This window comes from Streptomyces sp. NPDC127108 (assembly GCF_042677545.1).
Taxonomy (GTDB): domain Bacteria; phylum Actinomycetota; class Actinomycetes; order Streptomycetales; family Streptomycetaceae; genus Streptomyces.
This window is the reverse complement of sequence record NZ_JBHXTE010000005.1, coordinates 172,402-230,072: the sequence shown is the minus strand read 5'-3', so window position 1 is coordinate 230,072 and position 57,671 is coordinate 172,402. Positions and strand designations below refer to the sequence as shown.

Here is a 57,671-nt window from a genome sequence, read left to right as displayed (position 1 = left end):
GTGGATGTCGGCGCCTCGTTCGGCTACGCCGACGCACAGAAGCGACTGGCCGTCGGCCGGATCAACAAGGGCGCCAGCGACGACCTCGTGGTCCTCGGCGAGGAGCGCAGGCGGGGCCGGGTGCTGCTCGGCGGGGCGTCCGGGCTGCGCAGGACCGATGCCACCGTCCGCGGTGGAAACAGCGTCGCGATCGGCGACTTCGACAAGGACGGGTACGGCGACATCGCGGTGGGCGACTCGACGTACGTACGCGACTCCGAGCGCCACGCGGGCCGCGTCCAGGTCCAGTACGGCTCCTCCGGAGGCGTGGACGAGAACCGCGCGGCCAAGGTCTTCACCGAGGACAGCCCCGGTGTCCCCGGCGGTGTGGAGGCGGGCGACAGCTTCGGCATCGACGTCGCCGCGGGCGACCTCGACCGGGACGGCTACGCGGACCTGGTCGTGGGCGCTCCCGGTGAGCGGCACGCCACCTGCGAGCACTGCTACATCAGCGGGGGCGGCCTGTACGCGCTCAAGGGCTCGAAGAAGGGCCTGACCGGCACCGGCGCCGTGTTCACCGGCTACAACGCGCCCGGCCTGCCCCGTCCCGCGGGTGTCTACCGCATCCCCCAGCTGCTCAAGATCACGGATCTGAACGGGGACAAGCAGCCCGAGATCACCGTCCCGGTCCGGGCGAACGCGTCGGAGGTCTGGTCGGTCGGAACGAAGGGCGGCAAGATCGCCGGGACCGCGCCGACGCGTGTGGTGAAGCCGCCGGTGGACTCCGAGGTCCCGTGGCCCGGCAACGCGTTCGGCGTGATCGCCCGCTGACCGGTTCCGTACCGCTCGTACCCGCTCAAGGCCCGGGGGCCCTGTCGCTCGACTCGTCGGCGACAGGGCCCCTCGGGCGTTTCGGGGGCCGGGGCCCCGGGGTGGGCGGCGCCGCACGGGGAGTCGGGCGGACGCCGACCGATGAGGCGTCAGCTCCGGCCCGGACCGTCGGCGAAGTGCGGCAGGATCATGTCGACCAGGGCGTCCACGTCCCTGTCGACCATGGGCTCCCCGGTCATGCCCATCCGGTGCAACAGCACTCCGACGACGACGTCGATGAAGAACAGGACCCGGTGCTCCGGCTCGTCGAGCGCCTCCTGGAGCGCGAGCCGGTACGGGTCCTGCAGCCGCGCGGACAGGATCTCGCGCAGGTCCGGGTCGCTGACGGCGTCACTGAACACACCGGCGAACGCGTCGCCCACTCCGGGTTCGGCGATCTTCGCCGCGACCCAGCGGACCGTCGAGGTCAAGAGCGCGGCCCGACTGCCGCCCTCGAGCGGCGCCGGGCCGAACGCGTCGAGGAGACAGTCCACGATCAGCGCGCCCTTCGTCGGCCAGCGCCGATAGACCGTCGACTTCGCGACGCCCGCCGCGCCTGCGATGCGTTCGACCGTGGCGCGCGCGTAGCCGACCTCCTGGACCGTGCTCAGCGTGGCGGCGAAGACCGCGTCGTTGACGCCGGCGCGTGGGCGGCCCGGCGGCCTGGCGGATGTGGGCGAAGTCATATCCACACCCTACCTCTTTTCGCTACCTTGAGTATCGATACCTGGGGTCGCGAAACTCTCCACGCGGCGACCGGCTCCGGGCAACAGCCAACTCCGGGCAAGGAGAAGAGACATGAGTGACATCACCACCGCGCAGCGACCGCCGGAGCCGAACTGGCCGACGATCACGACCGAGGAACTGATCGCCTACCGCGAGGCGGAGAACCGCTTCCGCGCGTCGGACGCGGCGCGGTCGATCCTCGGGGAGCCGGACCCCGGTGCCACGATCCAGTGGGAGAAGGTGGCACTGCCCGGGCGTGAACTCCCGGTCCGGGTGTACCGGCCGGTCCCGGGGGGCGACGGCCGGGACGCCGGGCGGACCGGCCTGCCGCTCGTACTCCACGTGCACGGGGGCGGGTTCGTGGGCACGGCGGCGCAGTGCGACTGGGTCACCAGCCATGTGGCGGCACGACTGCCCGCGGTCGTCGTCTCGGTGGAGCACCGCCTCGTCGACCCGGACCATCCCCTCGCGGCCGCCGTCGACGACGGCTGGGACGTGCTCCGGCACGTGGTGCGCGACGCCGGGCGATGGGGCGTCGACCCGGCGCGGACCGCTGTCTTCGGCGAGAGCTGCGGCGCGTTGATCAGCGCGCTGGTCGCGATCCGGGCCAGGCGGGCCGACTTGGGCCTGCGGGCGCAGGTCCTCGTCAACCCCGCCGTCGACGTGACCGGGACGATGTTCGCGTACGACTCGATCGCCGAGCACGCGGACACCCCGACCCTCGCCCTGCCGCAGCTGCGCCTGTTCCAGCGGCTCGCCGTCCCGTCGGGAACCGACCCCCGCGCGCTGTCGCCGCTGTACGCCGACGACTTGGGCGGACTGCCCCCGGCGCTCGTGGTGGTGCCGACCCACGACCCGCTGGCCGATCACGGCCGCCGCTACGCCGAACGGCTGCGCGCGGCCGGGACGTCCGTGCGGCTCGCCGAACACCCCGACGCCCCGCACGCGTTCCTGAGCCTGCCGGGTGTCGTCCCGCAGGCCGAGGCCGCGCGGGCGCAGGTCCTCGACTTCCTCCGCGCTTCGCTGTCCGCATGAGGGGGCGGAGCACGGGGCCGCGGACGACCAGGAGGTGGTCGACCGCTCCGACGACCGCGCGTTGACACGAGCCATCCCCTTGCCCGCCATCTGCGAACGCCGTTCCGTCACGGTCACGTATCCGTCGCATCCGGTCGTGGACGCGCTCTTCGAGAGCCTGGGCGGGGCTCTCGACGGCCTCCTCGCGGATCTGAGGGAGCCCCCGTGGGACTGCGGTGCGTGATCGTCCGGGCGCGTTGTGAGATGGACCACGGTGATCATTTGAGGGCGCGATTCGGGCAGGAAACGGGCGCCTCGGATGGTCAAACGGGCATGTCCGGCTGCACGGTTGCCCGTTCCCGGGAGCGGTGCCCGGTGTCTCGCGGGTGTCGGTGTCAGGTATCGCGGATGCGAACCGGACAGAGTCGACGCCCAGGTAGTCGGGGCGGTGCCTCTTCGCTTAGGCATATGCAGCAGGCGTTCGGCGCGCGCGCCAACGGTCCTTACGCAAGAGTAAGGAAGTGTTGTCGCGCCGCCGATAGCCACAAAAGGTCTGGGTGGTACGGGCAAAGGGCGGTCCGATACTGTTGCCGTAGGCGCAGCGCGATGACTCCGCATTCACCTGACCCGTGAGCGAGTCGCCCGCACGGCCCGTCGGTCCTCCCGAGGAGTCATTCCCCTGACTTCTCGCGGCGAGCCCGATGCTCATGTGGAGTCCAGGTAAAGGGAGACTGAGGTCCGGTGACCCGCGATGCAGGTTCTGGTGCTTCCTGTCGAGCCTTCTCTGCCACCGTACGGAGACCGTTCCGGGGCGATGTCCATACCCAGAACTAAGTAGGTCCCTGGCGTCTCGCACCACTCGGTCCATGGAGTGCGAAACTCGATGTATTACGTGCCTCGACGTATTGCGTACCTCTATCCGCACTGTGTTCTCGTGAGATCGAAACCAGGGTTTCCGTAATGTTTCCCCGCGTGTTCCGGCGTTCTTCGAATCGCCGATGGCCGCGCTTTCCTGGCTCATCGCTCCACCGACGTCTGACGAACGGCACGACAGTCGTATCCGATCGGACGGCACCCGGGCCGCCCGGTCCGAAACCCTGACTCGCTCCGTGTGTCGCTGACACGTGCCGCCCGCCCCGCCCGTGGTGGATCCCTGCGGGCACCGTCGGCGACGCCTCCGTCATCCCAGCTCACGGCCGCGCCGTGCCTCGGCAGTTGGGGCGTCGTGGCCCGGGAGCGCCTGGGGCGAGGCGTCCCGGGCCTTCGCCGTGCCATGTCGGTACTGCGCCTTCGCCCCCCGCCGACGCCGCCCCTCGGGCCCCTGTACCGGTGTTCTCCGGGGTTGCGCCACCGGTCCGTTCGACGTCTTCTTTTCGTCATGCGTCCGATGTTTCGACGCGGATATTGGCTGCCGTTTACCTGTTATGTGGCTCCGTATGACCCAGGATTGACGGTCCCATGACAGGGGTGTGTCCTCCCATGAACCAGATGTTTCGCACTCGTCACATCCGCACGTGCCCTCCCGGACGCGTCAGGTGGTGTGAGCTGGGGTTTTCGTTGCCTCAAAGGGCAACGGCCCCGATGAATTCCTGAGGTCCGCCCCGTAAATTTCGTGAGTCAGGGCGTGCCGACTGGCGCCCGCGTGTCGGTTGTGTGTATTCCTCGCGCGGGCGCGATACGCGCATACGCCAAACGCGACCGGCGATGGTTGAGACCGGAAATAGACGTCGACCGACTTGAAATAGACGTCAGTTGACAATTTCTGGAGCGCTGGTCTTGACTTGCGCCAGTTGTCGGGACCGATTGGCTGAGAAGTGATCGACGTCAATTCGGGCCAATCAAGTGCGTGTTCTTTAGTGGACGATTGACGAGGGCAGGGGCTGCCATGTGCGAAATGGCACGAGTGGACATCGGCACTGTCGCCGTCATCGGAGTCGCGCCTGCGGCACCGGTGCGGACCGAGCCGGATCCCGGTGTGTGGGCCGAGTTGACCGGTGTGATGCTGTCGGCGGACCGGACCGCCGCCGTGGCGTCGGCGTGGACGGCCTGTGAGGACGCGGGCGTCGGCGACGACCGGGCGGGCATCGGCGTTTTCCTGGCCGCCGAGGGCGCGGACGCGGGCGACCCGGGCGAGTTAGCGGACACACTCGGTCTGCGCGGCCCGCGCCGCACCGGGCCCGACCCCCTCGCCGAGGCCCTCGCCGCCGTGCGTTCCGGCGAGTGTGCCCTGGCCCTCGTCGGCTCGGACGGTGCCCACGCCGTGCTCGCGCGGGGCGACCACGCCCGGGCCGCGGCCTTCGCCTACCGGCTCGGCACCGACGACGAGTTGCCTGACAACGTTCTCGCTCTTGTCGAGTCCGCCCTGAGCGCGGGCCGTCCCGCGCCCGGCCGCGCCGCCGCCGAAGGACCCGCCGTCCCGCTGACGCTGTCGGCCCACAGCCAGGACGCCCTGCGGGCCCGCGCCGCCGACCTGCGCACCCTGCTCGACACCGAGCCGGACCTGCCGCTCGCCGACGTCGCCCTGTCCCTCGCCACCACCCGCCCCGCGCTCGCCGAACGCGCCGTGTTCGTCGGCGGCGACCGGGCGCGGCTCGCCGGGGAACTGCTCGCCTTCAGTGAGGGCGGATTACCGGTGCCGGGACTCGCGACCGGCGGGCCCGCACCGGCCGCGGCGGACGGCATCGCGTTCGTGTTCCCCGGGCACGGGCCCCAATGGCCGGGCATGGCCGACGAGTTGATGGACCGCTTGCCGGTGTTCGCCGAGCACCTGCGGGCCTGCGCGGACGCCCTCACGCCGCACGTGGACTGGCCCGTCATGGACGTACTGCGCGGCCACACGGACACGCCGTCGCTCGACCGGCCGGACGTGGGGCAGCCCGCACTCTGGGCGATGATGGTGTCCCTGGCCGCCCTGTGGCGGTCCTGGGGCGTGGTGCCCGACGCCGTGATCGGCTCCAGCGCCGGCGAGCTCCCGGCAGCGACGGTCGCGGGCGCCCTGTCCGTCGAGGACGGCGCGCGGGCCGTGGCCCTGTTCGGCCAGGCGCAGGTGCACCTGCTCGAAGGCGGCGTGATGCTGTCCGTCCTCGCGTCCGCCGACGAGGTACGCGAACGGCTGACCCGCTACGACGGACTCGACCTCGCCGCCGTGCACGCCCCCGGCTCGGTCCTGGTCTCCGGCGTCGAGGACGAGGCCGACGCACTCCTCGCCGAACTGGCCGCGGACGGCATCAAGGCCAGGGCCATCGACATCCGCATCGCGGCGCACGGCCGCCAGGTCGACGCGGTCCTCGACGGGCTGCGCGCCGACCTCGCCCCGATCGAGCCCCGCCCGACGGACGTGCCGATCTACCTGGGCACCACGGGCGAGCGGGTCGACCCGCTCACGCTCACCGCGGACCACTGGTGCCGCAACGTGCGCCACACCGCCGACTTCGAGGGCGCCACCCGCGCCGCACTGGCCGCGGGCCACCGCCTGCTCGTCGAGTCGAGCCCGCACCCCGTGCTCACCCGGGCCGTGCAGGAGACCGCCGAGGACGCCGCCGTGGACGCCGTCGTCCTCGGGACGCTGCGCCGGGGCCCGGGCAGCGCCGACCACCTGACCGCCGCACTGGCCACGGTGCACGCGCACGGCGTACTCCCCGACTGGGACGCGGTGTTCGTGGGCCGGGACGCCCGCGCCGTGCCGCTGCCCGCCTACCCGCTGGACGCCGCGCCCGCCGCCGCCCCCGCCCCGTCCCTCGCCGACCGGCTCGCGGCCGCCCCCGACCGCCACGAACTCCTCCTCGACCTGGTCCGCGCGCAGGTCGCCGCCGTCGCCGGAGCGGACACCGTGCTCTCCGCCGACGTGGACGCTCCGCTCCTGGAGCTGGGCGTCGACTCGGCGGGCGCGGTGACCCTGCGCAACCTCCTGAACGCCGCCACCGGCCTGAAGCTGCCCGTGTCCGCGGTGTTCGACAACCCCACGTGCCGAGGCCTCGCCACGCACATCGACCGGGTCCTGCTCGGCGCGCCCACCGACGACGACGAGGCGCCGGCCCCCCTGACGGGCGGCGACAACGAGCCGATCGCCGTCGTCGCGATGAGCTGCCGCCTGCCCGGCGGCGTACACAGCCCCGAGGACCTGTGGGAACTGCTGTCCGCGGGCGGCGACGGCATCACCGCGTTCCCCGCCGACCGCGGCTGGGACCTGGACGGACGCTACGACGAGGACGCCGAGCGGGCGGGCGGCTACTACCAGCGCGAAGCCGGATTCCTGCACGAGGCGACCGAGTTCGACCCGGAGTTCTTCGGCATATCACCGCGCGAGGCCCTCGCCATGGACCCGCAGCAGCGGCTGCTCCTGGAGATCTCCTGGGAGGCGATCGAGCGCGCGGGCATCGACCCGGCGGGGCTGCGGGGCAGCCGCGCGGGCGTGTTCGTGGGCGCCATGACGATGGACTACGGGCCGCGACTGCACGAGGCGCCCGCGGACCTGGAGGGCTACCTCCTCACCGGCAACACGGCGAGCGTCGCGTCCGGCAGGCTCTCCTACACGTTCGGCTTCTCGGGACCCGCCGTCACCGTCGACACGGCGTGCTCGTCGTCGCTGGCCGCCCTGCACCTGGCCGTGCAGTCGCTGCGCCGCGGCGAGTGCACCGTCGCGCTCGCGGGCGGCGTCACGGTCATGCCGTCGCCGGGCATGTTCGTGGAGTTCAGCCGCCAGCGCGCGCTGGCCCCCGACGGCCGCAGCAAGGCGTTCTCGGCGAGCGCGGACGGCTTCGGCCTCGCCGAGGGCGCCACGATGGTGCTCCTCGAGCGGCTCTCCGACGCGCGGCGCAACGGACACCCCGTGCTCGCGCTGGTCAAGGGCACCGCCATCAACCAGGACGGCGCGTCCAACGGCCTCACCGCCCCCAGCGGCCCCGCACAGCGCCGCGTGATCCGACAGGCCCTCGCCGACGCGGGCGTGTCCGCCGCCGAGGTCGACGCCGTCGAGGCGCACGGCACCGGCACGAAGCTGGGCGACCCGATCGAGGCGGACGCGCTGCTCGCCACCTACGGCCAGGAGCACCCGGCCGACCGGCCGCTGCTGCTCGGCTCGGTGAAGTCGAACATCGGCCACACACAGGCCGCGTCCGGCGTCGCGGGTCTGATCAAGATGGTGCTCGCGCTGCAGCACGGCGAGCTGCCCAAGAGCCTGCACATCACCGAGCCCACCCCGCACGTGGACTGGACGACGGGCGCGGTGTCGCTCGTCACCGAGGCCATGCCGTGGCCGGAGGTCGAGCGCCCCCGGCGGGCCGGTGTGTCCTCGTTCGGCATCAGCGGCACCAACGCCCACGCCGTCCTCGAACAGGCACCCGACGAGGTTCCGGCCGACCCGGAGCCGTCGTCCGCGTCCGTGCCGCTGGTGTTCTCCGCGCGCTCGGAGGACGCCCTGCGCGCCCACGCCGCCCGACTCGCCGCTGTCGTGGAGCAGTTGACACCCGCCGACATGGCGGCCGGTCTGCTGTCCCGCTCGGTCTTCGAGCACCGGGCCGTGGTGGTGGCGGGCGGCGCCGACGCGCTGACGGCGGTGGCCCAGGGGGCCGAGTCCGCCCGGGTGGCGATCGGCGTCGCGCGGACCGCGGGGAAGGTGGCGTTCGTGTTCCCCGGCCAGGGTTCGCAGTGGCTGGGGATGGGTGCGCGGTTGGCGGAGTCGTCGCCGGTGTTCCGTGCCTCGATGGAGGCGTGCGCCGAGGCCCTCGCGCCGTACGTGGACTGGCCGTTGTGGGATGTGCTCGACGACGCGGACGCGCTGGAGCGCGTCGACGTGGTGCAGCCCGCGCTGTTCTCGGTGATGGTGTCGCTCGCGGCGCTGTGGCGTTCGTACGGTGTCGAACCCGATGCGGTCGTGGGGCACAGCCAGGGCGAGATCGCCGCCGCGCACGTCGCGGGCGCCCTCTCGCTCGCGGATGCTGCCAGGGTTGTCGCGCTGCGGAGCAAGGCCATCCTCGCGCTGTCGGGTCAGGGCGGCATGGTGTCGCTCGCCGCCACGCTTGAGGACGCCCGTGAGTGGATCGCGCCGTGGGACGGGCGGATTTCGGTCGCCGCGGTCAACGGCCCCGGTTCGGTGGTCGTCGCGGGTGACGCCGACGCGCTGGACGAGCTGGTCGAGGCCTGCACGGCCGACGGCAGGCGGGCCCGGCGGATCCCCGTCGACTACGCCTCCCACTCGCCGCACGTCGAGCGGATCGAGGACGAGCTGGCGCGCGTGCTGGCCGGGGTGGAGCCCCAGGTCGCGGGTGTGCCGATGCTGTCCACGGTCACCGGGGAGTGGCTGACCGGCACCGAGGTGGGCGCCGACTACTGGTATCAGAACCTGCGGCACACCGTGCGCTTCGAGGAGGCCACGCGCGGCCTCCTCGACCACGGCGTCGGCGCGTTCGTCGAATGCAGCCCGCACCCCGTGCTCACCATCGGCGTGCGCGAGACCGTGGACGCGACCGGAGGCGAAGCCATCGTCGTCGGCACCCTGCGCCGCACCGCCGGCGACCTCGACCGGTTCCTGCTCTCCGCCGCCGAGGCGTACGTGGAGGGCCTGCCCTTCGACTGGCATGCCGTCGTGCCCGCCGGGCGGCACGTGGACCTGCCGACGTACCCGTTCCAGCGCAGGCGGTTCTGGATCGACGAGACGTCCCGCCCCGCGGCGGGCGGCGACGACCCCGCGTTCGCGGAGTTCTGGGCCGCCGTGGAGCGCGGCGACCTCGCCACCACGCTCGACGTGCCCGCCGACGCGCCGCTGACCGACGTCCTGCCCAGCCTCGCCGACTGGCGGCGCCGCAGCCAGGAGCGGACCGCCGTCGACTCGTGGCGCCACCGGATCACCTGGCGCCCGCTCGCAACCGCCACCGCACCCACCCTGACCGGGACCTGGCTCCTGGTCGGCCCGCCGTCCGAGGCGGAGCACCCGTGGCGGACGGCGGCCGCCGACGCGCTGCGTGCCCACGGAGCCGACGTCCTGCACGTCGACGGCTCGGCCGAGTCGCTGAGCGCCCTGGACGTCGTACCCAGTGGCGTGCTGTCCCTGCTCGCCCTCGACGAACAGCCCGACGCCGCGGCGCCGACCGTCCCCGGCGGCCTCTCCGGCACGCTGGCGCTGGTCCGGGCGCTCGGCGACGCCGGGATCGGCGCGCCGCTGTGGCTGGCCACGACGGGCGCGGTGTCCGTCGGGCGCTCCGACCCGCTGACCCACCCGGCGCAGAGCCAGGTGTGGGGCCTCGGCCTCGCCGTCGGCCTGGAGCACCCGGAGCGCTGGGGCGGTCTCGTCGACCTCCCCGTGACCCCCGACGCCAGGACCGGCACCCGGCTCGCCGCCGTCCTCGCCGGGCAGACGGACGAGGACCAATTGGCCATCCGCGCCTCCGGCGTGACGGTGCGACGGCTGGTACCGGCCCCCGCACCGGCGGCGGCACCCGCCTGGCGCACCAGCGGCACCGCGCTGATCACCGGCGGCACCGGCGCCATCGGCGGGCACGTCGCCCGCTGGCTGGCGGTCAGCGGCGCCGAACACATCGTGCTGACCAGCCGCAGCGGCCCGGACGCCCCCGGCGCCCAGGAACTGGCGGCCGAACTGACCGCGCTCGGCGCCCGGACCACCGTCGCCGCCTGCGACGCCGCCGACCGCACCGCCCTCGCCGACCTGTTCGCCCGGCTCGACGCCGACGGCACCCCCGTCCGCTCCGTCTTCCACGCGGCGGGCACCGTCCCGTCGTTGCCCCTCGCCGACACCACCACCTCGGACCTCGCCCACGCCGTCGGCGCGAAGGCCGTCGGCGCGGTCCACCTCGACGAGCTGTGCGCCGGACGCGAGTTGGACGCGTTCGTGCTGTTCTCCTCCGGCTCCGCGGTCTGGGGCAGCGGTGAACTGGGGGCGTACGGCGCCGCCAACGCCTTCCTCGACGGCCTCGCGCAGCGCCGCCACGCCGACGGACTGCCCGCCACCTCGGTCTCCTGGGGCATGTGGGCGGGCGGCGGCATGGCCACGGGCGACCTGGACGACCAGCTGCGCCGCCGGGGCCTGCGCCCCATGCGGCCGGAGCTCGCGGTCGGCGCGCTCGCCACCGCCCTCGCCGCGGGCGAAACCACCCTCACGGTCGCGGACTTCGACTGGGCCCGCTTCGCCCCCGGCTTCACGGCCGCCCGCTCCCGCCCCCTGATCAGCGAGATACCCGACGTCGTCGCGCTCGCCGAGCAGGACGCCGTGGACCAGCCCGCCGCCGGTGGCGCGCTCGCCGACCGCCTCGCCGGGCTCACCGACGCCGACCGGCGCCGAGTCCTGCTCGACCTGGTCCGCGGCCACGCCGCCGCGGTGCTCGGCCACGAAGGACCCGACACCGTCACGCCCGACCGCGCGTTCCGCGAGCTGGGCTTCGACTCCCTGACCGCCATCGAACTCCGCAAGCGCCTCAACACCGCGACCGGCGTACGACTGCCCGCGACCGTCGTGTTCGACCACCCGACCCCCACGGCTCTCGCCGCCGAACTGCACACCGTCGTGCTCGGCGCGCAGCAGACCGCCGCGCCGACCCCGGCCAGCACGACCCGGGCCGCCGACGAGCCGATCGCCGTGGTGGCGATGAGCTGCCGCTACCCCGGCGGCGTCCGCGGACCCGAGGACCTCTGGTCGCTCGTCATGGCCGGACACGACGCCATCGGGGAGTTCCCCGACGACCGGGGCTGGGACACCGACCGGCTGTACCCGGCCGACGCGGAGGCCCTGGGCCGCAGCCGCACCCTGGAGGGCGCCTTCCTCGACGACGCGGGCGGCTTCGACGCGGGCTTCTTCGGCATCGCCCCGCGCGAGGCCCTCGCGATGGACCCGCAGCAGCGGCAGGTGCTCGAACTGGCCTGGGAGGCCTTCGAACGGGCGGGCATCGACCCGTCCTCCGTGCACGACAGCCTCACCGGCGTGTTCGTCGGCGCCTCGCCGCAGAGCTACTCCGGCAGCATGGAGCAGGCCACGTCCGAGATGGACGGCTACCGCCTGACCGGCGACGCCCTGAGCGTCGTCTCCGGGCGCGTCGCCTACTCGCTTGGCCTGCGCGGCCCCGCCGTCACCGTGGACACCGCCTGCTCGTCCTCCCTGGTCGCCCTGCACCTCGCCGTGCAGGCACTGCGGTCGGGGGAGTGCTCGATGGCCCTGGCGGGCGGCACCGCGATCATGGTGACGCCGATGCCCTTCGCCGAGTTCAGCCTGCAGGGCGGCCTGGCCCCCGACGGCCGGTGCAAGCCCTTCGCCGACGCCGCCGACGGCGTCGGCTGGGGCGAGGGCGCGGGCCTGATCCTGCTGGAACGCCTCTCCGATGCCCAGGCCAACGGCCACGAAGTGCTCGCCGTCGTCCGCGGCTCCGCCATCAACCAGGACGGCGCCTCCAACGGCCTCTCCGCGCCCAACGGGCCCGCACAGCAGCAGGTCATCCGCGCGGCGCTCGCCAACGCGGGCCTGTCCGCCGCGGACGTGGACGCCGTCGAGGGCCACGGCACCGGCACCCGGCTCGGCGACCCCATCGAGGCCCAGGCACTCCTCGCCACATACGGCCAGGAACGCCCCGCCGACCGGCCGCTGCTCCTCGGCGCGCTGAAGTCCAACATCGGCCACACCCAGGCGGCCTCGGGCATCGCGGGCGTCATCAAGATGGTGCAGGCGCTGCGCCACGGCGTACTGCCGCGCACCCTGCACCTGGACCGCCCGTCCCAGCACGTGGACTGGACGACCGGCGCCGTGGAACTCCTCGCCGACGACCGGCCGTGGCCCGAGGCCGACCGGCCCAGGCGTGCCGCCGTGTCCGCGTTCGGCGTCAGCGGCACCAACGGCCACGTCATCCTCGAACAGGCCGACGTCCAGGCCGAGTCCGCACCCGCGACCCCGACCGCCGAGCCCGAAGGACGGACCCTGGCGTGGGCGCTGTCCGCCCGCGACACCGCCGCGCTGCGCGACCAGGCGGCCCGCCTTGCCGCCACCGTCGACGAGCGGCCCGGCCTGTCCCCGGTGGACGTCGCCACGACGCTCACGACCGGACGCGCCGCGCTCGACCACCGCGCCGTCGTCCTCGGCACCGACACCTCCGAACTGCGCGTCGGACTCGACGCGCTGACCGTCGGCGCCGACGACCCGGCCGTGGTGCGCGGCACCCCCGACGGCGGCACGCTCGCCGTGCTGTTCTCCGGCCAGGGTTCCCAGCGCATCGGCATGGGCAGCGGCCTGTACGCGGCGCACCCCGTGTTCGCCGACGCCCTCGACGAGGCGTTCGCCCACCTCGACCCGCACCTCGCCGTGCCGCTGCGCGACGTCGTCCTCGGCGACGACCAGGCCCTGCTCGACCGCACCGAGTACGCCCAGCCCGCGCTGTTCGCCGTCGAGGTGGCCCTCTACCGGCTGTGGGAGTCCTGGGGCCTTCAGCCCGACGCGCTCGCGGGCCACTCCATCGGCGAACTCACCGCCGCCCATGTCGCCGGGGTCTTCTCGCTGGCCGACGCCTGCGCGATCGTCGCCGCCCGCGGCGCCCTCATGCAGGAACTGCCCGCCGGTGGCGTCATGGTCGCCGTGCAGGCCGCCGAGGACGAGATCGCGCCGGAGCTCTCCGAGCACGTCGGCATCGCCGCCATCAACGGCCCGAACTCCCTGGTCCTGTCCGGCAGCGAACGCGAGGTCCTCGACCTCGCCGACCGCCTCAAGGCACAGGGCCGCAAGGTGACCAGGCTGCGCGTCAGCCACGCGTTCCACTCGCCGCTCATGGAGCCGATGCTGGCCGCGTTCCGCCGTGTCGTGGCGGGCGCCACCGCCCATCCGCCCACGCTGCCCATCGTGTCCACGCTGACCGGCGCGCCGGTCGACGCCGGGGAACTGGCCTCGCCGGACCACTGGGTGCGGCACGTGCGCCAGCCGGTGCGGTTCGCCGACGGCGTCACGGCACTTGTCGCGCAGGGCGTGACGACGATGGTGGAGGTCGGGCCCGGCACCGTGCTCGCCGCGATGGGCCAGGACAGCGCCCCCGACACGGTGTTCGTGCCGACGCTGCGCTCCGACCGGCCCGAACCGGACGCGCTCACCCTCGCCGCCGCGCACCTGTACGTCCGCGGCGCGAAGCTGGACGCCGGCGCCGCCCTTGGCGGCCCGGGCCGCCAAGTCAGCCTGCCCACCTACGCCTTCCAGCACGACCGCTACTGGCTGACCGCCGCCGTCGCCCCCGCGGGCGACGGCGCGACAGCGGCCCTCGGTGTCGCCGCGGGCGACCACCCGCTGCTGCGCGCCGCGATCGCGCTGCCCGACTCCGACGGCGTCGTCTTCACCGGCAGGCTCTCCACCAAGACCCATCCGTGGCTCGCCGACCACGGCGTCGGCGGCCGGGTGCTGTTCCCCGGCACCGGCTTCCTCGACCTCGCCCTGCACGCCGCGAGCCACTGCGGCCTCGACACCGTCGACGAACTGACCCTGCAGGCCCCGATGGCCCTGCCCGAGCGCGGCGGCCTCGCCCTGCGCGTCACGGTGGGCGCGCAGGACGACGGCACGCGGAGCATCCGGGTGCACTCACGGGCAGACGACGCCGACCGGGACGCGCCGTGGACCGAGCACGCCACCGGCATGCTCACCACGGGCGACGTGCAGGAGACCGACCTCGCGGCGTGGCCGCCGCGGGGCGCGACACCGATGGACGTCGACGGCATCTACGACCGCCTCGACGAACTCGGCTACGGCTACGGGCCCGTGTTCCGCGCGCTGCGCGCGGCCTGGACCCTCGACCGTGACGTGTACGTCGAGGTGGCCCTGCCGGACGGGACCGTCGGCGACGGCTTCAGCGTGCACCCCGCCCTGCTCGACGCCGCGCTGCACGCGCCCGTGCTGCGTGCCCTCGACGAGGTCGGCGCGGGCCCCCGGCTGCCGTTCAGCTTCAGGGGAGTGCGGCTGCACGCCGTCGGCGCCTCGGCGCTGCGGGTGCGCTGGTCGCCCACGGGGCAGGGCCGGGACGAGATGTCGCTGTCCGTCGCGGACCCTGCCGGGCGGCCGGTGGCGACCGTCGAGTCACTGGTGATGCGACCGGCGGACCTCCGCGGGACCGCCTCCCGGACCTCCGACACACTGCTCGAAGTGGAGTGGACACCGCTGCCCGCGACCGGGCAGAGGCCGGTCGGGCTCGCCGTGCTCGCCGCGGACGGCCTCGGGGCGGACGGCCCCGGCCTGGACGCGGCCGACTTCGGCCCCGACACCCCCACCGTCTCCGACTTCGCCGCCCTCGACGGCGTGAGCGACCTGCTCGCCCACTGCCCCCAAGCGTCCGACGCGGACGGGAAGGCGGCGCGGGACACCGTGTCCTGGGCGCTCGCACTGGCCCAGGCCTGGCTCGCCGACGAGCGGACCACGGGCACGCGCCTGGTGTTCGTGACCCGCGGCGCCGTCGACACCGACGTGCCCGACGCGGCGCAGGCCGCCGTGTGGGGCCTGGTCCGGTCGGCACAGACCGAGAACCCCGGCCGGTTCGCGCTCGTCGACCTCGACGCCGCCGCCGAGTCCGCCCTCGCCGTGCCCGCCGCGCTGGCCTCCGACGAGCCCCAACTGGCCGTACGGGCAGGCCGGGTGACCGTGCCCAGGCTCGCCCGCACCACCGCCGACAGGCTGCTCACCCCGCCCGCCGACGGCCCGTGGCACCTCGGCGTCCAGCAGCACGGCTCCCTGGACGGCCTCGCCCTGGTGCCGCACCCGGACGTCACCGCGCCCCTCGCGCCCGGCGAGGTACGCGTCGCCGTCCGCGCGGCGGGACTGAACCTCCGCGACGCGCTGATCGCCCTCGACGCCCACCCCGACGCCGCCGAACCGGGCAGCGAGGTCGCGGGCGTGGTCACCGAGGTCGGCTCGGCGGTGACCGGCCTGACCGTGGGCGACCACGTGCTCGGCCTGGCCGGCAAGGGCTTCGGACCGCTCGCGGTCACCGATCACAGGCTCCTCGCCCCGGTGCCCGCAGGCTGGTCCTTCGCGGACGCCGCATCGGTGCCGCTGGCCTTCCTCACCGCGTACCACGCCCTGCACGACCTGGCAGGCCTGCGCCGCGGCCAGTCCGTTCTCGTCCACGGGGCGGCGGGCGACGTCGGCCTGGCGGCCGTGCAACTCGCCCGGCACTGGGGCGCGGAGGTGTTCGCGACCGCGCGCCCCGAGGAGTGGGACGTCGTACGGGCGGCGGGTGTGCCCGCCGCGCACCTGGCGTCGTCGGACGACACCGACTTCGCTGCGAAGCTCGCCGTGGAGACCGGCGGGCGCGGCGTGCACGTGGTCCTGAACGCGCTGGTGCGGGAGTCCGCGGCGGCCTCCCCGGAAGCGCGGGAGCACGCGGACACCTCCCCGGCAGCACGGGAGTTCACCGACGCCCTCCTGGAACTGCTGCCCGAAGGCGGGTGGTTCATCGAGCCGGGCAAGGCCGACGGCCACGAGCCCGACGCCCTGCCGACCGGCGTCGAGTACGCCGCGTTCGACCGGCCGCAGCCGGACCCCGACCGCTGCCAGGAGATCCTCGCCGACGTCCTCGCGCTCTGCGAGGCGGGCGTGCTGACCTCCCTGCCGGTGCGCGCCTGGGACGTCCGCCGCGCACCCGAGGCGTTCCGGCACGTCGCCGAATCCCGGCTCACCGGCAAGGCCGTGCTGACCGTGCCCGCACCGATCGACCCGGACCGCCCGGTCCTGGTCACCGGCGGCCTCGGCACGCTCGGCGCGATCGTGGCCCGGCACCTCGTCGCCGAACGAGGCGTCCGCAACCTCGTCCTCGCGGGCCGCAAGGGCCTGGCGACCGAGGGCGCCGAGGAGCTGCGCGACGAACTGGCCGCGCTGGGCGCCGAGGTGTCCGTGGCGGCCTGCGACGTGGCCGACCGGGACTCGGTCGCGGAGCTCTTCGCCTCGCTGGACCGGCCGCTCGGCGCGGTCGTGCACACCGCGGGCGTCGTCGACGACGGCGTACTGGAGTCGCTGACGCCCGAACGCGTCGACCGCGTCTTCGCCCCGAAGGTCGACGGCCTGCTGCACCTGGACGAGCTGACCAGGGACGCCGACCTGTCCGCGTTCGTCGTGTTCTCCTCGGCGGCCGGAGTCCTCGGCAGCGCGGGCCAGGGCAGCTACGCGGCCGCCAACGCGGCGCTCGACGCGCTCGTGCGGCGCCGCCACGCCCTCGGCCTGCCCGGCGTCTCCGTGGCGTGGGGCCTGTGGGCCGCCGCGAGCGGCATGACCGCGGGCCTCGACGAGGGCGACCGGGCCCGGCTCGGCCGCTCCGGCGTCCTCGAACTGCCCACCGACGACGCGCTCGCGCTGTTCGACGCCGCGACGCACGACGACCGTGCGGCACTCGTGCCGGTCCTCCTCGACACCGCCGCACTGCGCGGACAGGCGGCCGACGGCACCCTGCCCCCGCTGCTGCGGGGCCTGGTCCGGGCCCCCGCCCGCCGCGCCACGCCGACGGCCCCCGTCGCGGCCGCGACGTTCGCCGACACCCTCGCGGGCCGACCCGCCGAGGAACGCGAGCAGACGGTCCTCGACCTGGTCTGCACACAGGTCGGAGCGGTGCTCGGCCACGCGCCCGGCACCGAGGTCGACCCCGGCCGCGCGCTCGGCGACCTCGGGTTCGACTCCCTGACCTCGGTGGAACTGCGCAACCGGCTGACCGCGGCCACCGGCCTGCGGCTCGCCTCGACCTTCGTCTTCGACCACCCGTCGGCCGCCGCGATCACCCGGTACCTGCTCACGCTGCTCCCGAGCGACGAGCCCGACCCGGGGACCGGCGTACTCGACCAGCTCGACCAACTGGAGAGCGCGCTGCTCGCGCTCACCGACGACGGGACCGCCACCAAGGTGGACCTGCGGCTGCGCGCCCTGCTCGCCAACTGGAGCGAAGCCCGGGCCGATGACGCCGAGGACGACGCGGAGGCCGGCTTCGACTCGGCCACCGACGACGAACTCTTCGGCTACCTCGACAACGAACTTGAGACCTCGTGAACCGGCCGGACCCCACCGAACACGTCCGCGCCGCCGTAAGGAGTACACGCCAGATGGAGAACGAGGACAAGCTCCGCGATTACCTCAAGCGGGCCACCACCGATCTGCGCAACACGCGCCGACGGCTGCGCGAGGTCGAGGACCGGGAGCACGAGCCCATCGCGATCATCGGGATGAGCTGCCGCTATCCCGGCGGCGTGGCCTCGCCCGAGGACCTGTGGCAGCTCGTCGCCGACGGCGGGGACGCCGTGGTGGAGTTCCCGGCCGACCGCGGCTGGGACGCCGACACGCTCTACGACCCCGACCCGGACCACGCGGGCACGTCCATCACCCGGCACGGCGGTTTCCTGCAGGACGCGGCGGGCTTCGACCCGGCGTTCTTCGGGGTCAGCCCCCGCGAGGCCGCGGCGATGGACCCCCAGCAGCGACTGCTCCTTGAGACGTCGTGGGAGGCGTTCGAGCGCGCGGGCATCGACCCCGTACAGGCCAAGGACACCAGGACCGGTGTCTTCGCGGGCATCATGTACAACGACTACGCGACGCGGCTGCCGCAGGCGCCCGAAGGGTTCGAGGGCTTCCTCGCCAACGGCAGCGCGGGCAGCATCGCGTCCGGCCGCATCGCCTACACCCTCGGCCTCGTCGGGCCCGCGGTGACGGTGGACACGGCGTGCTCCTCGTCGCTGGTCGCCCTGCACCTCGCGATGGTGGCACTGCGCCGTGAGGAGTGCTCCCTCGCACTGGCGGGCGGCGCCACGTTCATGGCCACGCCGCGCACGTTCGTCGAGTACAGCAGGCAGCGCGCCCTGTCCGTGGACGGCCGCTGCAAGGCGTTCTCCGACAGCGCCGACGGCACCGGCTGGGGCGAGGGCGTCGGCATGCTCCTCGTGGAGCGCCTGTCCGACGCCCGCCGCAACGGCCACCCGATCCTCGCGGTGGTCCGCGGCTCCGCGGTCAACCAGGACGGTGCGTCCCACGGCCTGACCGCGCCCAACGGCCCCTCCCAGCAGACCGTCATCAACCAGGCCCTGGCGAGCGCGCGACTCACCCCGGCCCAGGTCGACGCCGTCGAGGCGCACGGCACCGGCACCACCCTCGGCGACCCCATCGAGGCGCACGCCCTCATCGCGACCTACGGCGCCGAGCGCACCGCGGAGCGCCCGCTGTGGCTGGGTTCGCTGAAGTCGAACATCGGCCACGCCCAGGCGGCGGCCGGGGTCGGCGGCATCATCAAGATGGTCATGGCGATGCGGCACGGCACGCTGCCCAAGACCCTGCACGTCGACGAGCCGAGCAGCCACGTCGACTGGTCGGCCGGCACCGTGGCCCTGCTCACCGAGGCACAGCCGTGGCCGGAGACCGGCGAGCCCCGCCGCGCCGGTGTGTCCTCGTTCGGCGTCAGCGGCACGAACACCCACGTCATCCTGGAGCAGGCACCCGCCTCCCCGGAGGAGACGCCCGCCGCGGACCCGCGGCCCACGACGGACGCCGACGCGTCGGCCGTCGCCGTCACGCCCTGGACGCTGTCCGCCCGCACTCCCGACGCGCTGCGCGCACAGGCCGACCGACTCCGGTCCGCCGTGGCGGCCGCCACCGACTTCGACCCGGCGGGCACCGGCTTCTCCCTGGCCACGACCCGCTCCCTGTTCGAGCACCGCGCCGTCCTTGTGGCGGAGGATCGCGCCACCACCCTCGACAGGCTCACCGCGCTCGCCGAGGGGCGTGGCGGTCCGGGTGTCGTCGTGGGCGAAGCCGCATCGCACCGGCTGGGCTTCCTGTTCTCGGGCCAGGGTTCGCAGCGTCTGGGGATGGGGCGTGAACTTGCCGCTCGTTTCCCGGTGTTCGCGGATGCGCTGGAGGCCGTGCTTGCGGAGTTCGAGCCGTCGGTACGCGGCGTTCTGTTCGGCGAGGACGCCGACGCCCTGAACGAGACGGGGGTGACGCAGCCCGCGCTGTTCGCCGTCGAGGTCGCGCTGTTTAGGCTTCTTGAGTCGTGGGGTGTGCGCCCCGACCTGCTGGCGGGCCATTCGATCGGTGAGTTGGCTGCCGCGCATGTGTCGGGTGTTTGGTCGCTGTCGGACGCGGTGAAGGTGGTGGCCGCGCGTGGTGCGTTGATGCAGGCGCTGCCGTCCGGTGGTGCGATGGTCGCCGTCCAGGCGTCTGAGGCTGAGGTGACGGCTGAGGGCTTGCCGGAGTCGGTGGGTATCGCGGCGGTTAACGGTCCTAACTCCGTAGTGATTTCCGGTGTGGCCGCTGACGTCGAGGCGGTCGCGGAGCGGTGGCGTGAGGCGGGCCGGAAGATCTCCCGGCTGAAGGTCAGCCACGCGTTCCACTCGCCCCTGATGGACCCGATGCTCGACGACTTCCGCCGGGTCCTGGAGGGCGTGTCGTACGAGACGCCCCAGATCCCCATCGTGTCGACGCTGACCGGTACGAAGGCGACCGCCGAGGAGTTGGCCTCCCCGGACTACTGGGTGCGGCACGTGCGCGAGTCCGTGCGCTTCGCCGACGCCGTCGTGGCGCTGCGCGAGCAGGGCGCCGACGTGTTCGTGGAGATCGGCCCCGGCGGAACGCTGTCCGGTCTCGGGCAGCTCACGGCGCCGGAGGCCGCCTTCGTGCCCGCCCTGCGCGGCGATCGCCCCGAGCTCGTCGCGCTGACCACGGCCGTCGGCCACCTGCACGTGCGCGGTGTCGCGGTGAACCTGGCCGCATGCTTCGACGGCAGCGGCGCTCAGCGCGTGGATCTGCCGACGTACGCCTTCCAGCGCGAGCGCTACTGGCTGGACGCCGACCCCGTCGAGACGGGCGTCGAGCGCATGTCGCCGGTCGAGGCCCGATTCTGGGAGGCAGTGGAGGAAGGCGATCCCGCTGATCTCGCCCGCACGCTGGGTGTGTCGTCGGACGACCCGCTGAGCGCGGTGCTGCCTCGGCTGTCCGCGTGGCGCAGGAAGCAGCGGGATCGGTCTGTCGCCGACGGGTGGCGGTATGGGGTCGAGTGGCGGCCGGTGTCCGCTGCGAGCCGTCAACTGGACGGTGTCTGGCTGGTCGTGGCGCCGACGGGTGAGGAGCGCGCCGAGTGGGTGCGTGCGGCGCTGGCCCGCAACGGCGCCGACGTCCGCGTCCTGGATGTGGACCCGGAGGCGGTTGACTGGGCGGCGCAGTTGAGCGAACTGCCCGCGCTCGACGGGGTCGTCTCGCTGCTGGGGCTCGCGGACAGTGGCGAGTCGGCCGTGCCCGCGGGTGTGGCGGCCACGATCGGTCTGTTACGCGCCCTGGGCGACGCGAACGTGTCCGCGCCGTTGTGGTGCCTCACGTCGGGCGCGGTGGCGGCGGCCGAGGGCGATGCGGTCCCCGGGATCGAGCAGTCGATGCTGTGGGGCCTCGGCCGGGTGGCAGCCCTGGAGCACCCTGACCGCTGGGGCGGTCTGGTCGACGTACTCGAGGCGCCGGACGAGACGACCGGTGACCTGCTGGCCACGGTGCTCGCCGGTACGGGCGGCGAGGACCAACTCGCCCTGCGGGGCGACGGGGTCCTCGGGCGCAGGCTGGCGCCCGCGCCGCTCGGCGCTGCCGCCGGAGAGGGCTGGTCGCCGCGCGGCACGGTCCTGGTGACCGGTGGCACCGGCGCCCTGGGCGGCCATGTGGCGCGCTGGGTCGCGGCACACGGCGCCGAGCACGTCGTACTGGTGAGCCGTCGCGGTGCAGCGGCCGAAGGCGCCGTCGCCCTGGAGGCCGAGCTCGTCGAGCTCGGCGCGCGGGCCACGTTCGCCGCCTGTGACATGGCGGACCGGGACGCCGTCGCGGCGCTCCTGGAGAGCGTCCCCTCGCTCACCGCCGTCGTGCACACGGCGGGCATCGAGCGCTCCGCCGCCCTCGCCGACCTCGACCCGGGCGACCTCACCGAATTCGGCGACGTGCTTGCGGCGAAGGTCGACGGCGCGCGGAATCTGCACGAGCTCCTGGGCGACACGCCGCTGGACGCGTTCGTGTTGTTCTCGTCCATCGCCGGAGTCTGGGGCAGCGGCGGCCAGGCCGCCTACGGCGCGGCAAACGCCTACCTCGACGCCCTCGCCGACCACCGCGGGGCCGCGGGCCTGCCCGCCACCGCCGTCGCCTGGGGCCCGTGGGCCGACGGCGGCATGGTCGAGGACGCCGGTGCGGACGTGGCCGCGCAACTGCACCGCAGGGGCCTGACGACGATGGCCCCCGACGCGGCGCTCGCCGGTCTCGCCGCGGCCATCGGCCACGGCGACGGACAGATCACCGTCGCGGACGTCGACTGGTCCCGGTTCGCGGGCACCTTCATGGCGCAGCGCCCCAGCCCGCTCCTCGGTGAACTCCCCGAGGTGCAGGCCGCGTTCGACACCGCTCCGGCCGAGCAGGGCACGTCGGCGCTCGCCCAGCGTCTGGCCGGTCTGGACGAGGCCGAGCAGGAGCGTCAGCTCACCGAGCTGGTCCGGTACGAGGCGGCCGCCGTGCTCGGCCACGCGTCCGGCGACGCCTTCTCGGCCACCCGCGCCTTCCGCGACCTCGGCTTCGACTCCCTGACGGCCGTCGAGCTGCGCGCCCGCCTCAGCGAGGCAACCGGCGTGGCCCTGCCCGCCGCCGTGGTCTTCGACTACCCGACGGCCGCCGCGCTGGCCACCTATCTGCGTACCGAACTGTCCGGCGCGGCCGCCGCCACCCCCACTGCCGCGGCGGCCGCGGCGGGTGTGACGGACGAGCCGATCGCGATCGTGGCGATGTCGTGCCGCTTCCCCGGCGGCGTGTCCAGCCCGGAGGACCTCTGGCAGGTGCTGCGGTCCGGCGTGGACGCGGTGACCGACTTCCCGACCGACCGCGGCTGGGACGTCGAGGCGCTGTACGACCCGGAGGGCACGGGCGTCGGCACGTCGTACTCCCGCATGGGTGCCTTCCTCGATCACGTGGCGGACTTCGACCCCGCGCCCTTCGGGATATCGCCGCGCGAGGCGCTCGCCATGGACCCGCAGCAGCGGCTGCTCCTGGAGACGTCGTGGGAGGCGTTCGAGCGGGCGGGCATCGACCCGCAGTCGCTGCGCGGCAGCCGGTCGGGCGTGTTCGTCGGCACCAACGGCCAGGACTACGCACGGCTGATGATGGCCGCCGAGGACACCGTCGACGGGTACTTCGGCACCGGCAGCGCGGCGAGCGTCATCTCCGGCCGCCTCTCGTACACGTTCGGCCTCGAAGGCCCCGCGGTGACGGTGGACACGGCGTGCTCGTCGTCGCTCGTCGCCCTGCACCTGGCCGTGCAGGCCCTCCAGAAGGGCGAGTGCGAGCTGGCGCTCGCGGGCGGTGTGACGGTGATGTCGACGCCAGCCGCGTTCGTGGAGTTCAGCCGCCAGCGCGGGCTCTCCGTGGACGGCCGGTGCAAGGCGTTCGGTGCGGACGCCGACGGCACCGGCTGGGGCGAGGGCGTCGGCATGCTGCTCGTCGAGCGCCTGTCCGACGCGCAGCGCAACGGCCACCAGGTGCTCGCCGTCGTACGCGGATCCGCGATCAACCAGGACGGCGCGTCCAACGGTCTCACCGCGCCCAACGGCCCCTCGCAGCAGCGGGTCATCCGCGCCGCGCTGGCGGCCGCCGGCCTGGAGCCGTCCGATGTGGACGCGGTCGAGGCACACGGCACGGGTACGAAGCTGGGTGACCCGATCGAGGCGCAGGCGCTCCTCGCCGCCTACGGCCAGGACCGTGCCGGTGAGCCGCTGTGGCTCGGCTCGATCAAGTCGAACATCGGTCACACCCAGGCCGCCGCCGGTGTCGCCGGTGTGATCAAGATGGTCCTTGCGATGCGGCACGGTGTGCTGCCCCGGACCCTGCACGCGGACGAGCCGTCGCCGCACGTGGACTGGTCCGCCGGTGCGGTCGAGGTGCTGTCGGAGGCCCGGCCGTGGCCTGCCGCGGATCGGCCGTGGCGTGCCGGTGTGTCGTCGTTCGGGTTCAGCGGGACCAACGCGCACGCCATCATCGAGCAGGCCCCCGCAGTCGTGCGGGAGGACGTCCCGGAGCCGCTGCCGGTCGGCGCGGTCGTCCCGTGGCTCCTCTCGGCCAAGACCCCCGAGGCGCTGCGGGAGCAGGCCGGGCGGCTCAAGTCCTTTGTGGACGCGGCCCCTGAGCTGTCCGTGCCGGACGTGGGCCGCGCGCTGGTGTTCTCGCGGGCGGTGCTCGAGCACCGAGCCGTGGTCGTCGCCGCTGACACCGCCGACTTCCAGTCGGGCCTGGCCGCGCTCGCCGAGGGGCGTGGCGGTCCGGGTGTCGCGGTGGGTGAGGCGGCAGTGCACCGGCTGGGCTTCCTGTTCTCGGGCCAGGGCTCGCAGCGCCTGGGGATGGGCCGTGAACTGGAGGCTCGTTTCCCGGCGTTCGCCGAGGCACTGCACGAGGTGCTCGCGGAGTTCGACCCGTCGGTGCGTGAGGTGCTGTTCGGTGCGGACGCTGATGCGCTGAACGAGACGGGGGTGACTCAGCCCGCGCTGTTCGCGGTCGAGGTGGCGCTGTTCCGCCTCCTTGAGTCCTTGGGTGTGCGGGCGGATGTGCTGGCCGGTCATTCGATCGGTGAGCTAGCTGCCGCGCATGTGGCGGGTGTGTGGTCGCTGGCGGACGCCGCCAAGGTGGTGGCCGCGCGTGGTGCGCTCATGCAGGCGCTGCCGACCGGTGGCGCGATGATCGCGATTCAGGCGTCCGAGGTAGAGGTCACTTCTGAGGGCTTGCCGGAGTCGGTGGGTATCGCGGCGGTTAATGGTCCTAACTCGGTGGTCGTCTCCGGTGTTGCCGCCGATGTGGAGGCTGTTGCGGAGCGGTGGCGTGAGGCGGGCCGGAAGATCTCCCGTCTCAAGGTCAGCCACGCGTTCCACTCCCCGCTCATGGACCCGATGCTCGACGAGTTCCGTGCGGTGGTCGAGGGAATCGAGTGCGGCGAACCCGAGATCCCGATCGTGTCGACGCTGACCGGACAGCTCGCCACGGCCGAGGAGCTGGCCTCCTCGGACTACTGGGTGCGGCACGTCCGCGAGTCCGTGCGCTTCCACGACGCCGTCGTGACGCTGCGCGAGCAGGACACCGACGTGTTCGTCGAGGTCGGCCCCGGCGGAACGCTGTCCGCTCTCGGCCTGGGCAGCGCGCCCGACGCGGCGTTCCTGCCCGCGCTGCGCGCGGACAGGCCCGAGGAGAACGCGCTCCTCGGCACGGTCGCCGCGCTGCACACGCAGGGCGTGCCGGTCGACTGGGCCGCGTACTTCGAGGTCGGCGGCGCCCGCCGGGTCGACCTGCCCACCTATGCCTTCCAGCGCGAGCGCTACTGGCTGGACGCCGCGTCCGTCGGTGACGGCGCCGATCGGATGTCGCCGGTCGAGGCCCGATTCTGGGAGGTCGTCGAGGAAGGCGACATCGCTGATCTCGCGCGCACGCTGGGTGTGTCGTCGGACGATTCGTTGAGTGCGGTGCTGCCTCGGCTGTCCGCGTGGCGCAGGAAGCAGCGGGACCGGTCTGTCGCCGACGGGTGGCGGTACGGGGTCGAGTGGCGGCCGGTGTCCGCCGGGGCGCGGCAGTTGGACGGTGTCTGGCTGGTCGTGGCGCCGTCGGGTGAGGACCGCGTCGAGTGGGTGCGTGCGGCGCTGGCCCGCAACGGTGCCGACGTCCGCGTCCTGGATGTGGACCCGGAGGCGGTTGACTGGGCGGCTCAGTTGGGTGAGTTGCCCGCGCTCGACGGGGTCGTCTCGCTGCTGGGGCTTGTCGACAGGGGCGATTCGGCGGTGCCGACGGGTGTCGCGGGCACGGTCGACCTGCTGCGGGCGCTCGGTGACTCGGGTGTGGAGGCGCCGTTGTGGTGCCTGACGTCCGGTGCGGTGGCGGCGGCCGAGGACGACGTCGTCGCCGGATTCGAACAGTCGATGCTGTGGGGTCTTGGCCGGGTGGCAGCCCTGGAGCAGGCCGGTCGTTGGGGCGGACTGGTCGACGTACCCGAGGCACCGGATGAGGCGGCCGGTGACCTGCTGGCCTCCGTCCTCGCCGGGACGAGTGGCGAGGACCAGGTCGCGCTGCGGGGCGACGGGATCCTCGGCCGCAGGCTGGCGCCCGCACCGCTGGGCGCTGCCGCGACCGAGGGCTGGACGCCGCGCGGCACCGTCCTGGTGACCGGCGGCACCGGTGCCCTGGGCGGCCATGTGGCGCGCTGGCTGGCGGCGAGCGGCGCCGAGCACGTCGTCCTGGCGGGGCGTCGCGGCCCGGACGCCGAGGGCGCCGGGGAACTGGAGGCGGAGCTCGTCGAGTTGGGCGCGCGCGTCACCGTCGCCGCCTGCGACGTGACGGACAAGGAATCGCTCCGGGCGCTCCTGGAGATCGTCCCGTCGCTCACCGCCGTCGTGCACACGGCGGGCATCGAGCGCTCGGCCACCCTCGCCGAGCTGGACCGGGACGACCTGGCCGGTGTGCTCGCGGCGAAGGTCGACGGCGCGCGGAACCTGCACGAACTCCTCGGCGACACGCCGCTGGACGCGTTCGTGCTGTTCTCGTCCATCGCCGGAGTCTGGGGCAGCAGCGGGCAGGGCGCGTACGCGGCTGCCAACGCCTACCTGGATTCCCTGGCCGAGCACCGCAGGGCCGCGGGCCTGCCCGCCACGGCGGTCGCCTGGGGGCCGTGGGGCGGCGGCGGCATGGTCGCCACCGCCGAGCAGACCGCGCTGTTGCAGCGCTGGGGCCTGTCGACGCTGGTTCCGGCCGTGGCGATCGCCGGTCTGGCCACGGCCTTGGAGCGCGGTGACGGGAACGTCGTCGTCGCCGACGTCGACTGGTCCCGGTTCGCGGGCACCTTCATGGCGCAGCGCCCCAGCTCGCTGCTCAGCGAACTGCCCGAGGTTCAGGCCGCGTTCGGGACCTCGGCGGAGCAGGGCACGTCGGCGCTCGCCCAGCGCCTGGCCGGTCTGGACGAGGCCGAGCAGGAGGGGCAGCTCACCGAGCTGGTCCGGTACGAGGCGGCCGCTGTCCTGGGCCATGTGTCCGGGGATGCGTTCTCGGCCACCCGCGCCTTCCGGGACCTGGGCTTCGACTCCCTGACGGCCGTCGAACTGCGCGCCCGCCTCAGCGACGCCACTGGTCTCGCCCTGCCCGCGACGCTGGTCTTCGACTACCCGACGGCCGCCGTCCTGGCCGCGTACCTGCGTACCGAACTGTGCGGCGCCAGTGGGGCACCCACGGCCTCGGCTCCGGTCGCCGTCTCCGGTGTGAGTGACGAGCCGATCGCGATCGTGTCGATGTCGTGCCGCTACCCCGGAGGCGTGTCCAGCCCGGAGGACCTGTGGAACGTCCTCCTGTCCGGCGGCGACGCCGTGACGGAGTTCCCGGCCGATCGCGGCTGGGACGTCGAGGCGCTGTACAACCCCGACCCGGACGCGGTCGGCACCACCTATCTCAAGTCGGGTGCGTTCCTGTCCGACGTGAGCGGCTTCGACGCGGGCTTCTTCGGGATCTCGCCGCGCGAGGCCCTCGCCATGGACCCGCAGCAGCGCCTCCTCCTGGAGACCTCCTGGGAACTCCTCGAGCAGGCCGGGGTCGACCCGGCGTCGCTGCGCGGGGAGAGCGTCGGCGTGTTCGTGGGCTCGAACGCGCAGGACTACGGGCTCGTGCTCGGCGAGGCCGCCGAGGACACCGGCGGATACATGGCGACCGGCAACGCGGCCAGCGTCTCGTCCGGCCGCCTGTCGTACACGTTCGGCTTCGAGGGCCCGGCCGTCACCGTTGACACGGCGTGCTCCTCGTCGCTGGTCGCCCTGCACCTGGCGGTGCAGGCGCTGCGGTCGGGCGAGTGCGAACTGGCGCTCGCGGGCGGCGTGACCGTGATGTCCACGCCCGGTGCGTTCATCGAGTTCAGCCGCCAGCGCGGCCTTTCCCTCGACGGCCGCTGCAAGGCCTTCGCCGCCGCCGCCGACGGCACCAGCTGGGGCGAGGGCGTCGGCATGCTCTTCGTCGAGCGCCTCTCGGACGCTCAGCGCAACGGGCACCCCGTCCTCGCGGTGATCCGCGGCTCGGCGGTCAACCAGGACGGCGCGTCCAACGGCCTCACCGCTCCCAACGGCCCCTCGCAGCAGCGCGTCATCCGCCAGGCCCTGGCCAGCGCGGGCCTGACCACGGCCGACGTCGACGCGGTCGAGGCCCACGGCACGGGTACGAAGCTCGGCGACCCGATCGAGGCCCAGGCGCTCCTCGCCACCTACGGGCAGGACCGCCCCGCCGAGCGGCCCCTGTGGCTCGGGTCGGTGAAGTCCAACATCGGGCACACCCAGGCAGCCGCCGGTGTGGCGGGCGTGATCAAGATGGTCATGGCGATGCGCCACGGCGTCCTGCCGCGCACCCTGCACGTGGACGAGCCGTCACCGCACGTCGACTGGTCGGCGGGCGCGGTGGAACTCCTCACCGACGAGCGCGCGTGGCCCGCCGTCGACCGGCCGTGGCGTGCCGGTGTGTCGTCGTTCGGGTTCAGCGGCACCAACGCGCACGCCATCATCGAGCAGGCCCCCGCGGCGACGCCCGCCGAGGCGACGGCGCCGACGGAGCCCGGCGTCCTGCCGTGGGTCCTCTCGGCCCGGTCCGGCGAGGCGCTGCGGCAGCAGGCCGCCCGGCTCCGGGACGAGCTCGACCACAAGGCGGACGTGCGGGTCGCCGACGTCGCCCACACACTGCGGTCCCGGCCGGCCTTCGACCACCGCGCCGTCCTGATGGGCCTCGACCGCGAGGACTTCCTCAGCGGCCTCACCGCCCTGGCCGACGGCCGCGAGGCCCCGAACGTCGTCACCGGCGCGGCCGACAACACCGGCACCGGCACGGTGTTCGTGTTCCCCGGCCACGGCACGCAGTGGGTCGGCATGGCCCTCGAACTCCTGGAGTCCTCGCCGGTGTTCCGCGCGCGGATGCGGGAGTGCGCGGAGGCGCTCGGCGAGCACGTCGACTGGTCGCTCCTCGACGCCATCCAGGACCCCGCCCTGATGGAGCGCCTGGACGTCGTCCAACCCGCCCTCTTCGCCGTGATGGTGTCGCTGGCCGCCACCTGGCGGTCGTGGGGCGTCGAGCCGAGCGCCGTCCTCGGACACTCGCAGGGCGAGATCGCGGCGGCCTGCGTCGCGGGCGCCCTGCCCCTGGAGGACGCGGCGCGCCTCGTCGTCCTGCGCAGCAAGGCGCTGACCGCGCTCGCCGGACAGGGCGGCATGGTGTCCGTCGCGCTCGACGTCGACGCCGTACGGGACCTCATCGCGCCCTGGGACGGACAGCTCGACATCGGCGTGGTGAACGGCCCCGCCTCCGTCGTCGTGTCCGGCGACGCCGCCGCCCTCGACGAACTGGTGGACCTCTGCGCCGAGAAGGGCGTGTGGGCGCGGCGGGTCCAGGCGGACTACGCCCCGCACTCCCACCACGTCGAGCGGATCGAGGCGGAACTCCTGGCGGGCATCGCGGATGTGACGCCGCGCTCCGGAGACGTGCCGTACTTCTCGCCGCTGACCGGCGGCTGGCTGGACACCCGCGAGCTGGACGCCGCGTACTGGTACCGCAGCCTGCGCCGGACCGTGCAGTTCGCCGACTCCGTCTCCGCACTGGTGGCAGCGGGCTTCAGCACCTTCGTCGAGGTCAGCCCGCACCCGGTCCTCGTGGCCGGGCTGGGCGAACTGGCAGGCGCCGACGGCGTGGTAGTCGGCTCGCTGCGGCGCGGGGACGGAAGCCCGGCCCGGCTCATGACCTCGGCGGCCACGCTGTTCACGCGCGGCGGCCGGGTGGAGTGGCCGCTCCCCGCGGCACAGCGCGTCGACCTGCCGACGTACCCGTTCCAGCACGAGCGCTTCTGGCCCACGGCGGCACACACCGCGTCTGGCGACGTGACCTCGGCCGGACTTGGCCGGGTGGACCACGCCGTGCTCGTCGCCGTCACCGAACTCGCCGACTCCGAAGGGCTCGTGTTCAGCGGCCGGCTGTCCCTGCGCACCCACCCGTGGCTCACCGACTACCGCGTGCTCGGCACAGCCGTGCTCCCCGGCGCGGCCTACGTGGACCTCGCGCTGCGCGCCGGTGACCACGTCGGCTGCGCGGCCCTGGACGACCTCGTCCTGGAGGCGCCCCTGGTGGTGCCCGAGCGGGACGGCGTCCAGGTGCGGCTCAGCGTCGACGGGCCGGACGCGGCGGGCCGGCGGGCCTTCACCGTGGACTCCCGAGGGGACGCGGGCGGCGCCTGGACCCGCCACGCCACCGGCACCCTGGCGGCCGAGGCCGAACCCGTCACCGACGACCTGGTCGCCTGGCCGCCGACCGAGGCCGAACCGGTCGAGGTCGACGACCACTACGCCACCGTCGCCGCCTCGGGCCTCGACCACGGCCCCGCCTTCCAGGGCCTGCGCGCCGCCTGGCGCAAGGGTGACGAGGTGTTCGCCGAAGTGGTCCTTCCGGACGGCCTCACGGACGAGGGCTTCGGCCTGCACCCGGCCCTCCTGGACGCCGCGCTGCACACGGCCGGGCTCGGGGTGAGCTCGGACGGGCTCCCGTTCTCGTGGGCCGGGGTGCGGCTGCTCGCGACCGGCGCGACGGTGCTGCGGGTCCGGCTGACGCCCGTCGGCGTGGACGCCGTGGCGGTGCTCGTCGCCGACGGCTCCGGTGAACCGGTCGCCGCCGTCGACCAGTTGAGCCTGCGGCCCCTCTCGGCCGACCAGCTGAACCTCGCCCGGTCCGCCCACCGCGACTCGCTGTTCGAGGTGAAATGGGTCCCCGTACGGGACGCCGCTCCCGACACCGGCACCTGGGCGGTGCTCGGCGGCGACACCGCCCGCCTCGCCCAGGCCCTCACCGCGGCGGGCGAGCCGGTCGACGCGCACGACGACCTGGCCGCGCTCGTGGCCGCCGTCGACGCGGGCGCGCCCGCGCCCCGGTGGGTGGCCGTGACGCCCGGCGAGGGCGCGACGACCCCGCGGGCGGCGACGCGCGACACCCTCGACCTGCTCCAGAAGTGGCTCGCCGACGACAGGTTCGCCGACGCGCGACTCGTGCTCCTCACGAGCGGCGCGGTGGCGGCGGGGCCCGACGAGGACGTCCCGGACTTGGTCCGCGCTCCCGCGTGGGGCCTGGTGCGGTCGGCACAGTCGGAACACCCGGAGCGGTTCGTGCTCGTCGACGTCGACGAGCACGAGAAGTCGCTGCGCGGGCTGCCCGCCGCGGTGGCCGCCGGGGAGCCGCAGCTCGCGATCAGGAACGGCGCCGCCTCGGTGGCCAGGCTGGCACGGCTCGCAACTCCGGCCGACGGGGCGGAGACCGACCACGCACCGGAGCCCGGCGCGTTCACCGCCGACAGCACGGTCCTGATCACCGGCGGTCTCGGTGTGCTCGGCGGCCTCACCGCACGCCACCTCGTCACCCGCCACGGCGTCGGCGCTCTGGTCCTCACCGGCCGCCGCGGCGCGGCCACGCCGGGCGCGGAGGAACTGCGCCGGGAACTGGAGGAGTCGGGCGCGCGGGTCACGATCGCCGCGTGCGACGTGAGCGACCGCGACGCCGTGGCGGCGCTCCTGGCCGAGCACCCCGTGACCTCCGTCGTGCACACCGCCGGTGTCCTGGACGACAGCGTGATCGAGTCCCTGACCCCGGAGCACGTCGACGCGGTGTTCGGCCCCAAGGGCGACGCCGCGCTGCATCTGCACGAGCTGACCCGCGAAGCGGACCTGTCGGCGTTCGTCCTGTTCTCCGCCGTCGCCGGTGTGTTCGGCAGCCCGGGCCAGGGCAACTACGCGGCGGCGAACAGCTTCCTGGACGCGCTCGCCCAGCACCGTCGGGCCGCCGGACTGCCCGCGACGTCGCTCGCCTGGGGCCTGTGGGCCGAGGCCAGCGGCATCACCGGGCACCTCGACGACGCCGACGTACAGCGGATGGCGCGCGGCGGCATGGCCCCGCTGTCCTCCGCCGACGGGATGGCGCTCTTCGACGCGGCGCGTGCGACCGGCGCCGCGACGGCGGTGCCCGCCGCGATCGACCTGGCCGCGCTGCGGGCCCACCCGGAGCAGGTACGGCCGCTGCTGCGCGGCCTGGTGCCCACGCCCGCCCGCAGGGCCGCGCGGTCCGGCGACGGTCCCGGCACGGTCTCGCTCGCCCAGCGGCTCGCGGGCCTCACCGAGGCGGAGCGGGACCGTACCCTCGTCCACCTCGTCCGCACCCACACGGCGGCCGTGCTCGGCTTCACGGGTCCGGAGGCTGTCGAGGCGGAACGGGCCTTCAAGGAGCTCGGGTTCGACTCGCTGACCGGTGTGGAGCTGCGCAACAGGCTCGACGCCGAGGTCGGCACGCGACTGCCCGCGACCCTGGTCTTCGACCACCCGACGCCGGCGGCACTCGCGGCCCACCTGCGGACGACGGTGCTCGCCGACGACCGCACGCCCGCCGCCGAGGTGCTCGGTGAACTCAACAAGCTGACGGTCACCATCTCCAAGCTCGACCCGAACGACGCGCTGGTCGGAGACATCCGGCTGCGGCTCCGGTCGCTCCTGTCCACCTGGGACGACAAGGAGCCGGAGAGCGCGGCGGGCGACCTCGACTCGGCAACGCTCGACGACGTGTTCAACATCATCGACGAGGAACTTGAGTCCTGAACCGCAGGTCCGGACTCTCACCTAAAGGGGTAACAAAGCACATGTCGAACGACGACAAGGTCCTCGACTACCTGAAGCGCGTCACCACGGATCTGCGGCAGACCAAGCAACGGCTGCGCGAGGTCGAGGAGAAGGCCGCCGAGCCGATCGCGATCGTCGGCATGAGCTGCCGGTTCCCCGGCGGCGTCGAGTCGCCCGAGGACCTGTGGCGTCTGGTCGAGTCCGGCACGGACGCGGTGTCGGACTTCCCGACCGACCGTGGCTGGGACGTCGAGTCCCTCTACGACCCGGACCCCGACCGCTCCGGCACCACCTACAGCCGCAAGGGCGCCTTCCTGGACCGCGCCGCGGAGTTCGACTCCGGCTTCTTCGGGATCTCGCCGCGCGAGGCCTTAGCGATGGACCCGCAGCAGCGGCTGCTCCTGGAGACGTCGTGGGAGGCGTTCGAGCGGGCGGGCATCGACCCGCACACCCTGCGCGGCAGCCGGTCGGGCGTGTTCGTCGGCACCAACGGCCAGGACTACGCCGCCCTGTTGATGGCCGCGATGGAGACCGTCGAGGGCTACGCGGGCACCGGCATCTCGGCGAGCGTCATCTCCGGCCGCCTCTCGTACACGTTCGGCCTCGAAGGCCCCGCGGTGACGGTGGACACGGCGTGCTCGTCCTCGCTCGTCGCCCTGCACCTCGCGGCGCAGGCCCTGCACAAGGGCGAGTGCGACATGGCCCTCGTCGGTGGCGTGACGGTGATGTCGACACCCGGCTCCTTCGTGGAGTTCAGCCGCCAGCGCGGGCTCTCCGTGGACGGCCGGTGCAAGGCGTTCGCCGAGGCCGCCGACGGCACGGGCTGGGGCGAGGGCGCGGGCATGCTGCTCGTGGAGCGCCTGTCCGACGCCCAGCGCAATGGCCACCGGATCCTCGCGGTCGTACGCGGTTCGGCGGTCAACCAGGACGGCGCGTCCAACGGCCTCACCGCCCCCAACGGCCCCTCCCAGCAGCGCGTCATCCGCCAGGCCCTGGAGAGCGCGGGCCTCGCCCCGACGGACGTCGACGCCATCGAGGCGCACGGCACCGGCACCACCCTGGGCGACCCGATCGAGGCCCAGGCCCTCCTCGCGACCTACGGGCAGGGCCGCAGCGGCGAGCCCCTGTGGCTCGGCTCCGTGAAGTCCAACGTCGGCCACACCCAGGCCGCCGCGGGTGTCGCGGGCGTGATCAAGATGGTCATGGCGATGCGCCACGGCGTACTGCCGCGGACGCTGCACGTGGACCAGCCCTCGACGCACGTCGACTGGTCGGCGGGCGCCGTCGAACTCCTCACGGAGGCACGGCCGTGGCCGGAGACCGGCCACCTGCGCCGCGCCGGTGTGTCGTCCTTCGGCGTGAGCGGCACGAACGCGCACGCCATCATCGAGCAGGCCCCCGCCGTCGAGCAGGAGGAGGCCCCGGAGCCGGTAGGCGACGGCCTGGTGCCCTGGGTCCTCTCGGCCCGGAGCCCCGAGGCGCTGCGCGTCCAGGCCGAGCGGCTCCGCTCCCACGTCGCCGACCTCAATCCCCAGGACGTCGGCTTCTCGCTCGCCACCACACGGGCGGCGCTGGAACACCGTGCCGTCGTCGTCGCGGACGACCACGGGTCCCGTCTGACCGCCCTCACGGCACTGGCCGAGGGCAGGCAGACCCCGGGCCTGGTGACGGGCTCCACCGGCAGCGGCCTGCTGGGCTTCCTGTTCTCGGGCCAGGGTTCGCAGCGCCTCGGCATGGGGCGTGAACTCGCTTCCCGTTTCCCGGTGTTCGCGGATGCGCTGGAGGCGGTGCTTGCGGAGTTCGAGCCGTCGGTACGTGGCGTTCTGTTCGGCGAGGACGCCGACGCCCTGAACGAGACGGGGGTGACGCAGCCCGCGCTGTTCGCCGTCGAGGTCGCGCTGTTCAGGCTCCTTGAGTCGTGGGGTGTGCGCCCCGACCTGCTGGCGGGCCACTCGATCGGTGAGCTGGCTGCCGCGCATGTGGCGGGTGTCTGGTCGTTGTCGGACGCGGTGAAGGTGGTGTCGGCGCGTGGTGCGCTCATGCAGGCGCTCCCGACCGGTGGTGCGATGGTGGCCGTCCAGGCGTCTGAGGCTGAGGTCATGGCTGAGGGCTTGCCGGAGTCGGTGGGTATCGCGGCGGTTAATGGTCCTAACTCGGTCGTCGTCTCCGGTGTCGCCGCCGATGTGGAGACCGTCGCCGAGCGCTGGCGTGCGGCGGACCGGAAGGTCACGCGCCTCAAGGTCAGCCACGCGTTCCACTCACCCCTGATGGACCCGATCCTGGACGACTTCCGCGCGGTCCTGGCGGAGGTGTCGTACGAGGCGCCCGAGATCCCGATCGTGTCGACGCTCACCGGGCGGCCGGCCACGGCCGATGAGCTGGCCTCCCCGGACTACTGGGTGCGGCACGTGCGCGAGTCCGTGCGCTTCGCCGACGCCGTCGTGGCGCTGCGCGAGCAGGGCGCCGACGTGTTCGTGGAGATCGGCCCCGGCGGAACGCTGTGCGCTCTCGGTCTGAGCAGTGCGCCCGAGGCGGCTTTCCTGCCCGCGCTGCGTACGGACCGGCCCGAGGAGAACGCGTTCCTCACCGCGGTCGCCGCGCTGCACACGCACGGCGTGGCGGTCGACTGGACCGCCCGCTTCGACGGCAGCGGCGCCCGACGGGTGGAGCTGCCGACGTACGCGTTCCAGCGCGAGCGCTTCTGGCTGGACGTGCCCGCCGACGCGCGCACCGAGCGGATGTCGCCGGTGGAGGCGCGGTTCTGGGAGGCCATCGCGGAGGGCGACCTCGCCGACCTGGCCCGCATGCTGAACGTGTCGTCGGACGATCCGCTGAGCGACGTGCTGCCCATGCTGTCCGCCTGGCGCACGGAGCAGCAGGGCCGGGCCACCGTGGACGGCTGGCGCTACCGGATCGACTGGAGCCCGGTGACCGCCGCGAGCCGTCAACTGGACGGTGTCTGGCTGGTAGTGGCGCCGTCGGGCGAGGACCGCACCGAGTGGGTGCGTGCGGCGCTGGCCCGCAACGGTGCCGATGTCCGCGTCCTGGACGTGGACCCGGAGACGGTCGAGTGGGCGGAGCAGCTGGGCGAGCTGCCCGCGCTCGGCGGAGTGGTCTCGCTGCTGGGGCTCGCCGAGGCGGGCGACTCGGCGGTGCCCGCGGGGGCCACGGCCACGATCGGTCTGCTGCGAGCGCTCGGCGACGCGGGTGTGGAGGCGCCGTTGTGGTGTCTGACGTCCGGTGCGGTGGCGGCGGCCGACGGCGACGCGGTCGTCGGGTTCGAGCAGTCGCTGGTTTGGGGTCTTGGCCGGGTGGCCGCGCTGGAGCAGCCGGGCCGTTGGGGCGGTCTGGTGGACCTGCCCGCGGCGCCCGACGAGGCGGCCGGTGACCTGCTGGCCACGGTGCTCGCCGGTACGGGCGGCGAGGACCAGGTCGCGGTGCGCGGCGACGGGATTCTCGGCCGCAGGCTGGTGCCCGCGCCGCTGGGCGCTGCCGCGTCCGAGGGCTGGTCGCCGCGCGGGACGGTCCTGGTGACCGGCGGTACGGGCGCGCTCGGCACGCATGTCGCCCGGTGGCTGGTGGCGAAGGGTGCCGAGCACCTGCTCCTCACCAGCAGGCGCGGCGCCGCGGCCGAAGGCGCCGAGGACCTGCGTGCGGAGCTGACGACGCTCGGCGCGCGCGTCACCATCGCGGCCTGCGACGCCGCCGACCGGGACGCGCTGGCCGACGTACTCGCCTCCGTGCCCGCCGAGTTCCCGCTCACCGCGGTCGTGCACGCGGCCGGCATCGAGCGCACGGCTCCGCTCGCGGAGCTGGACGAGGACGACCTGGCCGGTGTGCTCGCGGCGAAGGTCGACGGCGCGCGGAACCTGCACGAGCTCCTGGGCGAAACGCCGCTGGACGCGTTCGTGCTGTTCTCGTCCATCGCCGGTGTGTGGGGGAGCGGTGCACAGGGCGCGTACGCGGCTGCCAACGCCTACCTCGACGCCCTGGCCGAGCACCGCAGGGCCGCGGGCCTGCCCGCCACCGCTGTCGCGTGGGGACCGTGGGCCGACGGCGGCATGGTCGCCAACTCCGGTGCGGACTCGGCGGCACAGCTGCGCCGCCGGGGCCTGAACTCGATGGCTCCCGTCGTGGCGATCGCCGGACTGGCCACAGTGCTGGAGCGCGGCGACGGCAACATCGTCGTCGCCGACATGGACTGGGAGCGGTTCGCGGGCACCTTCATGGCCCAGCGCCCCAGCCCGCTGCTCAGTGAACTGCCCGAGGTTCAGGCCGCGTTCGGGACCTCGGCGGAGCAGGGCACGTCGGCGCTCGCCCAGCGCCTCGCCGGTCTGGACGAGGCGGAGCAGGAGCGGCAGCTGACGGAGCTGGTGCGGTACGAGGCCGCTGCGGTCCTGGGCCATGTGTCCGGGGATGCGTTCTCCGCGACCCGCGCCTTCCGTGACCTGGGCTTCGACTCGCTGACGGCCGTCGAGCTGCGCGCCCGCCTGAGCGAGGCCACCGGTCTCGCGCTGCCCGCGACGCTGGTCTTCGACTACCCGACAGCCGCCGTCCTGGCCGCGTACCTGCGTACCGAACTCTCCGGCGCGGCCATCACCGCATCCACCGCTCCGGTCGCCGACTCCGCCACCATCACCGACGAGCCCATCGCGATCGTCGGCATGAGCTGCCGGTTCCCCGGGGGTGTGTCCAGCCCGGAGGAACTGTGGCAGATGCTCCTGTCCGGCGGCGACGCCGTGACGGAGTTCCCGGCCGATCGCGGTTGGGACGTGGAGGCGCTGTACGACCCCGACCCGGACGCGGTCGGGACCACCTATCTCAAGTCGGGTGCGTTCCTGTCCGACGTGAGCGGCTTCGACGCGGGCTTCTTCGGGATCTCGCCGCGCGAGGCCCTGGCCATGGACCCGCAGCAGCGCCTCCTCCTGGAGACCTCCTGGGAGGTCTTCGAGCGGGCGGGCATCGACCCGGCGTCGCTGCGCGGTGAGAGCGTCGGCGTGTTCGTGGGCTCGAACATGCATGACTACGCGCACGTCCTCGGCGGCGCCGCCGAGGACACCGGCGGCTACGCGGCGACCGGCAACGCGTCCAGCGTCGCCTCCGGCCGCCTGTCCTACACGTACGGCTTCGAAGGCCCGGCCGTCACCGTCGACACGGCCTGCTCGTCCTCGTTGGTCGCCCTGCACCTGGCCATCCAAGCCCTGCGCTCGGGCGAGTGCTCGCTGGCCCTCGCGGGCGGCGTGACCGTGATGGCGACGCCGGGTTCGTTCATCGAGTTCAGCCGCCAGCGCGGCCTTTCCCTGGACGGCCGGTGCAAGGCCTTCGCGGCGGCCGCCGACGGCACGGGCTGGGGCGAGGGCATCGGCATGCTCTTCGTCGAGCGCCTCTCGGACGCCCGACGCAACGGCCACGAGGTGCTCGCGGTCGTACGCGGCTCGGCGGTCAACCAGGACGGCGCGTCGAACGGTCTGACCGCGCCCAACGGTCCCTCGCAGCAGCGCGTGATCCGCCAGGCCCTGGCGAGCGCGGGCCTGGCCGCGGCCGACGTGGACGCGGTGGAGGCCCACGGCACGGGTACGACGCTCGGCGACCCGATCGAGGCGCAGGCGCTCCTCGCCACGTACGGCCAGAACCGTGCCGACGACCGGCCGCTGTGGCTCGGTTCGGTCAAGTCGAACATCGGCCACACGCAGGCCGCCGCGGGTGTCGCGGGCGTGATCAAGATGGTCATGGCGATGCGCCACGGCGTCCTGCCGCGCACCCTGCACGTGGACGAGCCGTCGCCGCACGTCGACTGGTCGGCGGGCGCGGTGGAACTCCTGGCGGAGACGCGCCCCTGGCCGGAGACGGGCCAGGTCTGGCGCGCCGGTGTGTCGTCGTTCGGGTTCAGCGGCACCAACGCGCACGTCATCGTCGAGCAGGCCCCTGCGGTCGAGCCGGAGGGAGCGCAGGACGACGCGCCGGAGCCGGTCGTCGACGGCCTCGTTCCGTGGGTCCTCTCGGCGCGCGGCGAGGACGCTCTGCGGGCCCAGGCCGAGCGGCTGATATCCGTGGTCGACGCGCACCCGCTCGTCGACGTCGGCTACTCGCTCGCTACGACGCGGGCGGCGTTGGACCACCGCGCGGTGGTCGTCGCCGGTGACCGGGACGAGTTCCTGGCCGCGCTGGCGGCGGTGGCCGACGGCCAGGTGACCGGTGCGGCGGTCACCGGGGTTGCTGGTGAGCCCGGCCGGGTCGGTTTCCTGTTCTCGGGTCAGGGGTCGCAGCGGCTCGCGATGGGCCGCGAACTGGCCGCTCGTTTCCCGGTGTTCGGGGATGCGCTGGATGCTGTGCTTGCGGAGTTCGAGCCGCGGGTGCGTGAGGTGCTGTTCGGTGAGGACGCTGACGCGCTGAACGAGACGGGGGTGACGCAGCCCGCGTTGTTCGCGGTTGAGGTGGCGTTGTTCCGGCTTCTTGAGTCGTGGGGTGTGCGGGCGGATGTGCTGGCCGGGCACTCGATCGGTGAGCTGGCTGCCGCGCATGTGTCGGGTGTGTGGTCGCTGACGGATGCGGTGAAGGTGGTGGCCGCGCGGGGTGCGTTGATGCAGGCGCTTCCCGAGGGCGGCGCGATGGTGGCCATCCAGGCGTCCGAGGCCGAGATCACGGGCGAGGGCTTGCCGGAGTCGGTGGGTATCGCGGCGGTTAATGGTCCTAACTCGGTGGTCGTCTCCGGTGTTGCCGCCGATGTGGAGGCTGTCGCGGAGCGCTGGCGTGAGGCGGGCCGCAAGGCGACCCGGCTCAAGGTCAGCCACGCGTTCCACTCCCCGCTCATGGAGCCGATGCTCGACGACTTCCGCGCGGTCCTCGACGGCGTTTCGTACGGGGAGCCGACGCTTCCCATCGTGTCGACGCTGACCGGTACGAAGGCGTCCGCCGAGGAGCTGGCCTCGCCCGAGTACTGGGTGCGCCATGTGCGCGAGTCGGTGCGGTTCGCCGATGCCGTGGGCGCTCTGGCCGCCGAGGGTGTGGCGACGTTCGTCGAGGTGGGCCCCGGCGGAGCGCTGTCGGCGCTCGGGCAGGAGTCTGCCCCGGACGCGGCCTTCGTACCGATGCTGCGCGGCGACCGCCCGGAGGACGTGGCTGTCACGACGGCTGCCGGGCACCTGCACGTGCGCGGTGTCCAGGTCGCGTGGGAGGCGTTCTTCGCCGGTCGTGGCGCGCGGCGCGTGGACCTGCCGACGTACGCGTTCCAGCATGAGCGGTTCTGGCCCGAGACGCTGGCCTTGACCGGTGATGTCACGGCGGCCGGGCTTGGTTCGGCGGAGCACCCGTTGCTGGGTGCGGCTGTCGCTGTCGGTGGCACGGATGGTGTGCTGCTGACTGGGCGGTTGTCGGTCCAGACGCATCCGTGGCTGGGCGAGTACGTGGTGCAGGGTGCGGCGCTGGTGCCGGGTTCGGCTCTCGTCGAGCTGGCTGTGCGTGCGGGGGACCAGGTCGGATGTGATCTGGTCGAGGAGCTGTCGCTGGAGGCGCCGTTGGTGCTGCCTTCGGACGGCTCGGTGCGGGTGCAGGTGTGGGTGGGTGCGTCGGACGAGTCGGGTCGGCGTGAGCTGACCTTCTACTCCAGCTCCGGTGATGTCGAGGACGGCCGTGCGTGGACGCGGCATGCCGTTGGTGTGCTGCGTGAGGGCGGCCTGTCCGATGGGGTCTCTCTGGAGGTGTGGCCTCCGGCGGGGGCCGAGGTCGTGGACCTGGAGGGGTTCTACGACGAGCGGGCCGAGGCCGGTTTCGGCTATGGGCCGGTGTTCCAGGGCCTGAAGGCCGCCTGGCGCAGCGGCAGCGAGGTGTTTGCCGAGGTCGCGCTGCCCGAGGGCGTGAAGGCCGACGGCTTCGGGCTGCACCCGGCGCTCCTTGACGCGACGCTGCACGCGGTCGGCCTCACCGACCATGCCGAGTCCGACCAGTTGCCGTTCTCGTGGTCGGGTGTGCGGCTGCACGCTTCGGGTGCGACGGCGCTGCGGGTGTGGCTGACGCCCACGGACACGGCGGACGGCGTGACACTCGCGATCGCGGACGGGGCAGGCGCTCCCGTCGCGACGGTGGACTCGCTCGTACTGCGGCCCGCGTCGGAGACGTTGACGCGTCAGGGCGGGGAGTCGCTGTTCGGCATCGACTGGGTGCCCGTGGCCCTGCCTGACGGCGACGTCCCGACGGCCGCGTGGACGGACCTGGAGACGCTGACGCCGTCGGCGGAACTGCCCGACTACGTGGTCCTGTCGTGCCCGGCCCCGTCTGGGTCCGACCCGGTGGCCTCGGCGCACGAGGCGGCGCACTGGGCGCTGCACGCGGTCCAGTCGTGGCTGGCGGACGAGCGGTTCGAGGCGGCCCGCCTGGCCGTCGTGACCAAGGGCGCGGTCGCCGCATCGGCTGAAGAGGCTGTACGCGATGTCGCGCAGGCGGCCGTGTGGGGCCTGGTGCGCTCGGCCCAGTCGGAGAACCCGGACCGGATCGTCCTGGTCGACCTCGACGACGAGGCGGCCTCTCTCGACGCGCTGCCCGCCGCGCTGGCCACCGGCGAGCCGCAGTTGGCGCTCCGCTCGGGCGCCGCGAACGCTCCGCGCCTGGCCAGGGTCAGCCTGTCCGCCGTGGCCGACCCCGGCTTCGGCGAGGGCGCGGTGCTGGTCACCGGCGCCACCGGCACGCTGGGCGGTCTGGTCGCCCGGCACCTGGTGGCGGAGCGAGGCGTACGCAAGCTGCTCCTCGTGAGCCGTCGTGGTATCGCGGCCGAGGGCGCGGAGGAACTGCGCGCCGAACTGGTCGAGCAGGGCGCCGAGGTGACGTACGCGGCCTGCGACGTCGCCGACCGCGAAGCCGTTGCCGCGCTGCTGTCCGCGCACGAGATCTCCGCCGTCGTGCACACCGCAGGTGTCCTCGACGACGCCACGATCGGCTCCCTCACCCCGGACCGCATCGACACCGTCTTCCGGCCGAAGGTCGACGCGGCCTGGAACCTGCACGAGCTGACCCGCGACCTCGACCTGACGGCCTTCGTCCTGTTCTCGTCGGTGTCGGGCACGCTGGGCGCCGCCGGTCAGGGCAACTACGCGGCGGCGAACGCGTTCTTGGACGCGCTCGCGCAGTACCGCCGCGCCGCGAGCCTGCCCGCCACGTCCCTCGCCTGGGGTCTGTGGGCCGAGGCCAGCGGCATCACCGGTCGGCTCGACGAGTCGGACGTACGGCGCATCACCAGCGGCGGCATGATCCCGCTTGGCTCGTCCGAGGGCCTCGCGCTGTTCGACGCGGCGGGCACCACCGGGCGCGCCGCGCTCGTACCGGCGCCCCTGGACCTGGGTGTGCTGCGCCGACAGGCACGCACCAACCCCGTACCGCACCTCCTGCGCGGCCTGGTGCGCGGCACCGCCCGCAGGACCGCCGGATCCGGCGTCGGCGCGAGCTCGGCGCTGGCACGCTCGCTCGCCGGTTTGAGCGCCGCGGATCGCGAGAAGACCCTGCTCGACCTCGTGCTCGGCCATGTGGCCCTGGTACTCGGCCACAGCTCCGTCAACGCCGTCTCGCCCGACCGCGCGTTCAAGGACCTAGGCTTCGACTCGCTCAGCTCCGTCGAACTGCGCAACCACCTCAACGCGGCGACCGAACTGGCCCTGCCCGCCACCCTCGTCTTCGACTACCCGACCCCCGCCGCCCTCGCCGCGCACCTCGGTGCCGAACTCGCGGGCGTCACCGTGGTCGAGACGGTCACGGGCACGGCCACGGCCCTGACCGACGAGCCGATCGCGATCGTCGGCATGAGCTGCCGCTTCCCCGGCGGTGTCGCGTCGCCCGAGGACCTGTGGCGGCTCGTCGAAGCCGGTGCGGACGCCCTGTCCGGCTTCCCCACCGACCGTGGCTGGGACGTGGAGTCCCTCTACGACCCGGACCCCGACCACGCGGGCACGACCTACGCGCGTGAAGGCGGATTCCTGCACGGCGTCGGGGAGTTCGACGCGGACTTCTTCGGGATCTCGCCGCGTGAAGCCCTCGCGATGGACCCGCAGCAGCGGCTGCTCCTCGAGACGTCCTGGGAGGCCTTCGAGCGGGCCGGGATCGACCCGGGCTCGGTGCGCGGCAGCCGGTCCGGCGTGTTCGTCGGCACCAACGGCCAGGACTACGCGGCGCTGCTGATGGCCGCGCAGGAGAGCGCCGAGGGGTACGCGGGCACGGGCAGCGCGGCGAGCGTCATTTCCGGCCGACTCTCGTACACCTTCGGGCTGGAGGGCCCGGCGGTGACGGTCGACACGGCCTGCTCCTCGTCGCTGGTCGCCCTGCACCTCGCGGGCCAGGCGCTCAACAAGGGCGAGTGCGAGCTCGCGCTCGTCGGCGGCGTGACGGTGATGTCGACGCCGGGTGCGTTCATCGAGTTCAGCCGCCAGCGCGGCCTCGCCGAGGACGGCCGCTGCAAGGCGTTCGCCGATGCCGCCGACGGCACCGGCTGGGGTGAGGGCGTCGGCATGCTGCTCGTGGAGCGGCTCTCGGACGCCCAGCGCAACGGGCACCAGGTGCTCGCCGTCGTACGCGGCTCCGCGGTGAACCAGGACGGCGCGTCGAACGGTCTGACCGCCCCGAACGGTCCCTCGCAGCAGCGCGTGATCCGCCAGGCGCTCGCGAGCGCCGGACTCGCCCCGTCCGACGTGGACGCCGTCGAGGCGCACGGCACGGGTACGAAGCTCGGCGACCCGATCGAGGCCCAGGCCCTCCTCGCCACCTACGGGCAGAACCGTGCCGCCGACCGGCCCCTGTGGCTCGGGTCGGTGAAGTCCAACGTCGGTCACACCCAGGCCGCGGCCGGTGTGGCCGGTGTGATCAAGATGGTGATGGCGATGCGGCAGGGCGTGCTCCCGCGCACGCTCCACGTGGACGAGCCGTCGTCGCACGTCGACTGGTCGGCGGGTGCCGTGGAGCTCCTGACGGAGGCTCAGCCGTGGCCGGAGGCCGGTCACCCGCGCCGGGCCGGTGTGTCGTCGTTCGGCGTGAGCGGCACCAACGCCCACGCCATCATCGAACAGGCCCCGGCGGTCGAGGAGCCGGCCGCTGAAGCGGAGTCCGCACCTGACGGCATCGCGCCGTGGGTCCTCTCGGCCCGCAGCGCCGAGGCGCTGCGGGAGCAGGCGGCACGGCTGAAGTCCCTCGTGGACGAGGCGCCCGAGTTGTCCGTGCCGGACGTGGGCCGTGCGCTGGTGTCCTCCCGAGCGGTCCTTGAGCACCGCGCGGTGGTCGTCGCCGGTGACCGGGACGAGTTCCTGGCCGCGCTGGCGACGGTGGCCGACGGCAAGTCGAGCGGCGCCGTGGTCACGGGGATTGCCGATGAGCCCGGCCAGGTTGGTTTCCTGTTCTCGGGTCAGGGTTCGCAGCGTCTGGGGATGGGTCGTGAACTGGCCGTCCGCTTCCCGGTGTTCGGGACGGCCCTGGACGAGGTCCTTGCGGAGTTCGAGCCGCGGGTGCGTGAGGTGCTGTTCGGTGAGGATGCCGAGGCGCTGAACGAGACCGGGGTGACGCAGCCCGCGCTCTTCGCGGTCGAGGTGGCGTTGTTCCGGCTTCTTGAGTCGTGGGGTGTGCGGCCCGACGTTCTTGCGGGGCACTCGATCGGTGAGCTGGCGGCGGCCCACGTGGCCGGGGTGTGGTCCCTGGCCGATGCCGTCAAGGTCGTGTCGGCGCGTGGTGCGTTGATGCAGGCGCTTCCGACTGGTGGCGCGATGGTGGCGATCCAGGCGTCCGAGGCTGAGGTCATGGCTGAGGGCTTGCCGGAGTCGGTGGGTATCGCGGCGGTTAATGGTCCTAACTCGGTCGTCGTCTCCGGTGTCGCTGCCGATGTGGATGCGGTCGCGGAGCGCTGGCGTGAGGCGGGCCGGAAGATCTCCCGGCTCAAGGTCAGCCACGCGTTCCACTCACCCCTGATGGAGCCGATGCTCGACGACTTCCGCGCGGTCCTGGGAGAGGTCTCGTTCTCGGAGCCGTCGCTCCCGATCGTCTCGACCCTGACCGGTGCGCGGGCGACCGCCGAGGAACTGGCCTCCCCGGACTACTGGGTGCGCCATGTGCGCGAGTCGGTGCGGTTCGCGGACGCCGTGAGCACGCTCGTGGACTTGGGGGTGGCGACGTTCGTCGAGGTGGGCCCGGGCGGAGCGCTGTCGGCGTTGGGGCAGGAGTCTGCCCCGGACGCGGTCTTCGTACCGGTGCTGCGCGGCGACCGCCCGGAGGACGTGGCTGTCACGACGGCCGCAGGGCAACTGCATGTGCGCGGTGTCCGGGTCGACTGGCAGCCCTTCTTCGACGGCCGCGGTACGCGCCGCGTGGACCTGCCGACGTACGCGTTCCAGCGCGAGCGCTACTGGCTGGACGCGTCGTACTCGACCGGTGACGCCGCAGCGATCGGGCTTGGTGCGGCGGAGCACCCGTTGCTGGGTGCGGCTGTCGCTGTCGGCGGCACGGACGGTGTGCTGCTGACTGGGCGGTTGTCGGTCCAGACGCATCCGTGGCTGGCCGAGTACATGGTCCAGGGTGTGCAGTTGCTGCCTGGCGCGGCATTCTCCGAGCTGGCTGTGCGTGCGGGGGACCAGGTCGGGTGCGATCTGGTCGAGGAGCTGTCGCTGGAGGCGCCGCTCGTTCTGCCCGAATCGGGTTCGGTGCGGGTGCAGGTGTGGGTCGGTGCGTCGGACGAGTCGGGTCGGCGTGAGCTGACCTTCTACTCCAGCTCCGGCGATGTCGAGGACGGTCGTGCCTGGACCCGGCATGCCGTTGGTGTGCTGGGGGAGGCCGGCCTGTCCGATGGGGTCTCTCTGGAGGCGTGGCCTCCGGCGGGGGCCGAGGTCGTGGACCTGGAGGGGTTCTACGACGAGCGGGCCGAGGGCGGCTTCGGCTACGGGCCGGTGTTCCAGGGCTTGAAGGCTGCCTGGCGTAACGGCAGCGAGGTGTACGCCGAGGTCGCGCTGCCGGACGGTGTGAAGGTCGACGGCTTCGGGCTGCACCCGGCGCTCCTTGACGCGGCCCTGCACGCCATCAGCCTGTCCGGGGATGCCGACGAGTCCGGCCGGTTGCCGTTCTCGTGGTCGGGTGTGCGGCTGCATGCTTCGGGTGCGACGGCGCTGCGGGTGCGGCTGACGCCCACGGACACGGCGGACGGCGTGACACTCGCGATCGCGGACGGGGCTGGCGCCCCGGTGGCCACGATCGACTCGCTGACGCTCCGCCCGATCTCGGCTGACCAACTCGCCCGTGACGACCGCAATGACGCGCTGTTCGGCGTCGACTGGACATCCGTGCCCCTGCCCGACGGCGAGACGCCGACGACCCGGCAGAGCGACCTCGAAGAACTGGCGCGGTCGACGGAACTCCCCGACTTCGCCGTCCTGTCGTGCCCGGCCGCCTCCGCGTCCGACCCGGCCTCCGCCGCCCACGAAGCGGCGCACTGGGCCCTGAACACGGTCCAGGCCTGGCTGTCCGACGAGCGGTTCGAAGAGGCGCGCCTGGCCATCGTGACCAGCGGCGCCGTAGCCACCACGGCCGACGAGGACGTACGGAACGTCGCGCACGCCGCCGCATGGGGCCTGGTGCGCTCCGCCCAGTCGGAGAACCCGGACCGGATCGTCCTGGTCGACCTCGACGAGGAGACTGCCTCCCTCGACGCGGTGCCTGCCGCGCTGGCCACCGGTGAGCCCCAACTCGCCGTGCGATCCGGCGACATCCACATCCCCCGCCTGGCCAGGGTCAGCCCGTCCGCCGTGGCCGACCCCGGCTTCGGCGAGGGCGCGGTGCTGGTCACCGGCGCCACCGGCACGCTGGGTGGTCTGGTCGCCCGGCACCTGGTGGCGGAGCGAGGCGTACGCAACCTGCTCCTCGTGAGCCGTCGCGGTATCGCGGCCGAGGGCGCGGAGGAACTGCGCGCCGAACTGGTCGAGCTGGGCGCCGAGGTGACGTACGCGGCCTGCGACGTCGCCGATCGCGAAGCCGTTGCCGCGCTGCTGTCCGTGCACGAGATCTCCGCCGTCGTGCACACCGCCGGTGTCCTCGACGACGGCGTGATCGGTTCCCTCACCCCGGACCGCGTCGACACCGTGTTCCGGCCCAAGGTCGACGCGGCCTGGAACCTGCACGAGCTGACCCGCGACCTCGACCTGACGGCGTTCGTGCTGTTCTCGTCCGTCGCCGGAGTGCTCGGCGGGCCCGGACAGGGCAACTACGCGGCGGCGAACACCTTCCTGGACGCGCTGGCCCAGCACCGCCGTGCCACAGGTCTGCCCGCCACGTCCCTCGCGTGGGGCCTGTGGGCGGACGCGAGCGGCATGAGCGGTCAGCTCGACGAGGCCGACGTGAAGCGGATGAGCAGGGGCGGTGTGATCCCGCTCCGCTCGGCCCAGGGCCTGGCGCTGTTCGACGCGGCGGGCACCACCGGGCGAGCCGTCCTCGCCCCGGTACCGCTCGACCTGCCCGCGCTGCACCGGCAGGCACGCACCAACCCCGTACCGCACATGCTGCGCGGCCTGGTGCGCGGCACCGCCCGCAGGACCGCCGGGTCCGGCGTCGCCGCCGGATCCGCGCTGGCCCGGTCGCTCGCGGGCCTGACGGGGGTCGAGCGGGAGAAGGCACTCCTCGACGTGGTCCTGGAGCACGTGGCCGTGGTCCTCGGACACGGCTCGGCGCACACCATCGTGCCCGACCGCGCCTTCAAGGAGCTCGGCTTCGACTCGCTCACCGCCGTCGAGCTGCGCAACCGCCTCGGCGCCGCCACCGAGCTGCGCCTGTCCGCGACGCTGGTCTTCGACCACCCGACTCCGGCGGCGCTCGCCGCGCACCTCGGTACCGAACTCACGGGTGCGCCCGCCGTCGTGGCGGCCACCCGCACGGTGGCCGCCGTGAGCGACGACCCGATCGCGATCGTCGCCATGAGCTGCCGGTTCCCGGGCGGCGTGAACTCGCCGGAGGACCTGTGGCGGCTCGTCCACGACGGCGTCGACGCCGTCGGCGAGTTCCCCGGAAACCGCGGCTGGGACCTGGCGAACGTGTACAACCCCGACCCGGACCACCCGGGCACCTCGTACGCGCGGGAAGGAGCCTTCCTGTACGACGCCGACCAGTTCGACCCGACGTTCTTCGGGATATCGCCGCGCGAGGCGCTCGCCATGGATCCGCAGCAGCGGCTCCTCCTGGAGACGTCGTGGGAGGCGTTCGAGCGGGCCGGGATCGACCCGAGCTCGGTGCGCGGGCGTGACATCGGCGTCTTCACCGGCTCGAACGTGCAGGACTACACCCTGCTCCTGACCAAGAGCGACGAGACCGTCGAAGGATTCATCGGCACGGGCAACGCGGCCAGCGTCGTCTCCGGCCGGGTCGCCTACGCCTTCGGCCTCGAAGGCCCCGCGGTGACGGTCGACACCGCCTGCTCGTCGTCCCTCGTCGCGCTGCACATGGCGGTGCAGGCGCTGCGGACGGGGGACTGCTCCATGGCCCTCGCGGGCGGCGTGACGGTGATGTCGACGCCGGGTTCGTTCATCGAGTTCAGCCGCCAGCGCGGTCTGTCCACCGACGGCCGGTGCAGGCCGTTCTCGTCGGACGCGGACGGCACCGGCTGGGGCGAGGGCGTCGGCACGGTCGTCCTGGAACGGCTCTCCGACGCCCAGCGCAACGGGCACCAAGTGCTCGCGGTCGTACGCGGATCCGCGATCAACCAGGACGGCGCCTCGAACGGCCTCACCGCACCCAACGGCCCCTCGCAGCAGCGCGTCATCCGCCAGGCCCTCGCGAGCGCCGGACTCACCCCGTCCGATGTCGACGCCGTCGAAGCACACGGCACCGGCACGAAGCTCGGCGACCCGATCGAGGCCCAGGCCCTCCTCGCCACCTACGGCCAGGACCGTGCCGGTGAGCCCCTGTGGCTCGGCTCGGTGAAGTCCAACATCGGGCACACGCAGGGCGCGGCCGGCGTCGCGGGCATCATCAAGATGGTCATGGCGATGCGGCACGGCGTACTGCCCAAGACCCTGCACGTCGCCGAGCCCACGCCGGAAGTCGACTGGTCGACCGGTGAGGTCGCGCTCCTCGCCGAGGAGCGCACCTGGCCGGACACCGACCGGCCCCGCCGGTTCGGCGTGTCGTCGTTCGGGTTCAGCGGCACCAACGCGCACGCCATCATCGAGCAGGCGCCCGTCGCCGAAGCCCCCGAGCGGATCGCCGAACCGGACACGTCCCTGGTGCCGCTGCTCGTCTCCGCCAAGGACGACGAGGCGCTCCGAGCGGGAGCCGACCGGCTGCGCGCCCACCTCGTGGCGCACCCCGACCTCGACCCGCGCGACGTCGCCGCGACCCTCGCCGTGTCGCGGTCGGCCTTCGACAGCCGCGCGGTCGTCGTGGGCCAGGACCGCGACGGGCTGCTCGCCGGACTCGCCGCGGTCGTCGAAGGGCCGACGGCGGTCGCCCGGGGCGTCGAGTCGGCGCGGGTGGCGACGGGGGCCGCGGAGCCCGCGGGCAAGGTGGCGTTCGTCTTCCCCGGCCAGGGCTCGCAGTGGCTGGGCATGGGTGCCGAACTCGCCGAGTCGTCGCCGGTGTTCCGCGCCTCGATGGAGGCGTGCGCCGAGGCCCTCGCGCCGTACGTGGACTGGTCGCTGTGGGACGTGCTCGACGACGCGGACGCGCTGGAGCGCGTCGACGTGGTGCAGCCCGCGCTGTGGGCGGTGATGGTGTCGCTCGCGGCGCTGTGGCGCTCGTACGGTGTGGAGCCGGACGTCGTCGTCGGGCACAGCCAGGGCGAGATCGCCGCCGCGCACGTCTCGGGCGCCCTCTCGCTCGCCGACGCCGCCAAGATCGCCGCGCTGCGCAGCAAGGCCATCCTGGCGCTGTCCGGACAGGGCGGCATGGTGTCGCTCGGGGTGACGGTCGACGAAGCCCGCGCGTACATCGAGAAGTGGGACGGGCGGATCTCGGTCGCCGCGGTCAACGGCCCCGGCTCGGTGGTCGTGTCGGGTGACGCGGACGCCCTGGACGAGCTGGTCGAGGCCGGTTCCGCCGACGGCACCCGCGCACGGCGCATCCCCGTCGACTACGCGTCCCACTCGGCGCAGGTCGAGCGGCTCCAGGACGAACTCGCGACCGTCCTCGCCGGGGCGGAACCCCTGCCCGCGCGCGTGCCGATGCTGTCCACGGTCACCGGGGAATGGCTGACCGGCACCGAGGTGGGCGCGGAGTACTGGTACCAGAACCTGCGGCACACCGTGCGCTTCGAGGAGGCCACGCGCGGCCTCCTCGACCACGGCGTCGGCGCGTTCGTCGAGTGCAGCCCGCACCCCGTGCTGACGTTCGGGGTCCGCGAGACGCTGGAGGCGACCGAAACGCGGGCCGTCGTCGTGGGCACCCTGCGCCGCGACGACGGCGACCTCGACCGGTTCTACAACTCCGTCGCCGACGCCCACGTGGCGGGCCTGCCCTTCGACTGGCACCAGCTCGTGCCCGAAGGACGGCACGTGGACCTGCCCACCTACGCCTTCCGGCGCGGGCGGATCTGGCCGAACATGGCCGCGGCTCCCGAGAGCGACGTCACCGGGACCGTCGACGCGCAGTTCTGGGCGGCCGTCGCGGACGGCGACCTCGGCGACCTGGCCGACGATCTCGACGTGTCCCTCGACGACCCGATCGGCACGGTGCTGCCCCGCCTCGCTTCGTGGCGGCAGGCGCAGTCCGAGAACTCCGAGATCGACGGCTGGCGCTACCGCGTCACCTGGCTGCCGGTGCCCGAGCCCGTCGCCGCGCTCAAGGGCACCTGGCTCGTGGTCAGCAGGGACGGCGCCGGTGAGGAATCCGTCGCCGCCGCGCTGACACGACACGGCGCCCGCGTGGTGCCGGTCCGGGCCGGTGAAGCCCTGGACCGGGACGCGCTGACGGCCCGGCTCGCCGTCGACGAGCCCGTCGCGGGTGTCCTCTCGCTGTTCGCCCTCGACCCCGAACTGCCGTCGGGCGGCGTGTACGCGACGCTCGCCCTCGTCCAGGCCCTCGGCGACGCCGAACTCGTCGCCCCCCTGTGGCACGCGACGCGGGGCGGCGTCACGGTCGGCCGCTCCGACACGGCCGTCAGCCCCGAGCAGGCGATGGTCTGGGGAATGGGCCGCGTCATCGGGCGCGAACAGCCCGAGCGGTGGGGCGGTCTCGTCGACCTGCCCGACACCCTGGACGACCGCGCCGGCGCCCGCCTCGCGGGCATCCTGTCCGGCACGCGGGATGAGGACCAGGTCGCCCTCCGGGCCGGCGGCGTGTTCGCCCGCAGGCTGGTGCAGGCCCCCGTGGGGCACCTCGGGGACTGGGACCCCACCGGCACGGTCCTCGTCACCGGCGGCACCGGCGGCATCGGCGCGCACGTGGCCAGGTGGCTGGTCGCGAAGGGCGCCGAACACCTGCTGCTCACCAGCAGGCGCGGAATGGAAGCCGACGGCGCGGAGGAACTGCGCGCCGAACTGACCGCGCTCGGCGCGCGGGTGACGATCGCCGCCTGCGACGTCGCCGACCGGGACGCGCTCGCGCAGCTCCTCGCGTCGGTGCCCGAGGAGTTCCCGCTCACCGCGGTCATGCACACGGCGGGCGTCCTGGACGACGGCGTCCTCACCGCACTCACCCCGGAGCGGCTCGCCACCGTGCTGCGGCCGAAGGTCGACGCCGCGGTCAACCTGGACGAGCTGACCCGCGATCTGGACCTGTCGGCGTTCGTGATGTTCTCCTCGATCTCGGGCACGTTCGGCGCGATCGCCCAGGGCAGCTACGCGGCCGCCAACGCCTTCCTCGACGCCTTCGCCGAGCGCCGCGTGGCGGCGGGCCACGCCGCCACCTCGGTGGCGTGGGGGCCGTGGGGCGGCGGCGGCATGGTCAGCGACGAACTCGCCGCGATCCTGCGCAGCCGCGGCACCGCCCCGTTCGAGCCCGAACTGGCCGTCGCCGCCCTCGACCGGGCCCTGCGCCAGGCCGACCCGACGGTCCTCGTCGTCGCGGACATCGACTGGAACGTGTACGCGCCCACCCTCCCGGCGACGCTGCTGCGGGACCTGCCCGCGGCGCGCCGGGCCCCGGCTCCCGCCGAGGCGGCGGCGCCGCTCGACCTGTCGGCCGAGCTCGCCGCGCTGCCCGCGCAGGACCGCGAGCGCGTCGTCCTGGACCTGGTACGGGAGCAGGTCGCCGCCGTCCTCGGCTACGACAGCACCACGGCCGTGGAACCCGGCCGCGCGTTCAAGGACCTGGGCTTCGACTCGCTCACCGCCGTCGAGTTCCGCAACGTCTTCAACTCGGCCACCGGCCTCAGCCTGCCCTCGACGCTCGTGTTCGACCATCCCACCCCGTCCGCGCTCGCCGCACACGTCCTCGACCAGATGCTCGGCATGGGCACGCCGACCATCGACGCGGAGCTGGACCGGTTGGAGGCCGCGCTGTCGGTCCTGACACCGGACCCCCAGCAGAGCACCGCCGTGGGCGACCGCCTGCGCGCGCTCCTGGCCAGGTGGGACGAGGCGCACACGACCACGGAAACCGCCAAGTCCGGACCGGACGCGCGCACCGCCTCGGCGGACGAACTTCTCGCACTCCTTGATGAACAGCTCGGGTCTTGAGCCGATGAACTCGCTTGAAAGGTCGCAACACATGTCGAACGAGGAGAAGTACCTCGACTACCTCCGGCGAGCCACGGTGGACCTCCAAGAGGCGCGTGGCAAGCTCCGCGAGGTCGAGGAGCGCGAGGTCGAGCCGATCGCGATAGTCGGCATGAGCTGCCGGTTCCCGGGCGGCGTGAACTCGCCCGAGGACCTGTGGCAGCTCCTGGCGGACGGCAGGGACGCCGTCTCCGGATTCCCCACCAACCGCGGCTGGGACCTGGACGCGCTCTACGACCAGAACCCCGAGCAGCAGGGGACCAGCTACACCCGCGAGGGCGGCTTCCTCTATGACGCCGACCAGTTCGACCCGGCGTTCTTCGGGATCTCGCCGCGCGAGGCCGCGGCGATGGACCCGCAGCAGCGGCTGCTCCTTGAGACGTCCTGGGAAGCGTTCGAGCGCGCGGGCATCGACCCGCAGTCGGCGCACGGCAGCAAGACCGGTGTCTTCATCGGCACCAACGGCCAGGGCTACCTGGCACGCCTGGCCAAGGGCGGTGTGCCGGACGGCTACGAGGGCTACTTCCTCACCGGCAACGCGGCCAGCGTCGTGTCCGGCCGCATCTCCTACGTCCTGGGCTTAGAGGGCCCCGCCCTGACCATCGACACCGCCTGCTCGTCCTCCCTGGTCGCCCTGCACCTCGCCGTGCACGCGCTGCGGCACAGCGAGTGCGGCCTCGCCATCGCGGGCGGCGTCACCGTGATGTCGACGCCGGACACCTTCATCGAGTTCAGCCGCCAGCGCGGCCTCGCCGAGGACGGCCGCTGCAAGCCCTTCGCCGACGCCGCCGACGGCACCGGCTGGGGCGAGGGCGCGGGCATGCTGCTCCTGGAGCGGCTCTCCGACGCCCGGCGCAACGGCCACCCGGTCCTCGCCGTCGTACGCGGTTCGGCGGTCAACCAGGACGGCGCGTCCAACGGCCTCACCGCCCCGAACGGCCCCTCGCAGCAGCGCGTCATCCGCCAGGCCCTGGCCCACTCGGGCCTCGTGCCCACCGACGTGGACGCCGTCGAGGCGCACGGCACCGGCACGACCCTGGGCGACCCGATCGAGGCGCAGGCGCTCCTCGCCACCTACGGCCAGAACAGGGCCGCCGACCGGCCGCTGTGGCTGGGCGCCCTGAAGTCGAACATCGGCCACACCCAGGCGGTTTCCGGTGTCGCCGGTGTGATGAAGATGGTCATGGCGATGCGGCACGGCACGCTGCCCAAGACCCTGCACGTCGACAAGCCGTCCTCGCACGTCGACTGGTCGGCGGGCGCGGTCGAGCTGCTCACCGAGGCGCGGCCGTGGCCGGAGACCGGCAGGCCGTGGCGGGCGGGCGTGTCGTCGTTCGGCGTGAGCGGCACCAACGCGCACGTCATCGTCGAGCAGGCCCCTGTGGTCGAGCCGGAGGAAGCGCAGGACGACGCGCCGGAGCCGGTCGTCGACGGCCTCGTGCCGTGGGTCCTCTCGGCACGTGACGCGGACGCGCTGCGGGAACAGGCCGAGCGCCTCCTGGCCGCCGTCGCCGACCAGCCGATCGCCGACGTCGGCTACTCGCTCGCGACGTCGCGCGCGATGCTGGAGCACCGTGCGGTGGTCGTGGCCGCCGAGCGGTCGGAGCTCCTGGACGCGCTGGCGGCGGTGGCCGCGGGGCAGGTGACCGGTGCCGTGGTCACGGGGGTCGTCGGAGACCCCGGCCAGGTGGGCTTCCTGTTCTCGGGTCAGGGTTCGCAGCGTCTGGGGATGGGGCGTGAACTTGCCGCTCGTTTCCCGGTGTTCGGGACGGCCCTGGACGAGGTCCTTGCGGAGTTCGAGCCGCGGGTGCGTGAGGTGCTGTTCGGCGAGGACGCTGACGCGCTGAACGAGACGGGGGTGACGCAGCCCGCGCTCTTCGCGGTTGAGGTGGCGTTGTTCCGGCTTCTTGAGTCGTGGGGTGTGCGGCCCGACGTTCTTGCGGGGCACTCGATCGGTGAGCTGGCTGCCGCGCACGTCGCGGGTGTGTGGTCGCTGACGGATGCGGTGAAGGTGGTGGCCGCGCGGGGTGCGTTGATGCAGGCGCTCCCGTCGGGTGGCGCGATGGTGGCCATCCAGGCGTCCGAGGCCGAGATCACGGGCGAGGGCTTGCCGGAGTCGGTGGGTATCGCGGCGGTTAATGGTCCTAACTCGGTGGTCGTCTCCGGTGTTGCCGCCGACGTCGAGGCGGTCGCGGAGCGGTGGCGTGAGGCGGGCCGCAAGGCGACCCGGCTGAAGGTCAGCCACGCGTTCCACTCCCCGCTCATGGACCCGATGCTCGACGACTTCCGCGCGGTGCTTGAGGGCGTGGCGTACGGGGAGCCGTCGCTCCCGATCGTGTCGACCCTGACCGGTGCGCGGGCGTCCGCCGAGGAGTTGGCTTCCCCGGACTACTGGGTGCGGCATGTCCGGGAGTCGGTGCGGTTCGCCGACGCCGTGAGCGCTCTGGTTGCCGAGGGTGTGGCGACGTTCGTCGAGGTGGGCCCCGGCGGAGCGCTGTCGGCGCTCGGGCAGGAGTCCGCCCCGGACGCCGCCTTCGTACCGATGCTGCGCGGCGACCGCCCGGAGGACGCCGCGGCCACGACAGCCGCAGGGCAACTGCACGTGCGCGGCCTCCAGGTCGCGTGGGAGGCGTTCTTCGCAGGGCGCGGCGCACGGCGCGTGGACCTGCCGACGTACGCCTTCCAGCACCAGCGGCACTGGCTCGACGCGCGGCCCGCGGTCGGCGACGTGACGGCGGCCGGGCTCGGCACCGCCGACCACCCGCTGCTCGGCGCGGCCGTCACCGTGGGCGGCACGGACGGCGTGCTGCTCACCGGCCGCCTCTCGGTCCAGACCCACCCGTGGCTCGCCGACTACGTGGTCCACGGCTCGGTGCTGCTGCCCGGCACGGCGTTCCTGGAGCTGGCGGTCCGCGCGGGCGACCAGGTCGGCTGCGACCTCGTCGACGAGCTGACGCTGGAGACGCCCCTGGTGGTGCCCGAACACGGCGGTGTCCGCGTACAGGTGTGGGTCGGCGCCGAGGACGAGTCCGGCAGCCGTGAGCTGACCCTGTACTCCAGCACGGGCGACACCGACGACGACCGGCCGTGGACCCGGCACGCCACCGGTGTGCTGCGCGCCGCCGGACGTACCGACGGCACCTCCCTGGTGGAGTGGCCACCCGCGAGCGCCAAGGTCGTCGACCTGGAGGGGCTCCACGACCGGGCGGCCGACGCCGGTCTCGGCTACGGGCCGGTCTTCCAGGGCCTGCGGGCCGTGTGGCGGCGCGGCGACGAGGTGTTCGCCGAGGTCGTCCTGCCCGAGGAAGCGGGCGCGGACGGCTTCGGCCTGCACCCCGCGCTCCTCGACGCGGCGCTGCACGCCATCGGTCTGTCCGACGGCGTCGACGAGGCCGGCCGGGTGCCGTTCGCGTGGTCGGGCGTGCGGCTGCACGCCTCGGGCGCCACGGTGCTGCGGGTGCGTCTCGTGCCCACGGGCGCCGACGGGTACGCCCTGGCGGTCGCCGACGGGGCGGGCTCTCCGGTCGCGACCGTGGACTCCCTCGAACTGCGCCCGATCACGCCGGACCAGGTCGCCGGAGAGGACCGCGACGACGCGCTGTTCGGCGTCGACTGGGTGACGGTGGCGCCGTCCGACGGCGCCGCGCCGACGACCGAGTGGACCGACCTCGCGGCCCTCACCGAGCCGCGCTCGGACTACGTGGTCGTGTCGTGCCCCGTCACCTCCGCGGCCGACACCGCGGCGTCGGCGCACGAGGCGGCGCACTGGGCCCTCGACGTGGTGCAGACGTGGCTCGCGGACGAGCGGTTCGACGCGGCCCGCCTGGCCGTCGTGACCAGGGGCGCGGTCGCCGCATCGGCCGACGAGCAGGTGCGGGACGTCGCGCAGGCGGCGGTGTGGGGCATGGTGCGGTCCGCCCAGCTGGAGAACCCGGACCGGTTCGTCCTGGTGGACCTCGACGACGACGCGGCCTCCCTGGACGTGCTGGCGTCCGGACTGGCCATCGGCGAGACGCAGTTGGCGGTGCGCTCCGGCGACCTCCGCGTGCCGCGGCTCGCCCGGGTCCAGCGGTCCGTCGTGGACGACCCCGGCTTCGGCTCGGGCGCGGTCCTCGTCACCGGCGCCACGGGCACCCTGGGCGCCCAGGTCGCACGGCACCTGGCCGTTGAGCGGGGCGTACGGAACCTGCTCCTGGTCAGCAGGCGCGGCGCCGCGGCCGAAGGAGCCGAGGAACTGCGGGCCGAACTGGTCGCGCTCGGGGCCCAAGTCGCCCTGGTGGCCTGTGACGTGGCCGATCGCGAAGCCGTCGCCGCGCTGCTGTCCGCGCACGAGATCTCCGCCGTCGTGCACACCGCGGGTGTCCTCGACGACGGCGTGATCGGCTCGTTGACGCCGGAGCGCGTGGACACCGTGTTCCGGCCCAAGGTCGACGCCGCGTGGAACCTGCACGAGCTGACCCGCGATCTGGACCTGTCCGCGTTCGTCCTGTTCTCGTCGGTGGCCGGCATCCTCGGCGCCCCCGGACAGGGCAACTACGCGGCCGCGAACACCTTCCTGGACGCCCTCGCCCAGCACCGCCGCGACGCGGGCCTGCCCGCCACGTCCCTCGCGTGGGGTCTGTGGGCCGAGGCCAGCGGCATGACCGGCGCGCTCGACGACGCCGACGTGAAGCGGATGGGCCGCGGCGGCCTGCTTCCCCTCCGCACGGCCGACGGCCTCGCGCTGTTCGACGCCGCGGCCTCGACCGGGCGCGCCCTGCTCGCGCCGGTCCCGCTCGACCTGCCCGCGCTCAACCGGCAGGCGCGCTCCCACCCGGTGGCGCCCGTCCTGCGCGGCCTGGTGCGCTCCGCCGCGCGCAGGACCGCCGAATCCGGTGCCACGGCCCGGTCCACCTGGGCGCAGTCGCTGGCGGGCATGACCGCCGCGGACCGCGAGAAGGCACTCGTCGAACTGGTGCAGAGCCACGTCGCCGTGGTCCTCGGCCACGGCTCGGCGCAGGCCGTCGCACCCGACCGCGCCTTCAAGGAGCTCGGCTTCGACTCGCTCAGCGCCGTCGAACTGCGCAACAACCTCAACGCGGTCACCGAACTGCGCCTGCCCGCGACCCTGATCTACGACTACCCGACGCCCGCCGCCCTCGCCGCGTTCCTCGACACCGAACTCGTGGGCGCACCCGTCCTGACGGCGACCGCGCACACCACCGTCGCCGTCGACGAGCCCATCGCCATCATCGGCATGAGCTGCCGCTTCCCCGGCGGCGTGAACTCTCCCGAGGACCTGTGGCGGCTCCTCGCCGGCGGCACCGACGCCGTCGTGGAGTTCCCGACCGACCGCGGCTGGGACGTGGACGCGCTCCACGACCCGGAGCTGGCGAGCCCCGGCACGTCGTACACCAACAAGGGTGCCTTCCTCGACCGCGCCGCCGAGTTCGACCCGGCGTTCTTCGGGATCTCGCCGCGCGAGGCCCTCGCCATGGACCCGCAGCAGCGGCTCCTCCTGGAAACCACCTGGGAGGTGTACGAGCGGGCGGGCATCGACCCGCACTCCGTGCGCGGCAGCCGGTCCGGCGTGTTCATCGGCACCAACGGCCAGGACTACCCGACGCTCCTGATGGCCGCGCCGGACAGCATGCGTGAGGTCGAGGGGTACATGGGCACGGGCAGTGCCGCGAGCGTCATCTCCGGCCGCCTGTCCTACACGTTCGGCCTCGAGGGCCCCGCCGTCACGGTCGACACGGCCTGCTCGTCGTCGCTCGTCGCGCTGCACATGGCCGTGCAGGCACTGCGGTCGGGCGAGTGCTC

The 57,671-nt window shown here is 73.6% G+C and carries 8 protein-coding genes (2 of these 8 only partly in view); 7 read left to right on the top strand and 1 reads right to left on the bottom strand.

Going from position 1 to position 57,671, the window contains the following annotated elements; all coding sequences use genetic code 11:
- Positions 1 to 810, top strand: partial view of an FG-GAP-like repeat-containing protein gene (locus tag ACFVHO_RS06430; protein WP_385710833.1) — the 3' portion only. Its footprint begins 648 nt before the window's first position; the window shows 810 of its 1,458 coding nt (coding positions 649-1,458); its start codon lies off the left edge, out of view; it ends in the stop codon at positions 808 to 810.
- 149 nt (positions 811 to 959) lie between these two features.
- On the opposite strand, the gene ACFVHO_RS06425 is transcribed toward ACFVHO_RS06430, so the two are convergent.
- Positions 960 to 1,535, bottom strand: coding sequence for a TetR/AcrR family transcriptional regulator (locus ACFVHO_RS06425; RefSeq protein ID WP_385710831.1), 576 nt, complete (start codon positions 1,533 to 1,535; stop codon positions 960 to 962).
- A 112-nt stretch (positions 1,536 to 1,647) separates the two neighbouring features.
- Here ACFVHO_RS06425 and ACFVHO_RS06420 point away from each other — a divergent pair, with 112 nt between their 5' ends.
- The 6 genes from ACFVHO_RS06420 to ACFVHO_RS06395 all read left to right on the top strand — a co-directional run.
- A complete protein-coding gene (locus tag ACFVHO_RS06420; protein WP_385710829.1) occupies positions 1,648 to 2,610 on the top strand; it encodes an alpha/beta hydrolase in 963 nt (320 codons plus the stop codon).
- A gap of 34 nt (positions 2,611 to 2,644) precedes the next feature.
- On the top strand, positions 2,645 to 2,833 hold the full coding sequence (locus tag ACFVHO_RS06415; RefSeq protein WP_385710827.1) for a hypothetical protein: 189 nt from the start codon (positions 2,645 to 2,647) through the stop codon (positions 2,831 to 2,833).
- Between the two features lie 1,650 nt (positions 2,834 to 4,483).
- Positions 4,484 to 17,578: a type I polyketide synthase gene (locus ACFVHO_RS06410; RefSeq protein WP_385710825.1), complete on the top strand. Its 13,095-nt coding sequence runs from the start codon at positions 4,484 to 4,486 to the stop codon at positions 17,576 to 17,578.
- A 53-nt stretch (positions 17,579 to 17,631) separates the two neighbouring features.
- Positions 17,632 to 32,199, top strand: coding sequence for a type I polyketide synthase (locus ACFVHO_RS06405; protein WP_385710823.1), 14,568 nt, complete (start codon positions 17,632 to 17,634; stop codon positions 32,197 to 32,199).
- A complete protein-coding gene (locus ACFVHO_RS06400) occupies positions 32,196 to 51,830 on the top strand; it encodes a type I polyketide synthase (protein WP_385710861.1) in 19,635 nt (6,544 codons plus the stop codon). The genes ACFVHO_RS06405 and ACFVHO_RS06400 overlap by 4 nt, the downstream gene beginning before the upstream one ends.
- Positions 51,811 to 57,671, top strand: the 5' end (the start) of a protein-coding gene (locus ACFVHO_RS06395; protein WP_385710821.1) for an SDR family NAD(P)-dependent oxidoreductase. Its footprint extends 14,902 nt past the window's final position; only the first 5,861 of its 20,763 coding nucleotides appear in the window; it begins with the start codon at positions 51,811 to 51,813; its stop codon lies beyond the right edge, outside the window. The genes ACFVHO_RS06400 and ACFVHO_RS06395 overlap by 20 nt, the downstream gene beginning before the upstream one ends.

Excerpts from the sequence above, each read along its gene's own strand:
- ACFVHO_RS06425 (WP_385710831.1), bottom strand. The coding sequence starts at position 1,535 with ATGACTTCGCCCACATCCGCCAGGCCGCCGGGCCGCCCACGCGCCGGC.
- ACFVHO_RS06420 (WP_385710829.1), top strand. The coding sequence starts at position 1,648 with ATGAGTGACATCACCACCGCGCAGCGACCGCCGGAGCCGAACTGGCCG.
- ACFVHO_RS06410 (WP_385710825.1), top strand. The coding sequence starts at position 4,484 with ATGGCACGAGTGGACATCGGCACTGTCGCCGTCATCGGAGTCGCGCCT.
- ACFVHO_RS06405 (WP_385710823.1), top strand. The coding sequence starts at position 17,632 with ATGGAGAACGAGGACAAGCTCCGCGATTACCTCAAGCGGGCCACCACC.